The 55,968-nt window shown below is 60.4% G+C and carries 50 protein-coding genes, 1 tRNA gene and 1 pseudogene; 31 read left to right on the top strand and 21 right to left on the bottom strand.

Going from position 1 to position 55,968, the window contains the following annotated elements:
* The 21 genes from ONB25_07005 to ONB25_06905 all read right to left on the bottom strand — a co-directional run.
* A partial coding sequence (locus ONB25_07005; protein MDZ7392622.1) for a flavin reductase occupies positions 1–510 on the bottom strand: 510 nt, incomplete at its 3' end.
* A complete protein-coding gene (locus tag ONB25_07000; GenBank protein ID MDZ7392621.1) occupies positions 507–2,504 on the bottom strand; it encodes a DUF4954 family protein in 1,998 nt (665 codons plus the stop codon). The genes ONB25_07005 and ONB25_07000, both read right to left, overlap by 4 nt.
* Before the next feature lie 12 nt (positions 2,505–2,516).
* Complete coding sequence (gene nagB / locus ONB25_06995; GenBank protein MDZ7392620.1) at positions 2,517–3,326, bottom strand: glucosamine-6-phosphate deaminase; 810 nt, start codon at positions 3,324–3,326, stop codon at positions 2,517–2,519.
* 42 nt (positions 3,327–3,368) lie between these two features.
* Positions 3,369–3,860 (bottom strand): asparaginase domain-containing protein, encoded by a 492-nt coding sequence (locus ONB25_06990; GenBank protein ID MDZ7392619.1) that lies wholly within the window; start codon positions 3,858–3,860, stop codon positions 3,369–3,371.
* Between the two features lie 284 nt (positions 3,861–4,144).
* Complete coding sequence (locus tag ONB25_06985; protein MDZ7392618.1) at positions 4,145–4,906, bottom strand: ubiquinone/menaquinone biosynthesis methyltransferase; 762 nt, start codon at positions 4,904–4,906, stop codon at positions 4,145–4,147.
* A gap of 21 nt (positions 4,907–4,927) precedes the next feature.
* Positions 4,928–5,821 carry an LEA type 2 family protein gene (locus tag ONB25_06980; GenBank protein MDZ7392617.1) on the bottom strand — a complete coding sequence of 298 codons (894 nt, stop codon included), beginning with the start codon at positions 5,819–5,821 and terminating at the stop codon, positions 4,928–4,930.
* 99 nt (positions 5,822–5,920) lie between these two features.
* Complete coding sequence (locus ONB25_06975; GenBank protein MDZ7392616.1) at positions 5,921–6,805, bottom strand: A/G-specific adenine glycosylase; 885 nt, start codon at positions 6,803–6,805, stop codon at positions 5,921–5,923.
* Position 6,806: 1 nt separating this feature from the next.
* Positions 6,807–9,032 (bottom strand): selenide, water dikinase SelD, encoded by a 2,226-nt coding sequence (gene selD / locus ONB25_06970; protein ID MDZ7392615.1) that lies wholly within the window; start codon positions 9,030–9,032, stop codon positions 6,807–6,809.
* 140 nt (positions 9,033–9,172) lie between these two features.
* Positions 9,173–9,448: a cupin domain-containing protein gene (locus ONB25_06965; protein MDZ7392614.1), complete on the bottom strand. Its 276-nt coding sequence runs from the start codon at positions 9,446–9,448 to the stop codon at positions 9,173–9,175.
* A 33-nt stretch (positions 9,449–9,481) separates the two neighbouring features.
* Positions 9,482–11,095, bottom strand: coding sequence for a C69 family dipeptidase (locus ONB25_06960; protein MDZ7392613.1), 1,614 nt, complete (start codon positions 11,093–11,095; stop codon positions 9,482–9,484).
* Between the two features lie 32 nt (positions 11,096–11,127).
* The gene (locus ONB25_06955) at positions 11,128–12,273 is read right to left on the bottom strand and encodes a sodium ion-translocating decarboxylase subunit beta (protein ID MDZ7392612.1); all 1,146 of its coding nucleotides are present in this window, start codon (positions 12,271–12,273) and stop codon (positions 11,128–11,130) included.
* A 1-nt stretch (position 12,274) separates the two neighbouring features.
* Entirely contained in the window at positions 12,275–12,766 is a 492-nt protein-coding gene (locus ONB25_06950) for a biotin/lipoyl-binding protein (protein MDZ7392611.1), read from the bottom strand.
* Positions 12,767–12,772: 6 nt separating this feature from the next.
* Positions 12,773–13,114 (bottom strand): OadG family protein, encoded by a 342-nt coding sequence (locus ONB25_06945; GenBank protein MDZ7392610.1) that lies wholly within the window; start codon positions 13,112–13,114, stop codon positions 12,773–12,775.
* A gap of 10 nt (positions 13,115–13,124) precedes the next feature.
* On the bottom strand, positions 13,125–14,675 hold the full coding sequence (locus tag ONB25_06940; protein MDZ7392609.1) for an acyl-CoA carboxylase subunit beta: 1,551 nt from the start codon (positions 14,673–14,675) through the stop codon (positions 13,125–13,127).
* Positions 14,665–15,084: a methylmalonyl-CoA epimerase gene (gene mce, locus ONB25_06935; protein MDZ7392608.1), complete on the bottom strand. Its 420-nt coding sequence runs from the start codon at positions 15,082–15,084 to the stop codon at positions 14,665–14,667. Before mce ends, ONB25_06940 begins: the two co-directional genes overlap by 11 nt.
* A complete protein-coding gene (meaB, locus tag ONB25_06930; GenBank protein MDZ7392607.1) occupies positions 15,081–16,034 on the bottom strand; it encodes a methylmalonyl Co-A mutase-associated GTPase MeaB in 954 nt (317 codons plus the stop codon). Before meaB ends, mce begins: the two co-directional genes overlap by 4 nt.
* Entirely contained in the window at positions 16,031–16,441 is a 411-nt protein-coding gene (locus ONB25_06925) for a cobalamin B12-binding domain-containing protein (GenBank protein ID MDZ7392606.1), read from the bottom strand. Before ONB25_06925 ends, meaB begins: the two co-directional genes overlap by 4 nt.
* A 12-nt stretch (positions 16,442–16,453) precedes the next feature.
* The gene (locus ONB25_06920) at positions 16,454–18,127 is read right to left on the bottom strand and encodes a methylmalonyl-CoA mutase family protein (protein MDZ7392605.1); all 1,674 of its coding nucleotides are present in this window, start codon (positions 18,125–18,127) and stop codon (positions 16,454–16,456) included.
* A 108-nt stretch (positions 18,128–18,235) separates the two neighbouring features.
* Positions 18,236–19,042: a metal ABC transporter permease gene (locus ONB25_06915; GenBank protein MDZ7392604.1), complete on the bottom strand. Its 807-nt coding sequence runs from the start codon at positions 19,040–19,042 to the stop codon at positions 18,236–18,238.
* Complete coding sequence (locus tag ONB25_06910) at positions 19,035–19,790, bottom strand: metal ABC transporter ATP-binding protein (protein MDZ7392603.1); 756 nt, start codon at positions 19,788–19,790, stop codon at positions 19,035–19,037. Before ONB25_06910 ends, ONB25_06915 begins: the two co-directional genes overlap by 8 nt.
* Positions 19,787–20,665 (bottom strand): metal ABC transporter substrate-binding protein, encoded by an 879-nt coding sequence (locus tag ONB25_06905; protein ID MDZ7392602.1) that lies wholly within the window; start codon positions 20,663–20,665, stop codon positions 19,787–19,789. Before ONB25_06905 ends, ONB25_06910 begins: the two co-directional genes overlap by 4 nt.
* 548 nt (positions 20,666–21,213) lie before the next feature.
* On the opposite strand from ONB25_06905, the gene ONB25_06900 reads away from it, so the two are divergent.
* The 31 genes and pseudogenes from ONB25_06900 to ONB25_06750 all read left to right on the top strand — a co-directional run bounded on the left by ONB25_06900 (position 21,214) and on the right by ONB25_06750 (position 55,781).
* The gene (locus ONB25_06900) at positions 21,214–22,137 is read left to right on the top strand and encodes a fibronectin type III domain-containing protein (GenBank protein MDZ7392601.1); all 924 of its coding nucleotides are present in this window, start codon (positions 21,214–21,216) and stop codon (positions 22,135–22,137) included.
* A 264-nt stretch (positions 22,138–22,401) separates the two neighbouring features.
* Positions 22,402–22,674 (top strand): hypothetical protein, encoded by a 273-nt coding sequence (locus ONB25_06895; protein MDZ7392600.1) that lies wholly within the window; start codon positions 22,402–22,404, stop codon positions 22,672–22,674.
* A 506-nt stretch (positions 22,675–23,180) separates the two neighbouring features.
* A tRNA-Thr gene (locus ONB25_06890) sits at positions 23,181–23,253 on the top strand.
* Between the two features lie 74 nt (positions 23,254–23,327).
* On the top strand, positions 23,328–24,254 hold the full coding sequence (locus ONB25_06885; protein ID MDZ7392599.1) for a PorV/PorQ family protein: 927 nt from the start codon (positions 23,328–23,330) through the stop codon (positions 24,252–24,254).
* Between the two features lie 120 nt (positions 24,255–24,374).
* Positions 24,375–25,481: a tRNA 2-thiouridine(34) synthase MnmA gene (gene mnmA / locus ONB25_06880; protein MDZ7392598.1), complete on the top strand. Its 1,107-nt coding sequence runs from the start codon at positions 24,375–24,377 to the stop codon at positions 25,479–25,481.
* A 6-nt stretch (positions 25,482–25,487) separates the two neighbouring features.
* Positions 25,488–26,309, top strand: a complete 822-nt coding sequence (gene panB / locus ONB25_06875) for a 3-methyl-2-oxobutanoate hydroxymethyltransferase (protein ID MDZ7392597.1) — start codon at positions 25,488–25,490, stop codon at positions 26,307–26,309.
* Positions 26,310–26,330: 21 nt separating this feature from the next.
* Positions 26,331–27,179 carry a pantoate--beta-alanine ligase gene (gene panC / locus ONB25_06870; protein MDZ7392596.1) on the top strand — a complete coding sequence of 283 codons (849 nt, stop codon included), beginning with the start codon at positions 26,331–26,333 and terminating at the stop codon, positions 27,177–27,179.
* Complete coding sequence (locus ONB25_06865; protein ID MDZ7392595.1) at positions 27,179–27,946, top strand: sugar phosphate nucleotidyltransferase; 768 nt, start codon at positions 27,179–27,181, stop codon at positions 27,944–27,946. Before panC ends, ONB25_06865 begins: the two co-directional genes overlap by 1 nt.
* A gap of 73 nt (positions 27,947–28,019) precedes the next feature.
* Positions 28,020–28,166 (top strand): annotated as a pseudogene (locus tag ONB25_06860) (site-specific DNA-methyltransferase).
* Between the two features lie 253 nt (positions 28,167–28,419).
* On the top strand, positions 28,420–28,899 hold the full coding sequence (locus tag ONB25_06855) for a hypothetical protein (GenBank protein ID MDZ7392594.1): 480 nt from the start codon (positions 28,420–28,422) through the stop codon (positions 28,897–28,899).
* 80 nt (positions 28,900–28,979) lie between these two features.
* Complete coding sequence (locus ONB25_06850) at positions 28,980–29,486, top strand: LytR C-terminal domain-containing protein (GenBank protein ID MDZ7392593.1); 507 nt, start codon at positions 28,980–28,982, stop codon at positions 29,484–29,486.
* Between the two features lie 38 nt (positions 29,487–29,524).
* The gene (locus tag ONB25_06845) at positions 29,525–30,850 is read left to right on the top strand and encodes a hypothetical protein (protein ID MDZ7392592.1); all 1,326 of its coding nucleotides are present in this window, start codon (positions 29,525–29,527) and stop codon (positions 30,848–30,850) included.
* 171 nt (positions 30,851–31,021) lie between these two features.
* Complete coding sequence (gene mtnA / locus ONB25_06840) at positions 31,022–32,056, top strand: S-methyl-5-thioribose-1-phosphate isomerase (protein MDZ7392591.1); 1,035 nt, start codon at positions 31,022–31,024, stop codon at positions 32,054–32,056.
* Positions 32,057–32,138: 82 nt separating this feature from the next.
* Complete coding sequence (locus ONB25_06835; protein MDZ7392590.1) at positions 32,139–33,248, top strand: tetratricopeptide repeat protein; 1,110 nt, start codon at positions 32,139–32,141, stop codon at positions 33,246–33,248.
* A 180-nt stretch (positions 33,249–33,428) separates the two neighbouring features.
* Positions 33,429–34,172 carry an isoprenyl transferase gene (locus tag ONB25_06830; protein MDZ7392589.1) on the top strand — a complete coding sequence of 248 codons (744 nt, stop codon included), beginning with the start codon at positions 33,429–33,431 and terminating at the stop codon, positions 34,170–34,172.
* 201 nt (positions 34,173–34,373) lie between these two features.
* On the top strand, positions 34,374–38,483 hold the full coding sequence (locus ONB25_06825; GenBank protein MDZ7392588.1) for a translocation/assembly module TamB domain-containing protein: 4,110 nt from the start codon (positions 34,374–34,376) through the stop codon (positions 38,481–38,483).
* Positions 38,484–38,577: 94 nt separating this feature from the next.
* Entirely contained in the window at positions 38,578–40,893 is a 2,316-nt protein-coding gene (gene bamA, locus ONB25_06820; GenBank protein MDZ7392587.1) for an outer membrane protein assembly factor BamA, read from the top strand.
* Positions 40,894–40,971: 78 nt separating this feature from the next.
* Positions 40,972–41,526 carry an OmpH family outer membrane protein gene (locus ONB25_06815; GenBank protein ID MDZ7392586.1) on the top strand — a complete coding sequence of 185 codons (555 nt, stop codon included), beginning with the start codon at positions 40,972–40,974 and terminating at the stop codon, positions 41,524–41,526.
* Between the two features lie 24 nt (positions 41,527–41,550).
* Complete coding sequence (lpxD, locus tag ONB25_06810) at positions 41,551–42,597, top strand: UDP-3-O-(3-hydroxymyristoyl)glucosamine N-acyltransferase (GenBank protein ID MDZ7392585.1); 1,047 nt, start codon at positions 41,551–41,553, stop codon at positions 42,595–42,597.
* Positions 42,598–42,624: 27 nt separating this feature from the next.
* The gene (locus tag ONB25_06805; protein ID MDZ7392584.1) at positions 42,625–44,040 is read left to right on the top strand and encodes a bifunctional UDP-3-O-[3-hydroxymyristoyl] N-acetylglucosamine deacetylase/3-hydroxyacyl-ACP dehydratase; all 1,416 of its coding nucleotides are present in this window, start codon (positions 42,625–42,627) and stop codon (positions 44,038–44,040) included.
* Positions 44,041–44,056: 16 nt separating this feature from the next.
* Complete coding sequence (gene lpxA, locus ONB25_06800; GenBank protein ID MDZ7392583.1) at positions 44,057–44,827, top strand: acyl-ACP--UDP-N-acetylglucosamine O-acyltransferase; 771 nt, start codon at positions 44,057–44,059, stop codon at positions 44,825–44,827.
* Complete coding sequence (locus tag ONB25_06795) at positions 44,827–45,663, top strand: lipoate--protein ligase family protein (GenBank protein MDZ7392582.1); 837 nt, start codon at positions 44,827–44,829, stop codon at positions 45,661–45,663. Before lpxA ends, ONB25_06795 begins: the two co-directional genes overlap by 1 nt.
* A 2-nt stretch (positions 45,664–45,665) precedes the next feature.
* On the top strand, positions 45,666–46,406 hold the full coding sequence (locus tag ONB25_06790) for a hypothetical protein (GenBank protein MDZ7392581.1): 741 nt from the start codon (positions 45,666–45,668) through the stop codon (positions 46,404–46,406).
* A gap of 19 nt (positions 46,407–46,425) precedes the next feature.
* Complete coding sequence (locus ONB25_06785) at positions 46,426–47,577, top strand: 1-deoxy-D-xylulose-5-phosphate reductoisomerase (protein ID MDZ7392580.1); 1,152 nt, start codon at positions 46,426–46,428, stop codon at positions 47,575–47,577.
* Between the two features lie 61 nt (positions 47,578–47,638).
* Positions 47,639–48,802 (top strand): site-2 protease family protein, encoded by a 1,164-nt coding sequence (locus ONB25_06780; protein MDZ7392579.1) that lies wholly within the window; start codon positions 47,639–47,641, stop codon positions 48,800–48,802.
* Positions 48,803–48,962: 160 nt separating this feature from the next.
* Entirely contained in the window at positions 48,963–50,120 is a 1,158-nt protein-coding gene (locus ONB25_06775; GenBank protein ID MDZ7392578.1) for a pyridoxal phosphate-dependent aminotransferase, read from the top strand.
* A gap of 61 nt (positions 50,121–50,181) precedes the next feature.
* On the top strand, positions 50,182–51,270 hold the full coding sequence (gene gcvT / locus ONB25_06770; GenBank protein MDZ7392577.1) for a glycine cleavage system aminomethyltransferase GcvT: 1,089 nt from the start codon (positions 50,182–50,184) through the stop codon (positions 51,268–51,270).
* 12 nt (positions 51,271–51,282) lie between these two features.
* Positions 51,283–52,008 (top strand): 2-phosphosulfolactate phosphatase, encoded by a 726-nt coding sequence (locus ONB25_06765; GenBank protein MDZ7392576.1) that lies wholly within the window; start codon positions 51,283–51,285, stop codon positions 52,006–52,008.
* Positions 52,009–52,114: 106 nt separating this feature from the next.
* Complete coding sequence (gene thiE, locus ONB25_06760; GenBank protein ID MDZ7392575.1) at positions 52,115–52,783, top strand: thiamine phosphate synthase; 669 nt, start codon at positions 52,115–52,117, stop codon at positions 52,781–52,783.
* Positions 52,780–55,107, top strand: coding sequence for a DNA translocase FtsK (locus tag ONB25_06755; protein ID MDZ7392574.1), 2,328 nt, complete (start codon positions 52,780–52,782; stop codon positions 55,105–55,107). The genes thiE and ONB25_06755 overlap by 4 nt, the downstream gene beginning before the upstream one ends.
* Before the next feature lie 26 nt (positions 55,108–55,133).
* A complete protein-coding gene (locus ONB25_06750; protein ID MDZ7392573.1) occupies positions 55,134–55,781 on the top strand; it encodes an outer membrane lipoprotein carrier protein LolA in 648 nt (215 codons plus the stop codon).
* The last annotated feature ends 187 nt before the right edge of the window (positions 55,782–55,968 follow it).

Below are 55,968 nucleotides of genomic sequence, written 5' to 3'. Positions count from 1 at the left end.
GGCGGTCACCGCAAGGATTTCGCCAAAGTAGACGCGGTGGTAATCCCCACGTGGATAGAGAGAAGCGATCTCTGCGTCGCCAAAGTGCTCCGGTGCTAGGTCGTCCCAGTACATCTTCCGGCACTCGATGACCAGCTCTGCCTCTACAAAACATGGCGCAGCCACCACCTGGGAGGCCTGAGGCGTGAGGCCGGCTGCGGCGATCTTGTCCCCATCGCGCCCGGACATCGACCCCAAGAGCTGGAGCGCCGGGCGATACTCTTCAGGGAAGGCGCACAGGGTGAAGGTGGGGTAACGCTCCATGAAGCCATAGGTGTAGCGCGAAGGTCTGACGACGACCTGAACGAAAGGTTTTTCCCACATCTGGCCGAAGCTTCCCCAGGCCACGGTCATCGCGTTGTAGTGCCCGGCGCGGAAGTCTCCAGCGGTGAGCACCAGCCATCGGTTCGTCCAAAGGTCGAAAACTCTTAGGCAGAGATCATCGGTCGATAATGGAAGGCGATCGGTCATGGCGCTGTCTCCGGGAGTGATTCCACAAAGGAGATGAGGCGTGCGGCGCGCTCTCGCACAGCGACGGTTTCGGCTTCTACTTCCTTGACGAACTTGTTTTCCTCATACTTGCCTATGACGGCTTCAAAGTCCCGGTCGCGTTCGTCCACGCTGCCGTCCAGGCCGTAGCCAATGCGGCTGCGCTCGGAGAACTCCTTGCGGGCATCCTCCAGCACCAGCGCGTTGAAGCGGGCTACGCTCTCGTGCCAGTCGCGGAGCATCTTCACCAGGTGCGCCCTGCCAAGATGACGGAAGTCTGTGCCGGTTCTCTTTTCGATCACGTCGATGCACCACGCCCAGGCCAGCGCTTCGTAGTCTTCATGCAGTGCTTTGAGGCGGGCGCGGAGCTCCTCTAAGCTTTGCACCTCCCCAGCGGTGATGGACGCAATGAGGTGTTGCACTGCCTGCTTGGGGGCGAGCATCCCGGCCAAATCAATCCAACGGCCGATGGCCTCCGGGCGAGGTCGGTACAAGTGTTGGATCAACTCTCCGTAGGTTCGCACCTGCCCGGCTGCTTCGAGGTGTTTGGCCAGCTCTTCGCCCAAGTACACGCGCACGGCCATCTCGTACTGATCAATGGCCGGTCGCAGCTTCGCACGCTTGATGTGCACACCCCCGTACTGCACATACGGCTCATCCGAGGGTGCGGCGGCCTCCAATTCGTTCAGCCTCTCAATGCCTAACAGTATGCGGCCCACCGTGTAAGGGCTGAAGAGTGCAAAATTAATCAGATCGCGCTTGTCCGGGTCGCGACGCCGGTCCCTTTTGGGCCACTTGGCGCTATCGCGGCGCGTGCCTACTGTGCAGAGGTTCATCGCAGGTTGCAGGACGCTCTTGCGCTCAGACTCCAAAATATAAGAAAACGGAAACTCGGAAGTGTCAAAATTCGCATAGTGCTTACCAATGACGCCCGTGAAGGCACCTACCCTGCAGGGCCACATCATGTAGGAAAACGACCCGGTTTTTGCGCCCCTTCCCAGGATCCCCTGGTGCACCGGTCCCAGTTTATACATGTGGTTGCTCTGGTTGGAGCCACTGCCGGCATTGTAGAACGAGAACATTCCAGCGATGAGCAGGGTGGACTTGTGGTGGGTGACTGTGTAAGGGCCGGCGAAAACGCTCACCGCTTCGCCATGGAAGCACTCGCTGTTGGCAAAGAAGCCGGAATTTTCGGCCGAGTACTGTTTGCCAATCCGCACCCCCTGGCCAACGATGCACTTGTCAACCACTGCGGCCCCATCAATGTGCGCGCCGGACAGTGCGATGAACTTCTTGGCAATTACCCCTTCGCCGATGAACACTGGGTCGTGTTCGTTGCTTGCGATGGTCCCTTCCTCCAGGTGTAGCGCTCCGGTGATGCGTGTGTGGGGCCCGATGGCCACGTTCCGCACGGTGATGCAGTCGGTGATGCGCGCGCTATTACCCACTGTGCCGCGGGTGGACTTGGTGGCAGCCACCTCCTTGTCCACCAGTTCATAGAGCTTGCTGATGAGCGCGTGGTCGTGGCGGTAGGTCACAATCAAGTAAGCGATCTGGGCGGTGATGCCCTGAAACAGCGGCTTTTCCCTGCCGCCGGCTTCATTGAGCACCTCGATACGCACGCCATTGCCAAAGGTGGTCTCGCCGACCACCGCCATGGTCCCCACGTTCTCGATCGCCACCTGGTCACCGATATCGTAGCGGGCAAGGCTGCGCACGTCGGCGATGTAACAATCCTGCCCGATGGAGCAGTCCTGCAGAGAGGAACGGTAGATCCCGCATGGTTTGCGTACGCCATCGTGCAGTTCTATCCACCCGCGGCATGCACCCAAGCGCACCTGCCCGGCAAAGGTGCTGTGCCACACGCGAGCAGGGTCAAAGTCCGGCGCCACAAGTACGGCGCCCCAGTCCTCGGCCCTGCACCCCTGCTCTTGCAGGGCCCGGACCTCATCGGCAGTGAGGGGGCGGAAGTTCATCGGAGTGACCTCTCATAGCTCGGGAAGAGTGGCCAGCGCCTGGGCCTCGATGTCCTGGAAGTATTTCACCGTGCCCACCCTGAGCTCCATGGTGGATTCTTCGTCGCAGGCGATGATGCCATGGGGATGAAGCTGGAGCATGGAGACCGTCCACATGTGGTTGACGCCCTCCTCCACCGCCATGCGCAGCGCACGCGCCTTGGAGTAGCCGCTCACAATGATCAGCACTTCGCGTGCGTCCATCACCGTCGCTACACCCACGGTGAGGGCGGTCTTGGGAACCTTCTCCACATCGTTGTCGAAAAAGCGGGCGTTGGCCTTGCGCGTGTCCAGAGTCAGCGTCTTGATGCGCGTGCGCGAATTGAGCGAAGAGCCAGGCTCGTTGAAGGCAATGTGCCCGTCGGGCCCAATGCCCCCCAGGAACAGGTCGATGCCGCCCACCTTCTTGATCTTGGCCTCATACGCTTCGCACTCTTTCTGCAGGTCAGGTGCGTTGCCGTTGAGGATGTTGATGTTTTCGCGCGGAATGTCGATGTGGTCAAACAGATGGTCGTACATGAAGCGATGGTAACTCTGTGGGTGGTCCTCCGGAAGGCCGACGTACTCGTCCATATTGAAGGTAACCACGTTCTTGAAAGAAACCTTGCCTTCCTTGTAAAGCTGCACCAGGTTCCGATAGGTACCTACCGGCGAAGAACCCGTGGGCAACCCTAGGACAAACGGTTTCCTCTTCGTGGGCTTGGCGTGATTGATCTTGCTGGCCACGTAGTAAGCCACCCACTTGCTCAGATGTTCATAGTCGTCGAAAATCAGAATCCTCATACCACACCTCCTTCAGCTGGGGTTTCTGCCCCCCTACCGCTCTCACGTCACTTCTTCGAAGCGATTAAGGGGCACGTTCTTTACCGTGTTGTCCGGGTAAAATACCCGCCCGTTCATGACGATGTAGACCCCCGGTGGCAAAGTTTGCACGGCCATAAAGGCGCAACCGATGTTGAACACCGCATCGGTGAGGCGAAAGCGCGCCGGTTGCATGGCTCCGGTCAGAACGATCACTTTGCCCGGTATGCCCTGGAGGGTTCGGGCTGTATCAATCATTGTGTCGGTGCCGTGGGTGATGAGAAAGTGCCGGTGAGCTGTGTCACTTTCCACCGCCTGGCGGATAAGCCGGCGGTCTTCGTCGGTCATGTCCAGGCTGTCCTTGCGCATGAGCTGCTGGATCTCATAGTCGACCACCACGTTGGCCTCGCTCAGCACCTCAGCGATCTGGGGGTCACCGACCTGAAATTCACTCTTGCGGTCAAAATAGATCTTGTCAATTGTCCCACCAGTGGTGAGTATTTTGATCCTTGCCATCTTAGTCCAACTGTCAGTTGCGAGTTACCGAAAGCCCCATCTGGTCGAGAGCGCGGGGCCCTCAGTCCGCCTTAGCCCGCACGGCGCTGGCTTCGCCGACCTCTGCCGTAGAGGGTCAGGCGGGCTGAAGGTTCTTCGCTCGGCTGTGAGCAAGCCATTGAGCGCAGCAGCCTTTTCGGCGTGACGTCCCTCCCGACCTTCACCTTTCCCAGAAATGAGGCAGGTGCTATCTCAAGCGGCGAAATACATGACGCTTACCATTTTATCAAAATCCTGCGTCATTATCAAGGGGAAAAACCTTTTGGTTGGTCTGGGGCCGTTAGCGCTAGGTACAGGCGCGCGGCGCCCAGACTGAAGCTTTCCTCCTGGAGGGGGGTGAAGCCGGCCTTGCTCAGGAGGGCACGGAACTCGTCTGGGGGAGGAAAGTGGAAGATCGAGTCGCACAGGTAGCGGTAGGCGGCAAAGTGGCCGGAGAGCATACCGGCGCAAAGTGGCAGTATGAAGCGACAGTAGGCACGAAAGAGGAGCCGCACGAAGCCGTTGTCGGGAACGCTGGCCTCGAGTATGACCAAGCGCCCGCCATGGATGAGCACCCGGCGCGCTTCGGATAGCGCGCGGAGACGCTGCGGGAAGTTGCGGATGGCAAACGACATCGTCACCGCCGCAAACGAGCCGTCGCGAAATGGCAGATTGAGCGCCTCCGCACGGCAAAGATAGATGGAAGCTCGCCCATATTGGCGGGAAATTTTCTCTTGAGCCCGCCCGAGCATGGTGCTACAGCTATCCAGGCCCACCAATTGACAGCCTGGGTCCAGCACTCTTGCCAAAGCCAAAAGCTGGTCGCCCGTCCCAGTGGCCACGTCCAAAACGCGGCCCTGGGTCAGTGGCATACAGCGCGCGGCAGCAAGCCTCCGCCAGTGCAAGTCCTGGCCAAAGGAAATGATGCGGTTCAGGAGGTCATACCGCCGCGCAATGAGCGGAAAAAGGCCTGCCGGCGCTCCGGCCTCCCCACTGTTGGGCCAAGAGCTGCTTGCCACGTGACCCATGACAATGTGCGCCGGCTCTGCTCAGGGCGCGATCTGCCCACTGTGGGTCAGGTGGAGCGAGGCCTCGCGGAGCAGGTCGAGTCCCGTGCCCATCACCACGTCTGCTTTCAAGTCGTACTTCAGCGGCTGCTTTGAGGTGAGGGTCGAAAAGAGCGCTTGGCCTACCTTGACCACGTCAACCGTCACGGGCAGAGTAAACTCCGCAGCGCCGTGTGCAGGCAATTGCAAGTTCTGAAGCAGTCCGTTGGCCGGGACCTTGTCATGGAGCGTGAGCGCATAGCTCAACCGGCTGATGTTGAAACCCAAGGAATTGGGATTGTGGACCCGCACTTGGAGACCTATCTCGGCGCTTGTAAGGCCCACCATCTTGGCGCGGATGCCTTCAATGCTCAATGCGGGCAGTTTGAGCACAGGCACTCTGTGGTGCGCTTTAATGGGCAGCTTGGTGCGTCCGAGTACCGGCAGATCAACCCACAGGTTGGCGGCCAGCCCCAAGTCGGCGCTGTCTTGCTGGGCTACGGTTTGTAGCTTCTCGAATAGCTCGGCGAAACGCAGCGTAACGGGAATATCGACGACGCTTTCGGCCTTGCGCTGGATAGCCACCGCTTGCTCCTGCAGCCCAGAGAGAAGGGGAACGTCGCCCATTTTCAATTCATAGTCATAACCAGCCAGGGAGACCGAGACGGCATTTGGGTTTTGCACTGCCACCTGCACAGTCAGCCCCACCTGGTCAAAGGAAAGCGAGGTGAGTCGCACACCCCGCACCGTGGCAGTCGGTTCCTTGATCCCCATTGTCTTGAGCGCCGCGCAACCTCCAACTAGTCCTCCAGCGAGAAAGGTTAATGCTGCAAAACGCACCGCCTCGCGACTGTGTCTCCATAGGGCAAAACGCCGGGCAGAAATAGACTTGCTCATGGTTTTCCCCTCCTGTTAGGTTGTGATTCCCAACGATTGTTGTTTGTCCCTCTTTAAGCTACCTGGCGATTCTATTGCTTGGCCCACATGCGATTGCCGTCAGCGAAGGCGGATCACGCCGTCCTGGCGAGTGACAAAGCCCTCGCGTGCCAATGCATCCGCAATGCGGGCCACACGTTCCTCGGATTGGCCCAGCTCGGCAGCGAGAGCACGCAGGGTCCATTTGCGGCTGCCAACCAACAACCGCAGGATCTGCCCACGTACCTGTCGGTCAGACCCCTCAAACGCACTTTGGCGCCGATAAGAAAGACTACGCCGAGAGGCATTACCGTGGGTCTTTTTTAGCATCACCCCATAGTCCATGAGGGCCGAATACCAACGCCGGGGATTGGTGCGATCCAGGGTCGCATCCACCAGGGGCAGAATTTCCACATCTCGCACCGGCATTTGGCCAGGGAAGAAAAAGTGGATGAACACCGTCCGGATGTTGGTCTCCACAAAGACCGTAGGCATGTTGAAGGCAAACGCACAAATTGAGCCCGCGGTGGCGCGCCCGATGCCTGGCAAAGAGGCTAGCAGGGACTCGTTTGGCGGGACTGTTGCACCGTGGTTTTCCACGAGCAGATGCGCGGTACGTTGCAAGGCAAGGGCGCGGCGATTGTAGCCCAGGCCCTGCCAGGCTGCCAGGACCTCTGCCACTGTTGCCTTGGCGAGCGCATGCAGGGATGGGAATCTGGCAATGAATGCAGGGTACGCCCGCAGCACCCGCTCCACTTGAGTCTGCTGCAGCATCACCTCGGAGACTAGGATGCAGTACGGGTCCTCGGTTCGTCGCCAGGGCAGATCGCGGCCGTGCGCCTCATAGTAGGACAAGATGAGTCGGCGGAAGTCGATGACCTGCTCCGGCGAGAGCAGCGGGTGCTTTTGCAACGTCTGGCCCGGAATGGGGGCCTTTGTCGAAAAGGCCATCCTGTTCAGGCCCATCTTACCGCACTGTGATAACTGCCTTTTCATCGCGGTGACACACGCGGCCCACAGTGGTCGCACTGGTTACGCCACGGCTCTTTAACTGCTCCAAAAGGCGCTCCGCACGGGCCTCAGGGACGGCAATGAGCAGCCCGCCCGAGGTCTGGGCGTCGTTGAGCACCAGGCGCTGAATCTCGGAGATGTGCGCGGCATACCTTACTTGCGGCGCAGTGAATCGGGCGTTGTCTTTGGTTCCACCAGGCACCACGCCCGCGACTCCCAGCTCGACCACGCCCGGCAGTATGGGCACCTCGGCGGCATGGAGCTCCGCTGAGGTGTGCGAGCCATTCATCATCTCCAAAAGATGGCCCAGCAGCCCGAAACCGGTGATGTCGGTGCAGGCATGGACGCCCACCGCCCGCATGGCCTCCGCCGCTGCGCGATTGAGCTCGACCATCGTGCGGAAGAGCATCTGCTCCTGGTCCTTCGACAGCAATCCTTGCTTGAGGGCCGTGGAAAGAATCCCGGTACCGATCGGTTTGGTCAGGATCAGCACGTCGCCGGGTTGCGCTGCGCGGTTGGTAATGATGGCATCCGGGGCGATGACGCCAGTGACTGCCAGGCCGAACTTGGGTTCGGTGTCGTCCACCGTATGTCCCCCGATGATAGCGATGCTCGCCTGCTCAGCAACCCATGTGGCGCCGCGCAAGATCTCTTGCAAGACCTCTATGGGTAGGCGATTGCTGGGAAAGCCAACCACATTGAGAGCAAAAAGTGGTCTGCCGCCCATGGCGTAGATGTCGCTCAGCGAATTGGCTGCGGCAATGGCGCCGAACTGGTATGGGTCATCCACCACCGGCGTGAAAAAGTCCACTGTTTGCACAACGGCGGTGCGGTCGTCGATTTTGTACACCGCTGCGTCGTCGGAGGTCTCCGGGCCAACAAGGACGTTGGGGTCAGTGGGCAAAGGCATGCTCCGCAGAACCTGTTCGAGAAGCTGCGGCCGGAGTTTGCAAGCGCAGCCGAGCCCGTGGGTGAAGTGCGTGAGACGAATTCCTTCACTCAAAGTGACCGCCGCGGGCGCTCGTGCGGACAGGCGTTCCACGACCGAGACGATGTGCTCAATGGCGCGGTCAATCTCGGAAGCGGTCGTATGCCGGCCGGTGGAAAAGCGAATGGTGCCCACCGCATAGTGGGACGGCACGCCCATGGCGCGGAGCACATGGGAAATCTCCACGCTTTCGCTGTGGCACGCAGCCCCAGCAGAGGCAGCCACGCCGGTCAGCTCCGCAAGGATGGTACCCGCCTCAAGCCCCGGGAACCCGAGGCTTGAGGTGTTCGGCAAGCGCTGCTCTGGATGGCCGTGCACGCGCAGATCAGGGAGACGCTCTTTGAGTCCCGTCTCCAAACGGTCGCGCGTGGCGCGCATCTGCTCGGCGTACGCAGGAAGGTTCTCCTCCACCAGCGCGCACGCCTCGCCCAGCCCGACGATTTCGATGACATTCTCCGTGCCGGGCCGACGGTTCAGTTCCTGCCCCGCCCCATGCATGACCTTTGCCAGATTGACCCCGGTGCGTACGTACAGCGCACCCACCCCCTTGGGCGCATACAGCTTGTGTCCGGCAATCGAAAGGAGGTCAACCCCCAACTCGTCCACCTTTACCGGAATCTTGCCCGCTGACTGCGCGCAATCAGTGTGCACTAGCACGCCGTGGCGATGGGCAACCTCGGCGAGAGCCGCAATGGGCTCTATGGTGCCCACTTCGTTATTGGCGTGCATGATGCTCACAAGCACGGTCTGTGGCGTGATAGCTTCCTCGAGTGTAGCGGCATCCACCAGTCCGTACTCGTCCACAGGCAGGTAAGTAACCACCCATCCTTGGCTTTCCAGAAAGCGGCAAACTTCGAGCACCGCAGGGTGCTCAATTTGACTGGTGATGATGTGGTTCCCCTTCGCACGATACGCATAGGCCACGCCAATGATGGCCATATTGTTCGACTCGGTGCCACCGCTGGTGAAGACGACTTCTTCCAGGCGGCAGCCGAGCATTGCGGCCACCTGCGTCCGAGCATGTTCCACCGCCTTTTTCGCTGCCACACCAAAGGCGTGCGCGCTCGATGGATTGCCAAAGTGGCGATTGATGTACGGCTGCATCGCCTGCGCCACCTGTGGATCGATGGGTGTGGTGGCGTTATAGTCGAGATAGATGGGCAATTGTTCCTTGGCCATGTTGGCTATGGTCACACTTGTGCTCGCCTCGCAGTCCTTCCCTCCATGCCAAAGGGGGAGAGCCAGGGTCCGCCACGAGGGAATCCGTCTCAGCCGTTCGGGTTCCCTCTGGAGAGGGTGTCAGTAGGGAAAGGGAAATCCGTCCTCTATTGGTCTCATCCAAACTTGTAGTGCTTGCGGACGTCCTTGTGGATTTTCCATGTGCAGGACATTCCTTGCGGAAAGACCACAAGGTCGCCCTTGCGGATGATGACCGGGTCACCCCCTTCTGGGATGACGGTTACCTCGCCCTCCAAGAAGTAGCAGGTCTCCTTTTCGTCGTAGAACCAGGGGAACTCCGAGACCTCTTTTGTCCAGATGGGCCAGTTTTTCACACCCAGCTTTTCCAGAGTTTCTGCCGAAGGGTTGTGGGTGACGGAGATCGAACTCATGCTCCCTCCGCATCAAAAAGCCACAATCTCGTCTCACTGCGGCACGCGGTAGCGGTCCCCGCTGTCCCGCACGATCTGCCGGTACCAGCTCTCCGGGTACCCGGGGTGTTTCACATGGCCGTGTTCGTCCTTCACATTGCCATCGAGGTACTTGTAGATGAGAAACTCCCCCAGTTTCCTCCACCGTGCTACAGTATCTTCGGCTTGGCGAACGGAGTATTGGGTCAGGTAATCGACCGCGAGCCTGGGTGAGGTTTGGTAAAGAGCCAGCGCAGCCTTCTCGACCTCGGGTTGTGCGGCTATGAACTTTCCTTCCAACTCTCGCTGTACTTTCTGGATGTCCTTGATCATGTCGCAGTAGCGGGAGTAGGCATAGTTAGCCACAAAATTGAACACCCAAAAAGCCGAATCCCAGGTGAACTGGTCAAAGGAGCCGGTGCCCACGGCGTAGCTTCGAGGGACATCTGTGATGCCGCAATAGATGGGCACATAGACGGTGCTGTAGGTATCATCCACGCCGAACCAGAGTACGCCGCCGACTGGGTTGGGCAGCCAAGAGCGGGCCTGGGCGATGAAAGAAAACCCCGTCTGCTGCGTGGAGATGGCTCGCTCATTGAAGTAGCGCACGCTGTCCACCATCCAGGTCAACGGTCGCCAGCGGTAGGGGAGCCCATACGGTCCGGCGCCCACGCCCACGGACAGGTCGAACTCGGTGCCTTCGAAGTGGTCGCGCATCAGCTCCATGACGTCGCGCACGGTGAGCTTCTTGTCCGGTTTGATCCAGATGGGCAGGGGCTCGGCCTTCACGTCCCCGCGGACATAGTCCATAGAAAATTGTTGACTCGGTGCCGCGCGGCGGAAGAAGCTCCACACCCGTGCCTCGCAGAAGCGCAGGGCGCCAAAGTCAGCCGGCGCGTACGCCTCGGCAAAGCTAAAGTCCTCATCCTTGCCACTGAAGTAGCCCTTCTCCCGCGCAAAGGATATCACGTCCTTGGCGTAGAGGCAGTTTTCTTTGTCGTTGAGGGGGAAGCGGCGGATGCGCGGGTAGTTGGCGTGGGCTGTGATGTACCCATCGGGCACGCGACGTGCCACCCATACGGCGCCCTTGTTTTCCGGCCCTTTGCCGATCATGTCCATGATCCAGACCTCGTTGGGGTCCGAAATGGAGAACGACTCGCCGGAGCTGCAGTAGCCGTACTCAGCCACGAGCTCGGTCATCACCTTGATTGCCTCGCGGGCAGTAGTGGCGCGCTGGAGGGCGATGTACATCAGGCTCCCATAGTCGAGGATGCCCTTTGGATCGCGGAGCTCCTCACGTCCGCCCCAGGTCGTCTCGCCGATCGCGACCTGGTGTTCGTTCATATTCCCCACCACCGCGTAGGTTCGGGGGACTTGCCGGATCTTACCCAAGTATTTCCCGGTGTCCCACTCGTACACGTCCAGCCAACTCCCCGGAAGATGGCTGGCAGCCGGAGCGTAGTAGAGTTCGCCGTACAGTTCATGCGAGTCGGCGACGTAGGTGATCATGGTTGAGCCATCGGCCGTGGCACCTTTGGTGATCAGAAAATTGGTGCACGCGAGCCCCTCACGGGCCAAAGCAACAAGGAGCAAGACCCCAACCAGCTGGATGGTCCGCCTACTCAGCATCCATTCGCCTCCTTCTTCGTTCAGCCTTCTGTTCAACGGAAGATACCCATGAAGACACCGGCCGCCACTGCCGAGCCGATGACTCCTGCCACGTTGGGTGCCATGGCGTGCATGAGCAGATGGTTGTCGCGGTCGTAGCGCTGCGCGAAGAGATGCACGACGCGTGCCGAGTCCGGCACTGCCGATACACCCGCTGCGCCGATGAGCGGATTAACCGGCTCCTTGGATAGAGCGCTCATGAGCTTGCCAAAGAGCACGCCGCCCGCAGTGGCGACGATAAACGAGAACAGGCCAAGAGCGAATATTCCCAGCGACTTGGGGGTGAGAAACACGCGCGCCTGCGTGCTCGCACCCACCGAGAAAGCAAGCAGGATGGTGCAGATATCCAGGAGAGCCGTGCCGGCAGTCTTAGCCAGCCGGCCTGTTACCCCACTCTCTCTGAGGATATTGCCAAGCATGAGCATGCCCACCAGAGGCAGCGAGCCCGGCGCGACCAAGGCCGCCACCAGGAGCACGACGACGGGGAAGATGACCTTTTCCCGTTGGCTTACCGGGCGTGGGGGCTTCATGCGAATCACCTTCTCCTTGCGGGTGGTCAGAAGACGCATGATCGGCGGCTGAATGAGAGGTACTAGCGCGATGTACGAGTACCCGGCGATGGCAATGGGGCCGAGAAAGTGCGGTGCCAACAAGGAGGCAAGAAAAATGGAGGTAGGACCGTCTGCTCCGCCGATGATGCCAATGGAAGCCGCCTCCTTGGTACTGAAGCCCAAGCAGATGGCGCCAAAAAAGGTGACAAAAATCCCAAGCTGGGCGGCAGCCCCCAGAAGGACCGATTTGGGGTTGGAAATCAGCGAGGAAAAATCGGTCAAGGCGCCGATCCCGAGAAAGATGAGGGGCGGAAAAACTCCCGAGGTGACACCGTAGTAGATGAGGCTGAACACGCTATTTTGCGGGTAACCGTTACTTACCGTGTCGTATACGCCCAAGGGCAAACCCGGGGCATAGGGCATGTTGCCGACAATGATGCCGAAGCCAATGGGCACGAGCAGCAGGGGTTCATACTTTTTGGCAATGGCCAGATAGAGCGCTACACAACCCACCACAATCATCAGCAAGTTGCCGACTTCCACGTGAGCGAAGCCGGTCGTGCGTACGAGCTTGAAGAGGAGCTCCATATCACCCTTCCACCGGCTTGAGGAGGACTAGAACGTCCCCCTGGTTCACAGAGTCGCCTTCTTTGAAACGGACGTCGATGACCATCCCCTCTTTTTGCGCAGTTACTTCGTTTTCCATCTTCATTGCTTCCAAGATCGCGACCGGCTGACCAGGCTTGACAATGTCGCCATCCCGCACGAGAATCTTGAGAATCAGTCCTGGTAGAGGCGAGGCAATGGCATAGTCGCTGCCCACGGTGCGCGGACGGTGCACCGGCGAGCCCGGGGCCACTCGTTTTGCCGGCGCAAACACCGGCACTTGCGGGGCCAGAGGCGAAGGCGGAGGGGCGGGCGCCGGACGAACGTCGGCTACCTGCTCCGTCCCCAAGTCCTTCAGACCTACCTTGTAGGAGTGGCCGTCAACAGAAATGGTCGCCCCGTGGGGACCAAAATCGGTGATCAGGACGGTGTACTCCTTACCTTCTATCTCCAGGATCAGGCGCTTTTCTTTCATCTGTTCTTACCTCACGGGGTGTTGCCGCTGGCCGTACCGCACCCCAAGCTTCCATCCGGTACGCTCGTCGCCACGCTCGAAGGTAACCGCGCTCTCCGGAACGTCAAGATGCAGCCGGCGGTAAAGCTCCACTGCCGTACCGATGGCCAGAAGGTGTGCGAGCGGCACTTCCTGATGCGTGGCGGACGGCGGAGGTGCCTCCTGCGGCGGTGCCACCCTGGTGCGTCGACTGAAAAGCCAGTTAAAAAGGGAAATGGCAAACCAGATGAGCACCAGGCCTACAAAGACTACCGTGACGCCCGCACCGACTACCACCAGGGCGTCTAATAACCGGTGACTTTCCGTCATCGATCCCCCCCTACAGCGGAATGTTGCCGTGCTTCTTGGGCGGGTTTTCGTCCCGCTTGTTTTTCAACATCTCCAGGGCCTTGATGAGCTTGTAGCGAGTGATCTTGGGCTCGATCACCTCGTCGATCATGCCGCGGCTTGCGGCCACATAGGGATTGGCGAACTTTTCGCGGTATTCCTGAATCTTTTCCGCTAACTTCTTCTCAGGGTCTTCGGCGGCCTGAATCTCTTTGGCATAAATGATCTCGCTTGCCCCTTCGGGACCCATCACTGCAATCTCGGCTGTGGGCCAGGCATAGACGATGTCACCGCGCAGATGTTTGGAGTTCATCACGCAGAAGGCGCCGCCGTATGCCTTGCGCGTGATGACCGTAATCTTTGGCACGGTGGCCTCGGCGTAGGCATAGAGTAGTTTGGCCCCATGGGCGATGATACCGTTGTATTCCTGGGCTGTGCCGGGCATGAAACCGGGGACGTCCTCGAAGGTGACCACTGGGATGTTGAAACAGTCGCAAAAGCGCACAAAGCGCGCCGCCTTTACCGAGGCCTTGCAGTCCAGTACCCCTGCCAGATGTTTAGGCTGGTTGGCTACCACACCCACTGCCCGCCCATTCAGACGGCCAAAGCCGATGACGATGTTGGGAGCATAAAGCTCCTGCACCTCCATGAACTCGTTGTTGTCCAGCACGGTCTTGACGATGGCTTTCATGTCGTAGGGCTTGTTGGGGCTTTCCGGCACGACGTAGTTGAGCTCCTCGCTGAGGCGTTCCGGGGGGTCGGTATTGGGAATCGCCACCGGCTCCTCCATGTTGTTCTGGGGGAGGTAGCGAAGCAGATTGCGGATGCCCTCGAACAGGCTGTACTCGTCGTCGAAGGTGAAATGGGTGATACCGCTCTTGGTTGCGTGAACGTCTGCACCGCCCAATTCGTCGGCCGAGACCTCTTCGTGCGTCACCTGTTTGACCACCTTGGGCCCGGTGAGAAACATGAACGAGGTGCGGCGGACCATGAAGATAAAGTCGGTCAAAGCAGGGGAGTAGACGGCGCCGCCTGCGGCTGGCCCCACCACGGCGCTGATTTGTGGAATGACACCCGAATAGAGCACATTGCGAAGGAAAATGTCGGTGTAACCGGCCAGGGCATCGACTCCTTCTTGGATGCGGGCGCCGCCCGAGTCGTTGATGCCGATGACGGGTGCCCCCACCTTGGCCGCCATATCCATGACCTTCACCACCTTCTCCGCCACTACCTGGGACAGTGACCCGCCGTACACGGTAAAGTCGAATGAGTAGACAAACACCAGCCGACCAAAGATACTGCCGTAGCCGGTGATGATCCCATCCCCGAACACCTGCCTGTCGCCGAGCCCCACTTGGCTAGTGGTGGAGGTGCGAAACATGTCCAATTCTTCAAAGCTGTTCTTATCAAGCAGCAAGTTGATGCGCTCGCGCGCGGTGAGCTTCCCCTTGGCGTGCTGCTTTTCGATAGATTCAATGCCCCCGCCGAGACGGGCAATCTCCTGCTTCTGCTTTAGCTCGAGAATCTTGCGCTCAATGCTCATGGGTCGCTCCCTGGTGCTGGCAGAGTTCCGTCAGCACCTTTCCTGATGAACTGGGGTGGAGGAAAGCGATGAGGGTGCCGTGCGCTCCTTGTCTGGGTCTCTCATCGATCATCCTGACCCCGTGTGATTGCAAATGGGCAATGTCGGCGGCAATGTCATCGCTGGCGTAAGCGATGTGGTGGAGGCCCTCGCCGCGCTTTTCCAAGAAGGAAGCGATGGGGCTGTCCGGGCCCAGTGGCTCCAGCAGCTCGATGTTGGCGTCTCCGGCCTTGAACATTGCCACGCGTACCTTTTGCTCAGGTACTTCCTCGACGCCCACCAGAGGAAGTCGCAGCACATCGCGATAGAGCGGAAGGTGTTCCTCGAGCGAGCGGACGGCTATGCCGACATGGGCAATGTGGGTGATCATCGTTTTGTGCGCTCCTGCAAAAAGTTATTGAGATGTTCGGTGACCAAGGCATAGGGGCCGCAGCGCTTTTCCAGAACGCACTGCACCCAGGTGTCAAGGTGTTGCTCAAGGTCAAGAAAAGAGTTGGCCTGTTGCTGCACTTTGGCGGCGATGATGCGCAGCAGTTCGCGTGCTATCCGCTGGCGTCGAATCTGGGTGAGCAGACCCTCAGCCACCATGGCCGCGTGGTAGTCCTCTATCGCCGCAGCCAGCTCATCAATGCCCTGGCCGTTTATGGCAGAGGTCATGACCACGGGGTGGGGCGGTTTGCGCTGTTCCCGTGCCAGCCCGAGCACATACTCCACCTGGGCGCGCACTTTGGCCGCCTCGGGTTTGTCGCTCTTGTTAATGACAAAGATGTCGCCGATTTCCATGATGCCCGCCTTGAGCGCCTGGATTTCATCGCCCAGTCCTGGTACCAGCACCAGGAGCACGATGTCGGCCAGCTCCATAACCTCGATTTCGCTCTGGCCTACGCCCATGGTCTCCACCAGGATGCGGTCGAAGCCGGCGGCGTCCAGCACCTTGATGGCGTCGGCAGTGGCGCCCGCCACGCCTCCCAGGTGGCCGCGTGAGGCCATGGAGCGGATGAAGACGCCGTCGTCGATGGCGTGGCTTTGCATGCGCAGCCGGTCGCCGAGAATGGCTCCTCCAGAAAAGGGGGAGCTGGGGTCGACTGCGATCACACCCACGCGCCGGCCCTGGCGCCGTTCGTGGCGGATAAGCTGGTCCACTAAGCTGCTCTTGCCGGACCCCGGCGGTCCGGTCACCCCTAAGACGAGCGCGGCGCCACAGTGGGCGGAGAGGGCGTCAATTAAGGTCTCTTTCTCCGGCTGCTCATTCTCGATGACGCTCATGGCCCTGGCGATGGCCACAGTCTCACCGGCGCGCACCCGCTCTGCCAGATTCATCTGCCCTCAACCCGCGCCCTGTTGCTCTCGATAAACTCTATCACCTTGGCGATGGGAGTGCCAGGGGTAAAGATGGCCTCCACGCCCTGCTGGTGCAGGAAGGGAACGTCCTCCTCCGGGATGATACCCCCGCCAAAGACGATAACCTCCGTGGCACCGCGCTGACGCAACAGTCGCACCACCTCCGGGAAGAGCTCATTATGTGCCCCCGACAGGAGGCTCAGCCCTACAAAGTCCACATCCTCCTGAATCGCAGCGCTGGCGATGGCCTCCGGCGACTGCCTGATGCCGGTATAGATCACTTCGTAGCCCGCATCCTTAAGGGCGCGGGCTATATATTTGGCACCGCGGTCGTGGCCGTCCAGTCCCGGTTTGGCAATGAGGATGCGGAGCCTCTTTTTCGCCATGGGTATCTCCTGCTACAACACGACTGTTTCTTGGTATTCCCCAAACTCCTCGCGGAAGACTTGGCAGATTTCGCCGAGAGTCGCGTAGGCCCTGGCCGCAGCAAGCACAAAGGGCATCACGTTCACATCCGGCTGGCGTGCCGCCTGGCGGAGGGCCGCGAGGGCGCGCTCCACGGCCTGCCCGTCGCGTTGTGCCTTCACCTCAGCCAGCTTCTTGATCTGGACCTCTCGCAGGCGCGGATCGACGCGCATGATCCCCTTTGGCGGCGGCTCATCAATGGCGTACGAGTTCACCCCCACCACTACCCGATCGCCACTCTCTACCTCCCGTTGGTAGCGATACGCCGCGTCTTGGATCTCCCGCTGGACGTAGCCCTGCTCGATCGCAGCGACCATGCCGCCCATCTTATCTATTGTGTCAATGTATTTCCAGACCTCAGCTTCGATGGCGTCGGTGAGGGCTTCCACGTAGTAGGAGCCGGCTAGCGGGTCCACGGTGTTGGCAACTCCCGATTCGTGCGCCACAATTTGTTGCGTGCGCAGGGCAATGCGCACCGATTCCTCCGTTGGCAGCCCCAGAGCCTCGTCGCGCGAGTTGGTGTGGAGGCTTTGCGTCCCGCCTAGCACTGCTGCTAAGGTCTGAATCGTCACGCGCACCACGTTGTTGTCCGGTTGCTGCGCGGTGAGGGTGCTGCCGCCGGTCTGGGTGTGAAAACGTAACATCATCGAACGCGGGTCTTTGGCGCCAAAGCGTTCTTTCATGATTTTTGCCCAGATGCGCCGGGCGGCGCGAAACTTGGCCACCTCTTCAAAGAGGTCATTGTAGGCGTTGAAAAAGAACGACAGCCGCCCCGCGAATCGGTCCACGTCCAAGCCTGCGTCCAAAGCCGCTTGCACATACGCGATGCCATTGGCCAGCGTAAAGGCGACCTCCTGTACCGCCGTAGCCCCCGCCTCGCGAATGTGGTAGCCGGAGATGCTGATGGTGTTCCACTTTGGCACTTCACGCGCACAGTAATCAAAGATGTTGGTAATGAGACGGAGAGAAGGCTTTGGCGGAAAGATGTAGGTGCCCCGCGCCACGTATTCCTTGAGAATATCGTTCTGAATTGTCCCCTCAAGCTGCGCCGCCGGGACCCCCTGCTTTTCCGCCACGGCGATGTAAAAGGCCAGCAACACGCAGGCCGGGGCGTTGATGGTCATGGAAGTGGAGACTTTGTCCAAGGGGATGCCGTCAAAAAGGATCTCCATGTCGCGCAGCGTGTCGATGGCTACCCCCACTTTGCCCACCTCACCACGGGCGCGTGGGTCGTCAGAGTCGTACCCGATCTGCGTGGGCAGGTCAAAGGCGACCGATAGGCCAGTCTGTCCTTGACTGAGCAGGTACTTGTACCGTGCATTGGACTCCTCTGCGGTGCCAAAGCCAGCATACTGGCGCATGGTCCATAGTCTGCCCCGGTACATAGTTGGCTGCACGCCGCGCGTAAAAGGATACTCTCCGGGAAATCCCAGCTTTTGTTGGTACTCCTCAGGGGTGATAGGGTGAGGCAAATAGAGGCGCTCAACGGGCAGCCACGAGCCCGTTGAGAACGACTTCTTGCGCTCGGGGTGGGAACTCAACGCCTTCTTAAGTGTAGTCTCTTCCCACTTCTTGCGCTCAAGGTGTAACAACTCGTGCTCGCTCATCCTAATTGTCGTTACCTCCAAAACTGGCTTCTATTCGGAATGGCGCACAAAGATATAAAAAATCGTTGAAAGCAAACAGCACTTTTTGTAGCGACATGCGGGAGGAGGTCAAAGTCTCGCAAGCGTTGAAGCTGCCAGCATGGCGAGGAAGAAGACACCTGCCTGGAGGAGGATGATGGTGGGGCCACTCGGTACGTCCAGGTAGTAAGAAGCAACCAGTCCGGTGAGGGCGCTGCTCATGCCGACCGCCACCGAGATGATGGTCATTTGCCGGAAGGTGCGGGCTAGCAGGCGGGCTGCCGCCGCAGGAATGACCAAGAAGGCCGCTATGAGCACGATTCCCACAATCTTGATGGAGACCACCGCGGTGACGGCAATGAGAAGAACCAGAAAGTAATCATCTCGCTCTACCGGGAGACGGTCTGCCTGGGCAAGCTCACGGTCGAACGCGGCGTAAGACCACCGCCGCCACAGCGGCAGGGCGAGGAGAGTGAGTGTCAGCACCCCAAAGGCCAAAATCAGGTCCGCCTGGCTCACCGCCAGGATGGAACCGAAAAGGTAGGTAAACGCATCAGCCGTGTACTGGCGGCGGAGGGATAGAAAAAGGATTCCTAATGCCATGGCTACCGAGAAGAAAATCCCCACAGCGGTGTCCCCACCAAGTTTGGTGCGGTTGTGCACCCAGGCGATGCCCAGCGCTACCAAGAGGGTGAATGGGACAGCTACCCAGAGGGGCTCGATGTTGAGGAGCAGGCCCAGGGCCACGCCGCCGAACGCTGCGTGCGCCAAGCCGCTGCCCAAGAAGCTCAATCCGCGCTGGACGACGAAGACACCGTAGTAACTGGCCAGGAAGCCCACCAGTAGACCGCCCAGCAGGGCGCGCTGCATGAAAGGAAGGGAGAAGAGCTCACTCATGGGACTCCATGAGAAACTTGAGTTCGTGTGCGTGGCCGATATGGCCAAAGGCGGCGCGCAGATTGTCTTCGTGGAGTGCCTGGCGCGGCGGCCCAAAGCTGATCTGCGCCCTATTCAAGAGCAGGACCAAATCTGCGTGGTGCGTTGCTGCATGCCAGTCATGGGTGACCATGAGCAGGGTGGCGCCCGAGTCCTGCTGATAGGCCTCCAGCATGTAGTACATGTCGGCTTCGCCGATGGCGTCGATGCCCGTGGCGGGCTCGTCGAGCATGACCAGGCGTGGCCTGCGTACCATGCTGCGCGCCAGGCAGACGCGCTGCAACTCGCCCCCGGAGAGTTTGGCCAAAGGCCGCTGCGCCAGATGCGCGGCCCCTACTCGCTCGAGGGCAGCCATAGCCTCCTGGCGCACACGGCGCGCACTCCGCCAAGGCCAGCGCCTAATAAGCCCGGTCATCACCAGCTCCACCGAGAGCGCGGGAAAAGACCGGTCCATTGTCTTGACCTGTGGCACATAGCCGATCCACTCCGGTGGCACTTCTTCAGGCGATCGCCCCCAAATGCGCACCGTGCCTGTGGAAGGGGGCAAGAGACCTAGAAGCACTTTGAGGAGGGTTGATTTGCCCCCTCCATTGGGCCCCACAATCGCGACAAAGGCGTTCTCGGGGATGGTGAACGTGACGTTGCTGAGCGCCACATGTTCACCGAAGCGCACCCCGAGCCCTTCAACCTCAATAGCCGTCTTGGTCATCGGAGCACCCTGGCCAGGATACGGGTGTTGTACCAGAGGAGCTCTTCGTAGGTAAACCTTCCCTCGCTCCCGCCGATGGGGTCAAGTTGGTGGAACGGGATGCCTGCGCTTTCTGCCACCACCCGGGCGGCTCGGTCGGGCAGTTGCGGGTGGGTAAAGAGAGCCCGTGCCCCAGAGGCGGTGGCCTCCCGGCTCAGGCGCTGCAGGACGCGCGCACTCGGCTCGCTGCCGGCTGCAACCTCGACTGTGCCCACCACTTCGATGCCGAATCGCCGCAGGAAGTAATTGAAGAAGGGGTGGGCTAAAAGAACCCGACTGCCCCGCGCTTTGTCCAGAGTGAGGGCAATGGCTTCAGTGAGGCTATCCAGGCGAGCAGCAAACCGGGCAGCGGCAGTGCGGTAAAGGATGCATCCCGCAGGGTCAAACGCGCACAGGGAATCCACAAGCGCTGGAAGCAGAGCCCGCACCGCCAAAGGGTCAGTCCAGAAGTGAGGGTCCACGTCCCCATGGGCGTGTTGATGTTCCCCCTGCTTCGTCCGGTGCTTGTTATTCATGTGCAACAAAGAGTCCTGGGGTAGTAGCCCAAGGAAAACCACTCGCCGCGGACATGGTAATTCAGAGGCCCAGTCGTCTAGACCACGGCCTCCTATGAAGAGCGCCGTGGCCTCCTGGGCCGCCCGCACATCCGAAGGGCGCAGGTGATGCGTGTGGGGCGAGGCCCCAGGGGGCAACAAAGCATGCACGCGTGCCCGGGAGCCCACTACCTCCTGGAGAATCGCCCGGAACGGCTGGATAGTGGTCACATAGCTAATCTGTTGTGCGCCAGCACTGCCAATCAAGCAGGCGACCAAAAGGACGGATAGACCTATGCGCATTGGCGTGGCTCCTCGCTGTGTGCAAAAAGTACAAAAGTTTGGGTAAAAAGCAAGGGATTTGTGGGTAAGCGAGGGGCGGCGAAGCGTGAGACATCGCCGCGGGCCCACCTGCAGCCAGCCGACCCGCATCGGCGGCAACCAGTTGCGTGTGCTCGAAAAAAGGCTTGATATTGTGTGCAAAGGTGTCTACATTACGCGCAGGTCAGCGACCTATCGGGCAGAACTGATGGTTGTGGTTAAGAAAACAAAATGATGGACAGCAAGGCCACCAGGTGTGTGGTGCGGGCACGGTCAAAGATGGGTTGAGCATGGTGGGCGTAGTGGTCCGCTACCTCCAATTGTTTTAGGAGCCATGGTGCGCCTTCAGTGGAGTATGCTCACGACACCTGCGCTTTTGGGCGTTTTGCCAGCGGCGCACAAGAGAGAACAAGTGGGCCCGTGAACGAAAGAGGAGGACTGTGAGATGTGACAGCGATGATATGAGTGGAGGATTGCTCGAGTGAAACAGTGGGAGACTGAGGTAAAACTATTGAATCCAGGAGGAAAAAATGAAGAGACTAATGTGGATAGCAGCGATCCTGGGGGTCCTGGCCATGGTCGCCGGGTGCGAAAAGGCGGAGAGCATCCTCAAAACGATCGAGAAGGAGAAACTGTCGCCGCCCTTAGGTCTCAGATCGGTGACGCAGGACAGGCAGATCACCCTTTTCTGGTACACCTCGAACTATGAGGACGACTTTGGCGGGTATTTCGTGTTCAAGGCTACTGGTGACTATACCCATCTTTCGGCTGACAGTAGCCTGAACACCAACATCTTTTCCAAAGTTGATTCCGTCGCGTTTTCCGGCCCCTCGGACGGCGTGGTCAGCGTGGTTGTTCGCAATTTGACCAACGGCACCACCTACAGTTTCACCGTGGTGGCCTACAACAAGAAGGACAAGAAGAAGGTTAGTTACCCGAGCAACATCGTGGCGGACACACCGAGGCCTGAGATTCGGACAATCACCATTACTTCTGCATCCACGGCAGACGTGACAGGTGACGATTCGCGGGCAGGGTTCGATTTCCACGAGCTGAGAGTGGTCGCGGTTCCCACTATTCTTGGTGACTACACTACCACCGATGGTGTGGTCGACCTCGTCAATGAAGCTTTCGATCCCAGTCCAACGAACCAGAACATTCGTCCTTGGATTGCCGGCATGAACGGCGCCGGGGTGCAGGACCTCGGGTACATGAGTGAGCTGGACGCTGCGGACATCGCGCCTGAGCAGGGCTACTCTCGGACGGGTGAGTCAATAGCGGCGCTCCTGGGGCATGTGTACGCAGTGAGGACCGGGGACAATCGCTATGGCAAACTTATCATAACCCAGATAGCCGCGGACTACTCTATCACCTTCAACGCGGCCTTCCAGCAGCAAGCCGGAAACAGAAACTACAAGGTGTCCGACCTGCTATGGCAGATCGGCGTTCACTGAGGACGCGGGCTGCCAGACGGCACAGTTACTTCGACGGCCTCGCGATTCCTTTCGCGGGGCCGTCGACTTATCAACTCGTGTCGCCCATGATAGATCTGAGCTTTTGTGATTCTCTCGCGTGCTCTTCGCGCAGTAGCGAGGTCAACAGGGTCTTTGCAAGGAGTTTTGCGCACCAGGGGAAGAACGTGGTTAGTCCGGGCCAGATCCATGAGGGCACCACACGTGCGAAGGTCTTGGGCGATGAGATAAGTAGATTGTCCTGCGATGAGCTTATTGAGAGTTTTTCTTCACACTGAGTGGATCTCGTGGTTCATTCATTTCCTCATCTTCTTTGTGCTCATGCGGTGGAGTGGCATCAAGCGCGCGTGGGCAATCATCTTGGTCTTTGCCATAGAGGTGTGGGAAATGCTGGATTGGTCCCTGACGGCCCCGCTCAAGTGGTGGATGCGACTGGACACCCATCTCGACATAGTGCTTGGCTTGCTTGGCATCTGGGCTGCGGAGTGGGCCAAGAAGTTGACCGGAACCAAAAGGTAAGGGCGGGGGCTCATGTCTCGTGAGGGCTGTTTTCTTGTGCACTTGCTTGCGGCCGTGACGGAGGACCCGGAGGAGAAAGAGTGTTGATGGCGTTCTTCTGGACGGGGGGACGTTTTCGGCCATCCTGGCACTCTACGGAACGCGCAACGACCTCCCCTGGGGCGTAGTCAGGGATCCTGCGTGGGGGCTGTCCCGTTGGTAACGTTTCAAGCAATCTTTTGTCCATCCCCTTCTTGGTGGGAAGTTCTCATGCTGGGCCCCTGTCGCGCCGACCACGGGTGGGGCTGGTGCAGACAGCTATTGGCATTCTTGGAAGCCACGGGCGCATGCTACGGCCAGGAGAAGGGGTGCGCATAGGTGAGACGAATCCGCTGAGAAGGAGCATGTACGGTCGTAAGTGGCCTCCTGGAGCCCTCACATTTTCGCTTGATTCGCAAATTCCAAATTGCTACATTATCATCGGCCTCTTGTAAGAACAGAGGCAGGCAACTTGCACGAGCAAGTATGCCACCTTAGCTCAGCTGGTAGAGCGGCTCACTCGTAATGAGCAGGTCGTCGGTTCGATTCCGACAGGTGGCTCAACACCGGGTGTGGTGGAGCCCGCGCCGGCTCACTGCCACAAAACGTTGTGTGGACCGCACAAAGGGAGGGCCGTGTTTCCCCGTCGCCCCGTCACCATTACGCTGACGCTATTCATTGCAGCTGCAGCGCATGCTTCCTCGCCTGGTACCACAGGGTTCCAGTTCTTGCGCATGCAAGTCGGGGCTCGCGCCAGCGCGATGGGGGGCACTTTTATCGCCGTGCCCGGGGATGTGCACGCGTTGTTCTACAATCCCGCCGGTCTGGCGGAAATTGGCCTGCGCACAGCAAGCCTCACCTATCTCAAACACGTGCTCGATTTCCACTCCGGCTTCGTAGGCTACGCGCAGCCCGTGGCTCCTTCGACTGTCGGGGCCGTGGGCGTCAACTATATCAATTTTGGCACGTTCAAGCGACGGGATGAAAGCGGACAGGAGCAGGGCGAGTTCGGCGCTGGGGGATTATGCGCAATCGGGGCCGTAGCCCGCAAACTGAACCCCGCACTGCTTGTCGGCCTCAGCGCCAAGTTTGTCTACGCCACCATCGACAACTACCAATCCAGTGCCTTGCTGGCCGATGCAGGCATCCTGTACCACACCCCCGTGCATGATCTGGATGTGGCGGCCGGCGTATTCAACGTGGGGACGGTGCTCTCGGCCTTTGTTGAGGAAAAGGACCAACTGCCCCTTGCTTATCGCGTGGGATTAATGAAGAGGTTGGAGCATTTACCTCTCCTGTTGGGTGGGACGGCCTATAAGTATCCAGACGACACCTGGCAGTGGTCGATTGGCGGAGAGTTCACGGTCAGCGAGGGCTTGTTCCTGCGCTGGGGGTATGACTCGATAGGCTCTGACATGGACGTGGGGGGGAGCAAGGACTACTTGGCGGGTATCTCCCTCGGCTTCGGCCTCACGTGGCGCGCGTATCGGTTCGACTACTCATTTTCCTCGATGGGGGAGGTGGGAAGCCAGAACCGTTTGACTATCAGCGGGGTGTTCTGAGCCAGTTGGGGACGGGCAATTGCTTACACGATGTACCGCCAGCGCGATCCGTATCCCGCCCGGGGGAGCGGATTTTTTGTTATGGCCGGTAATTGACGTGAGGCTTCTCGAGAACGGGCGATGAAAGGTGGAGGTGCTGACAAGGGTACCCTCGTCGCTGTGGCGATGAGCGGTGGCGTGGATAGCTCGGTGGCCGCCGCATTGTTGCTGGAGCAAGGGTATGCCGTCAAGGGGCTGACTATGCGCCTTTGGGAGGGCGCAGAAACACATCCGCAAAGCTGCTGCTCGTTGGAGGCGGTGAAAGAGGCCCAGGCTGTCTGCGAGAAGCTTGGTATTCGGCACTATATCATTGACCTGCGCCGCGAATTCGAGCGAGAAGTTGTGGCGCACTTTGTGCGGGAGTATCTGGCAGGCCGCACGCCAAATCCGTGTGTTCTGTGCAATGCCCGTATCAAGTGGGGCGAACTGCTTAAAGTGGCGATGACCCTGGGAGCCACGCATATCGCCACTGGCCATTATGCGCGTGTGGCGTTCGATCCGGAGCGCCGGCGCTTCCTGTTGCGGAAGGGGGCCGATGCCCGGAAGGACCAGTCATATGCACTCTGGGCTTTGACGCAGGAACAACTGGCGCGCACCATTTTCCCACTGGGCGAGATGCACAAGCAGGAAGTGCGTCAGCTGGCTGTCTCCTTGGGTCTGCCCACGGCAGATCGCCCGGAGAGCCAGGAGGTGTGTTTCGTGCCTGGAGGCGACTATGGTCTCTTCCTCGCCGAGCGTGCGGAGCGCATGGGCCGGACGTTGAGACCGGGGGAGGTCGTGGACGCCCTGGGCGCAGTGGTTGGGGAGCACCGGGGCTATCCTTTCTACACGATCGGGCAACGCAAGGGGGTGGGTGTCGCCTTGGGCCACCCGGTATACGTTGTGGACATACAGCCGGAGCTGAATCGCGTGCAGGTGGGCACAGCCGAGGATCTCCTGTCTTCTGGCCTGGAGGCGTCGCCGGTCAACTGGGTCTCAGAGGGCTGTCCGGAACAGGGGAAGCGCGTCACGGCCAAGATACGCTACAAAGACCCGGGTTTCGCCGCCGTGGTGGCGTATGCTGATCATGAGCGCCTCCTGCTGGATTTTGTCCGGCCCCAGCGGGCAGTCACCCCGGGGCAGTCGGTGGTGTTGTACGACGGTGACGTGGTCGTGGGAGGGGGTGTGATCTGTGGGAAGCGCAAGTGAGGGACGATGGCAGGGCCTAAGAAAGTGACGGTGCCGGTGGTGAGGGAGATGAAGCGCCGCGGGGAGAAGATCGCGGCCCTCACCGCCTACGATGCAACCATGGCCGCCCTCCTGGACGAGGCGGGCCTGGACATCATCCTGGTGGGCGACTCCGCCGCGATGGTAGTGGCCGGCTATGAGACCACTCTGCCCATGACCATGGAAGCCATGCTCTACCACACCGCCGCCGTGCGTCGAGGTGTGAAACGAGCCCTGTTAGTAGCCGACATGCCCTTCCTCTCGTACCAAGTGACTGCAGAAGAGGCAATGCGCAATGCTGGCCGCTTTTTCCAGGAGGCGGGCGCAGAGGCGGTAAAAGTGGAAGGGGGAAAAGAGGTGGTCGACACGGTCGCGCGGCTGACGGCCGCCGGCATGCCGGTGTTAGGCCACCTTGGGCTCACGCCACAGTCCATTCGCAAGTTCGGTGGCTACGTCCTTCAGGGCGCTACCCAGGAGGAAGCCGAGCGACTGGTGCGTGACGCGCGACTCCTGGAGCAGGCCGGTGCATTCGCCATCGTGCTTGAGAAGATCCCCGTGGAGGTGGCCAAGCGCATCACCGAGGCGGTGTCGGTGCCCACCATTGGCATTGGCGCGGGCCCGTACTGCGACGGCCAGATCTTGGTCACGCACGACATGCTGGGTCTCTTTGAAAAGTTTCGCCCTAAATTCGCCCGAAGGTATGCGGAACTTGGGCAGCTCATTCGCCAAGCCTGCACCGGCTACGTTGCCGATGTGAAAGCGGGTACTTTCCCCAGTCTTGAGGAGAGCTTTCAGGCAGGCGAAGAGTAGGAGGCAGACCAGCCCATGAAGATACAGGTTGTCGAAAAGGTTCGCGAGATGCAGCTCCAAGCGGACCGTTGGCGGCAGGAGGGCAAACTCATCGGTTTGGTCCCCACCATGGGCTATCTGCACGAAGGCCACTTGAGCCTAATCCGCATCGCCCGCGAGCGCGCAGATGTGGTGGTGACCAGCATCTTCGTTAACCCTACGCAGTTTGCTCCACACGAGGACTTTCAGCGCTACCCGCGCGACCTGCCCCGCGATTTGCGCCTGGCCGAGGAGGCGGGTTGCCACGTGGTCTTTCACCCCTCCGTGGAGGAAATGTACCCCGAGGGCTACCTCACGTACGTGGAGGTGGAAAAGATCACGGGGGTGCTGTGCGGGCGCTCGCGCCCCACGCACTTTCGCGGCGTCACCACCGTGGTGGCCAAGCTGTTCAACATCGTGAAGCCGCACTTGGCAGTCTTTGGGCAAAAAGATGCCCAGCAGGCGCTGGTCGTCAAGCGGATGGCTGAGGACCTGAATTTCGATCTGGAGATTGTAGTGGCGCCCATTGTGCGCGAGGCGGACGGTTTGGCGATGAGCTCGCGCAACACCTATTTGTCTCCGGCCGAGAGGGCCCAGGCCGTGGTGCTGTACAAGGCCTTGCAGCGAGCCTCCGAGTTGGTGGCCAAGGGCGAGAGGGATGCCGCACGGCTGCGAGAGGAGCTGGCACGGGTGATCCAGACGGCACCGGAGGCACGCATTGACTATGTAGCGGTGGTGAATGCCCATACATTGGAGGAAGTGGAGACGCTGCGCGGGCAGGTACTCGTCGCGCTGGCCGTGTGGATTGGCACTACCAGGCTCATTGATAACGTGCTCCTACAGGTGGATTGATGAAAAGGAAGGACGAGCGACTCGCCGCTGTAATTCTTGCCGCCGGTAAGGGCAAGCGGATGAAATCGGATTTGGCCAAGGTGCTGCATCAGGTGCTTGGGCGGCCGATGGTCATGTACGTCATCGACCAGGCTAGGGCGGTGGGGGCAGAGCCGATCATTGTGGTGGTGGGCCATCAACGGGAGCGGGTGATGGAGACGTTGCGCCACACCGGGGTGCTGTTTGCCGTGCAGGAGGAGCAACTGGGCACAGCCCATGCCGTGGCGCAGGCGGAGCCATTGCTGAAGGATTTTGATGGGGAAGTCCTCGTACTATGCGGCGATGTGCCGCTGCTTAGCCCGGCGCGCATTGAGGAACTGATTGCCGTGCATCGCCAGACTGACGCGGTAGCCACACTTCTGGTGGGGAGAACCGAGAACCCCTTCGGCTATGGGCGCATCATCCGCGACCCCCAAGGTTTTGTGGACCGGATTGTCGAGGAGAAGGACGCCACACCCGAGGAGAAGGCCATCCAGGAGGTGAATATCGGCACCTATGTCTTCGACGCGAAGGAGCTCTTTGCCACCATCCCCCTGGTCAGCAACGACAACGCTCAAGGCGAATACTACCTGCCGGACGTGGTGAAAATCATGCGCCGCCGCGGCGAGCGAGTGGCAGCGGTGGTGACGCCCGATTTTGACGAAAGTATGGGCGTGAACAGCGTGGAACAACTGCACGAGGTAGAAAGGGTTCTTCTGGCGCGCCAGCAGGGCGAAAAAAGCGGTTGACTTTGACGGCCCGTTTTGCTTAATTTGTCATAGGTGAGAGTTCATAGGACGAGGGGCCGTCCGGGGAGGCATGATGCAAACCCATCACCGCATTATCATTGGCGATGCACGGGACATGAGGGAAGTGGCTGATGAGTTGGTGCACCTCATCATCACTTCGCCGCCCTATTGGCAGCTCAAAGACTATGGGGACGAGAGACAGATAGGATTCCATGATTCCTAAGAGGACTAGATGTGGCAATACAGGTGAACCGCGCATGGGCGCATTCGGTGTCGCGCTCGCTCGTATTCTGTACCCTATGGTCTCCCGGAGGGGCCTTGCGTGGACCTTTGTCTAAGGATAATTGCCTACGCGTGGTTTCCATGCGGACAGGGGGCTTAGCCCAGAGAGGAAAGAACCCCACTATCTCGTTTGGGCGTGTCGTAAAGTCGGTGGGTCGTACATGTCGGTCACATAAGGAGAGACAAGGGTTATGCAACGATTGATAATTGTGGTGCTCATATCTTTGCTACTGCTGGGCGTGGCCAGCGCTCAGCTCAAGGAGCAGAGCAAACCCTTGGATCTGGCCAGGGAGCTGCGGACAGGAGTTACTCCCGGCGTGGGTGGATTGCTGGGGCTCGATCCTTCCAGGTTGCGCATGTCCCATTCCTATAGCCTTTCCTACTTTTCTTTAAGAGGGCAGAGCATGGCTCAGGGGTTGTACCTCAACACAATCGAATACGATGTTTCCCAGCCGTTGCAGCTGCGGTTGCAATGGGGCATAGCGCATACGCCATTCCAGAGCGCGGGCTTAAGGTCGTTGGGTCCAACAGGACCGTTTGTCTCTGGTGTTCAGCTGCAGTACCGGCCGTCCAGCAAGTTCTCCCTTGACGTGGGCTATCAGGCCCTGCCGTTCTCCTGGCGGCAATGGGCCGAGGACGACGGTCGGCGCTGGGATCCGGAACATCCTTAGGGCAGTGATGTGCCTTTGAGAGGGCTACCGCAGGCACGGTGGTGTGGAGGTCACGCAACAAGCTTCGGGGAGGAAGTACGGTGCAGAGGGCAAGAGTGTACGGCAGAAAGCGGGTGGCACCGCGGCGACCCAGCGGTCCAGGGGGCAGACGGCCAAGGACTAGCTCGACGACGCTGGTCATGGTGGTCATCATAGTGTGCGTAAATATTCTCCTCACAGGTTTCTTGATCTTTCGAGGCCTGCGGAAACTGCCGCCCACGCGGATCTCCGGACACCAGAGCCTGGACGCCGGCGTGGTCGTAGCGGTGATGAACGGCTGCGGAGTGCCTGGTGTGGCGCAACAGGTGAGCGACTACCTCAAAGCCAATCGGTTCGTGGCAAGCCATCAGAACTGGCGGAACTTTGACGTTGAACGCACCGTAGTGTTGGACCGCGTTTCCGACAAGAAGGAGAAGGCGCGTCGGGTGGCCTCGGCGCTGGGCCTGGGCAATGAGGACGTCCTTGTGCAACTTGACCCTTCGGCCGGGTGTGATGTGACGGTGGTCTTGGGACGGGACTACCAGCGGCTGGCCCCATTCCGACGGTAGGGTCTATGCGGTCGGCTGGGGAGGTTTAGAGGAGATAAATGCCGAAGCTGTTGCTCGTCTTGTATAATCTCATCGCCGTGCCGCTCTTGAAGGTAGCGGTGGGCCTTGGAAGACTGATCAACGGGAAGGTGCGGCGCGCCGTTGTGGGGCGCCGCAATCTTTTTGTGGAGTTGCCGCAGAAGCTGGCTGCGCTGGACCCGCATGCGCCGCGCCTGTGGATTCACGCCTGCTCCATGGGTGAGTTTGAACAGGCACGCCCCGTGGTGGCAGCCGTCAGGGAGCGTCTCAAGCCCGTGGCCGTGGTCTTGAGCGTCACCTCGCCCTCGGTGTACGGACACATCGACCACAAGCAAGAGGCGGACGTGGTGACCTACCTTCCTGTGGATGGACCTCTTGCGGCAAGACGCTTTGTGCGCCTGGTGCGGCCGGATGTCGCGCTGGTGGTGCGCCATGATATCTGGCCCAACCACCTGGGCCAGCTCCAGCGGTACCGCGTGCCCTCGTTGCTCATCGATGCGAGCCTGTCCCCCAAGATCGCACCCGAGACCTGGCGAGGACGGTTGGTGGGCAGGCTGCTCTACGGTGGGTTCGATTACATTCTCACGACAGCGCCCAAAGAGGTGGACCGGCTGCGCCGTGTGGCCGGAAGAAACCCGCACATCGTAACGATGGGCGACACCCGCTACGACCAGGTGCAACGCCGGGCTTTGGAGAACGACCGGGTGCTGGACCTGCAGACCCGTTTCCGCCAGGGCCCAGTGCTGGTAGCAGGGAGCACGTGGCCGGCAGATGACAAATACCTCCTGCCGGCACTAACGAAGCTTCGATCAGAGTTCCCTCAGTTGCAGGTCATCTTAGTGCCGCACGAGCCCCACCCGGAACACTTGAGCATTCTCGAAGGACAACTGGCCAACCATGGTTTGTCCTCCGTGAGACTGAGCGCATGGCGCAGTGATCCGCACGCCCCCAATGGGGTGCTAGTGGTGGACGAGATGGGGATCCTGGCCAACATTTACTCCGTGGCCGATCTGGCCTATGTCGGGGGTGGATTCACCTCTGGCGTGCACAGTGTGCTGGAACCGGCGGTCTATGGCATACCTGTCCTCTTCGGTCCGCGTCACCAGAATAGCCTGGAGGCGCTGGAGCTCGCCTCCAGGGGCGGCGGGTTTTGTGTGACAGGCACGGAGGAGATGACCGAGCGCATCACCCTCTTGCTGCGAGATGAGGGCGCCCGCATACGCGCAGGGAGAGAAGCCAGGGCGATGGTACAGGAGCGACTGGGGGCCACCGCCCGCATCGTCGACTTGGTGGAAAGCCTGCTGAAGGAGAGAAAGGCGGAACACATCGAAGGACTTGAAACCTGAATAGGAGCGCTGGCACCCGGTCTTTTGTTGACCGAACGGCACGCGCGGCATGGGGGGACGAGGTGCGACCTTGATGACGAAAAAGGGCGCATACTGACTGCCCGGAGCAATACGCGGAACTAAAGGCCCCTTTTTCTGGAAGTGCATAAGGGCCATTAACGAGGAGACGTAATGAAGATAAGAGCGTTGGAGTGGATTGACGGGAAGCTTCGGATCATAGATCAGACCAAACTGCCCGGGGAGCTTGTGTACCTTGACCTGGACACCTACGAGGGCGTTGCTGAAGCCATCGAGAGGCTGCGCATTCGGGGTGCGCCGGCTATAGGGGTGGCCGCAGCTTTCGGCGTGGTGCTGGCGGCACAAAAGGTGCCACCCTCCGAGAGGGCGCGCTTTTTCGAAGAGATAGACCGTGCCATCAATCGTCTCAAGGAGACACGGCCCACTGGGGTGAATCTTAGCTGGGCTCTGCATCGGATGCGCGCGGTGGTAGGACGGAACCCCAGTCGCCTGGTGAGCGAGATTACTCGAATGCTGGTCCGGGAAGCGCAGGCGATCATGGAAGAGGACCGGAAGATGTGCGAGCGCATCGGGCGCCATGGTGCGGCACTTTTGCCAGAGCAAGTACGCGTGCTGACCCATTGCAACGCCGGTGCGCTGGCAACCGCAGGATATGGCACAGCCTTGGGTGTACTGTATGCCGCGCGAGAGATGCGCAAGAGAGTCACCGTTTACGTAGACGAGACACGTCCCTTGCTCCAGGGCGCGCGCCTCACCGCCTGGGAACTCCTGCATGAGGGATTTGACGTCACGCTCATCTGTGATGCCACGGCAGCCTTCCTGATGCAGCAGAAGCGAGTGGACTGTGTGCTGGTAGGAGCTGACCGCATCGCTGCCAACGGGGATGTGGCGAACAAGGTGGGCACCTACAACCTGGCGGTCGCCGCACACTACCACGGCATCCCCTTCTACGTGGCGGCCCCCTCGTCAACCGTGGATCTGGAGACACCCACCGGCGCGGAAATACCCATCGAGGAGCGCAACGCAGAGGAGGTGGTCGCCGGATTTGGTGTGCAGACTGCTCCACGCGAGATTAGAGTGTACAACCCGGCGTTTGATGTTACTCCACATGAACTGGTGAGCGCTATCATCACCGAAAAGGGGGTGCTCACTCCGCCCTTTGCTGAGAAGTTGCGAAATAGTGCTTGATTTAGAGGGAGTTTTGCCGTATATTTCGCCGTCAATTTCGATTGATAGAACTCATACTACACCAAATGAAGGAGACCTAAAGATGTTGAAGCGGTTCATCGCTCTCATGGTGCTGGCAGGGGTCGGAGCGAGCCTCGTCCTTGTGGGGTGCCAGTCCAAGGAAGTCACTTCCGCCAAAGTGTACATCCAGCAAGATGACTGGGCGAAGGCCACCGAGCAGTTGGAGATGGCGGTCAAGCTCTATCCTCAGGATGCCGAGGCTCACTTCCTCCTGGGGCAGGCGTACGCACAGCGGGGCGACTTTGAGGGGATGCGCAAAGAGTTCGACGCCTCGTTGGCCATTTCGCCCCGCTTCGAGCCGCGCATCAAGCACGAGATCGAGCGGCACTGGGTCAGTTACTTCAACAACGGGGTGAAGAAGGTGAATGCCGGGCAGCTGGAAGCGGCCAAAAAGGACTTTGAAACCTGCCTGGTGATCGACCCCCAGCACTTGGAGGCGTACAAGAACCTGGGCTATACCTACGTGCAGCTGGACAGCTTGCCGCGCGCGATAGCCATGTATGAGAAGGTGGTAGAGCTGGCGCCCACTGACAAGGACGCACTTCGCTCGCTGACCTCGCTCTACATGCAGGCTGAAGAGTTCCCCCAAGTGCTCAAGGTAGCCGACAAACGCTTGGCCCTGGACCCTGGAGATGTGGACGCCCTGTCGACCAAGGCGCTCGCCTACGACTACATGGGCGAAGGTGACAAGGCCCTTGCCGAGTATGAGAGGGCCCTCGAGCAACAGCCGGAGAATACCGACCTGCTGTTCAATCTTGGCCGCCTCCATTACCTGCGTGGCGAGTACGAAAAGGCGATTGAGCAGTTCCAAAAGGTCATCGACAAGAATCCGGAAGACGCCGACGCTCTCGTGAACGTGGGCAATGCCTACTTGAGCATCGGTGACCAAATCCGGAAGCGGGCTGTGGAGGAAGAGGAAAAGGGGAAGCGCTTCACTGAAAAGGAAATTGAGGCGCTGAAAAAGGAGATCGAGAAATACCACTGTGGTGCCATCCCCTATCTGGAAAAGGCCGTTCAGATCAAGCCGGATAACGCGAATGCCTGGTACAATCTGGGCGTGGCTTATGTCAATTGTGGTCGGCGCGAAGACGGGGAGAAGGCATTCGATCGGGCTGCCGAACTGCGCAAGTGAGTTGGCGCATCACCGAAAGCTGCAAGGCCCCGTACAGGCGGGGCCTTTTTGTTACGGAGAACCGCTCGTGCGGCTATCGCTTAGTTTTCCCTTGATTTTGACGCTCGTTTGGCATAACTTAACAGCGTGCGGTGTGAGAATATCTTGAGGCCTGAGACCGTGCCAGAGGAACTAGAGGAAATTCGCGAGCGCATCAAGAGGCGGGGCGGATTGCCACGACACGTGGCCATCATTATGGATGGCAACGGACGGTGGGCCATTCAGCGGGGTCTGCCGCGAGTGGCAGGTCACCAAGAAGGCATAAACTCGGTGCGCGCGGTGGTGGAAGGTTGTGGGGAACTGGGCATCCAGGTCTTGACCCTGTACACCTTTTCCACGGAGAATTGGCGGCGCCCGCGCAGCGAGGTTTCCGCCCTCATGCGCCTGCTCCTGAAGACCATTCGCACAGAAGTCGATGAGCTGGATAGAAACAATGTGCGCCTGATGACTATTGGCCATCTTGAGGATTTGCCCCCTGCGGCCCGGCGTGGCGTGACAAATACCGTGCAGCGCCTGAGCAAGAATACCGGGTTGACGGTGAACCTCGCGCTGAGCTACGGCGGACGCGTGGAGATCGTCGATGCGGTGCGGGCAATGGTGGCTGCAGCACTGCGCGGGGAGCTGAAGCCGGAGGAGATCAACGAGCAGACCGTTTCGCGCTTCCTCTACACGCGGGACATCCCAGACCCTGACCTCCTCATTAGGACCAGCGGTGAGCTGCGCATCAGCAACTTTCTGCTCTGGCAGCTCGCGTACACCGAAATCTATGTCACCGACGTACTCTGGCCCGATTTCCGCAAGAGGGAGTTTTTCGCCGCCATTGAGGCCTATCAGCGTCGGGAACGCCGCTTCGGGCGGGTCAGCGAACAGCTTGTAAGAGGCTGACCACTCGCCGCTTGCCAAACCACCAGACCGCGGGGTACCCTCCAGTGCTTTACTCCTTTGCATCATTACCCCAATTGCGGCCCATGCGGTGGAGGGGCCACGGTACCAGGGCCGGCCACACGGCGCGGCAAAGGAACTTTGCCCGAAGGGGCCTGGTTTAACGGTTGGTTTTTTGCGCAATGAGGTTTTCTCCAGGGCACCATGCGTGAACGTCGATGGGTCCTGCTGGTACTTGTAGTGCTGGCTCTGACAGCCGGATTCTTGTACTACGGATGGCGGATCAGCGGCGCAAGCCAGCGGATTTACAACCTCGTGATGGACACGGCCAGGCCCGCGTTGGGCCAGGGTTTTACGCTGGGTAGCGTAGAGGTCGGATTCGGTACCCTGCACCTGCGCGATGTTCGCCTGCAGCGGGCCGCTTACTCTGTGCAGATTGATGACGTGCGCCTGGGCTTCAGCCTCGTACGCCTCCTCCTGAAGGGCAAAGAGTCTGCGCAACTGGGCGGCGATGCCCTTTTGATCAACCCTCGGGTGAGTTTCCTGCGACAGCGACTCCCTCTTAATCAGAGCGAGGACAGAGTAGGGACTTCCCAAGGCCCCGCGCCGCTTTCAGGGGGGAGCGGACCTTTTACCCTGCTGCGAAGAGTGACCGTAACCGGCGGGGAGCTTGTCCTGGTGGATACTGCCGCTTCTCCGGTGACTCTGGTGCGGGAGGTAGAAGGTGTGCTTGCCGCTGAGGGCAGGTCCCAAGCCTCACTGCACCTTACTGGCAAGCCGTTTACTTCGCGAGGCGGGTCGGTAGAACTCCGCGGTCTTATCGACCTTGACGGACTGCGTTTGCGGCAGGGTGAGCTGGCTCTCCGTGGCTGGGACCTCTCCAAACTGCCGCTGTCAGATCATGGCATTCCCCTTACGGACGGAAAGCTTCAGGGGAGTTGCTCGGTGTGGCCTGACTCCGCAACGGGCTCTGCCTTGCGGCTCGCCTGTGACCTGCAGCTGACGGACGCTAAAGTGACTCTGGGCGAGCGCACACTGGTGATGGAGGAGGGTACGGTTCAACTCCGGGGCAGCACCGAGGAGCTCGTGGTGGAGGCGCGAGGGCGGTTGCCAAATCAGGCAGAATTGAGCCTCAACGGGACCGTCGCCGAGCTGGTGCACCCCCGCGTGCAGCTGACGCTCGCGGGCCGGAACCTTGACCTGGCTGAGTTGGCGCCCTTTGCCTTTGGGGGAGGCAAGAGTAGACTGAGGGGGTTCTTCACGGGAGAGGTAGCCGTACGCGGCGGCCTGGATTCGTTGCGGGGGGAGGGGTGGGTCGCCTCGCCGCGGATGTGGTTTGATAAGATGGAGGTGAGACAGGCCAAGGCCGAATTTGCCTACAGCGATTCGGTGGTCAGGATTCGCGCGCTACGGGCATCGGCCGTTGGCAACGCGTGGCAAGGGAGCGGCAGTCTGACTCTGACGCGGAACGGCCCTACCATCCGAGCTTCCCTCAAGGCAAAGGGGGATGTAGCCCAGGAGTTGAGACGGTTGCTCGGGGTACACATCAGCTCTTGTCGTGATTCCGCGACGGCAGAAATGGGTGGGACCCTGACTGCGCCATGGGTGCAGGCCGGTTTTGCGCTCACACTGGGGGATTCCGGTGCGCGCGCGGTGCAGGTGCGCGGGAACCTGTCCTACGCCACGGGGCGGCTGGAGGTGGATGCAGTTGGCGACGACGATCTCCATGTCCGAGGATGGACCCAGGCTCGGCAGGTTTTTGCCGAAGGGCGCAACCTCCACGTGCTTGTCGCTTCCTTGTGGCCCAAGCTTGTTCCGGAAACCGTGCGGCGCCACGTGGAATTCGACATGGCACTCCAAGGAACGCCCGACAGTCTGCAGACCCGAATGGAAGGGCGATGGCGAGATGCAAACGACCTGGTACACCCCTTGGTGCTCCTTACCGGCGAGCTGCAAGGCCTCAGGGAACAGCGCACGTGGCGCAATGCTCTGCGCCTTTTCCCCGATCGGGTGGATGAGACGCCTGGACAGTTGGAAGTTGTCTTTAGAAAGCGGGGTGTGGAAATCAGCAAGTTGACGCTGGGTTCCTCAGTAGGGGCATGGCTTAAGCTTGATCGGGGAAAGCTGCAGGGTGACGTCCGCGTGCGCGGGGCGCGTATCGAGAAGCTCACCTTTGTGCCCGACTCGCTGGTCCGTGGCGAATTGAACGGCGAAGTGGCCTTCGCGGGGTCACTCCAGGCACCGCAGGTGAAGGGGGCAGTGGCCTTCAGCGATGCCTATTTTCACGGCGAGGGACCGTTCGCTGGGGCCTTGAGCTTCCGCACAGAGGGCTCGGCTCTGCGGGTAGAGGAGCTCGCCGTCAAGGACGGCGAACGGGAGGTGGTGCGGGGCGAGTTCTCCCTTGACGCCTCTGGCAGGGTTAGCCGTCTATCGGTCTCTGGCCAGGGCATAGACCTGAACAGAGCTTTCGCCGCTTTCAGCGGCTTGAGGGACGTTGTCCGAGGAGAGGCCAACCTGCAGGTTAAGGCCGAGGGTGCGTCGGACGGTCTTGATGTTTCGGCAGAAGTTCAAGTGCTAAAGGGGAAGGTTTTTGGTGTCGGCATCGATACGCTTCACCTGTCGGTGGCTGGCAGACCGGATTCGGTACCCGATCAAGCGCGGGGCGCTCAATACGCGCGCCTGCGCACCCTGCGGCTGGTGCGAAATGATGGGTTCAGCGTGCAAGCGCAAGGAGCCCTGCCCCTGGACCTGGAAGAGCCGCTGGCCGTGGAGGCTGAAGGAAAAGGCGATCTGCTTCGACTCTTGGCCAGTTCAGGCGGCTTTGTCAAGGAAGGAAAGAGCCGGTGCGCTGTGCGTCTGCGCCTCGGTGGCACCTGGAGCAGCCCACGTCTCGAGGAAGGCGAGTTGACGCTGGAAGACGGCGAACTTAGATGTGCATCAATCGTGCCCGTTATCAAGCAACTCAAGGGCACCATGCGCCTTCGCCCGGAGAGTCACTTTGTGGAACTTGTTGAGCTGCGTGGGCTCATGGGCGGCGAACCCTTTGTGATCTACAATGTGCCTTCGGTGGGGAAAGGCTACCGTCGCTCCCTGCTGCCCTTCGAACTCGAGGAACTGGGCGTCAGTTTGGGCATCCTGGTCATCGAGACTTCGCCGGACGGCATAGTGCTGAACATCCCGGGACTGATGGAGCAGGGGGAGTATGGCCGTTTCCAGCTGCTGGGGTATGGTGCTGAGGACCGCTTCTGTGTGGCTGGCCCACCGGAGCGTCCGGTGGTGTACGGCACCATGGTGCTGCACGGTGTCGAGTTTGCCTATCCCTTCAATGAGAGCGGAGGAGTGAGCAGCCATTTGACCCAGGTCCTGGAGGGGGTGGACTGGGACCTGCGAGTGGTGCCCGGTACCAACACGCGCTACGTCAAGAAGTTGCCAGGGGCATTAGACAACGTGTACGTAACGTTGGACCTGGACGAGCGCTACGGCGGATTGCACTTCACCGGAAGGGTGAGCGACGAGACCTTTCGCGTAGAGGGGGAACTGAAATCCACGCGCGGAAGCGTGGAGTACCTGGACATGAACTTCCGTCTTGAGCAGGCGGGCATTGAATTCGATCGCAACACCTTGATTCCGATCGTCTACGGCAGAGCCTACACCACCGTCGCGGACTCCAATGGCATCCCCTGCCAGATCTACCTGACGCTGGCCACGGTCGATCGCGCTCTGGAAGGCCGCAAGGTGGACGAACGGGTGCTGGACCAGCGATATCGGGCACGGTGGGATGAACTCCGCTTCCAGCTGTCCTCCGACAATGCCTCCTTGGGGAGCACCGAAGCCCAGCTCCTGGCCAGTCTGGGCTACACACCGGATCGGCTGCGGCAAAAGACTGTGGACGTCATCGGCATCAGCGCGGACAACCTGGTTTTCCGGCACCTCTTCCGCCCCTTCGAACGACGCTTGGAGAACTACCTGGGATTGGACGTGGTCCGTCTGAGCTCTCGTTTAACCCGCAACTTCATCGAGATGAACCTGGCCAGCTCAGTGCCTATTCCGAGCAAGCTCTACCTGCTCCGCAGCACACGGCTGACCGTGGGCAAGTACTTGAGCGATGACCTGTACCTGGTCTACACCGGCCAACTGGAATCGGGGCTTGATTATCGCTATCAGGTGCCCGGGCTTGGGCTGCACCACACCTTCGGTCTTGAGCTGCGCCTGAATCCCAAGCTGTTGATCGAGATGGAATACGACTACGACGGCCTCATGCTCTGGCGCAAGGACGACACCAGATTCTGGATCAGGCACTGGTTCCCCTTCTGACCGGGGTAGAGAGCGGCAGTTTTTCCCTTGGCAATTTTCTCGGGATTTTGTACATTGTGCGCAGAGAGGAGATCATGGAGTGCATGAGCGAGGAATGAAAAGAACACTGGTTGTCGGACTTGTGCTCATCGCTGTGCTGTTTCAAGGCGTAGTGGTTTTTGGCCAGACCGGCCGCCGCAGCGTCAAGTTACTCGGTCTGTCTGTGGAAGGCAACAAGACCGCCGACGGCAACATGATCCGCCTGAGCTCCGGCTTGACGGTGGGTAGCCAGATCACGAGCGACGACATCCAGAACGCCATCCGTCAGCTCTGGAGCCTGGACATTTTTTCCGACGTGCAGATCCTCTTGGACCGCGAGGTGGCTGACGGGGTGTTTTTGAGCATCAAGGTGAGCGAATACCCGCGCCTGGAAAGGGTGGAGCTTGAGGGGAATAAGAAGCTCAAGAAAGAAGAAATCGACGGTAAGCTCAACTTCTATCGTGGCCAGGTGATGAGCCAGCGAACCTTGCAGCGCGCCCGCAAGAAGCTTAAGGACGCGTACAAGGAGAAGGGGTACTTGCTGGCAAAGATCGACATGCAGGTGCGCCCAGCCGAGACTCCGGACCGGGTCGTGGTGCGGGTGGTCATCGACGAAGGGAAAAAGGTTCAGATCAAGAAGATCGACTTCTATGGAAACGTGGCCTTTGATGACGGCAAATTGCGCAGGCAGATGAAGGGGACCAAGGAGGATCGCTGGTGGCGTGGCGCCGATTTTGACCGGAAAAAGTATGAGGAAGACCTGGACAAGGTGGTCGAGTTTTACCACAACCACGGCTACCGCGACGCGGAGGTGCTGCGCGACTCTGTCTACTACGGCACTGCCGGCGACGACATGTACATCGCCATCTGGGTGCACGAAGGCAAGCAGTACCGGTTCGGGACCATCACCTGGGAAGGCAACAAGGTCTACACCGAGGAGGAGCTGGCGCGGCTGTTGGACTTTAAGGAGGGGGACATCTACGACAAGGGGAAACTGAACAAGGCGGTGTTTGAGAGAATCGGTGGCTTGTATTACGACAACGGCTATATCTATGCCAATATCAGCCCAAAAGAGCGGCCGGTGGGCGAGGACCGGGTGGATGTACACTTTGTGGTGATGGAGAACGACCAGGCGCACATTCACAAGATTCACATCACCGGGAACACCAAGACCAAGGAGAAGGTTATTCGCCGCGAGTTGCGGATTCGTCCTGGCGAGGTCTTTAACCGCGATCTGCTGATTCGGAGCCAGCGCGAAGTGTACATGCTCAACTACTTCGCCAATGTGGAACCGAAAGTGCAGCCGGTGGACGAGAAGAAGGTGGACGTGGAGTTCAAGGTTGAAGAAAAGTCCACCGACACCGCGAACATGTCGGCCGGGTGGAGCGAACGCGACAAGATGATCGGCAGCATCGGCGTGTCCATGAATAACCTCTTCGGCAATGGCCAGCGCCTGAGCTTTGACTGGAACTTTGGGCGGAGCTTCCGGTCGTTCATGATCAGTTTCACTGAGCCGTGGTTGTTCGACACACCGACGTTGGCCGGGTTCAGTTTCTACGACACCAAGCGGGACCCGCTTTACATCGGCTACCGTCAGCGCAGCCGGGGTGGTTCGCTCCGCGTGGGGCGGCGCTTCCGCTGGCCGGACAACTACTTCCGCGGCGACTGGATCTTCGCTGTGGACCAAACGCAGCTTTCCGACTTTTTGCCCATTCTGCTCGAGACTAACCCCTACTTCAGGCGTTACGAAGAGATGGGGCCACTGACGAGCCGAAGCATTGCGCAGATCATTTCGCGCAATAGCCTGGACCACCCGGAATTCCCCCGCAGGGGCTCGCAGGTGACGCTGCAGACCCAGATCGCCGGTGGCCCTTTAGGCGGCAATGTGGGCTACCACAAGCATCAGTTCTCCAGCGACTGGTTCTTGCCCACGTTTTGGCAGCTGATCCTGCACTTGGGCCTTGAGGCGGGCTACATGGATGGATTTGCCCGTGACTCGCGCATCCCATACTTGGACTTGTTCTTCATCGGTGGCGAGGGTATGTCGCGCTCCACACCCCTGCGAGGCTATCAGGATCCCCTTGCCGGGTATGCGAGCGCCATGGGCGACCGTGTCCTGCTTAAGTACACGGCAGAGCTCCGTCTGCCCATCGTGCCCAATCCCACTGTGTTTGCCCTGCTCTTTGCCGAAGCGGGCAATACCTGGCCGACGATGACGCGGTGCGACCCGAATGACCTGAAACGGTCAGTGGGCTTTGGCGCGCGTGTGTACATGCCCATGATCGGCATTCTGGGCTTCGACTATGCGTATGGCTTTGATAATGTCGACGCCAGGACGGGCGAGCGACGCGGCAGGTGGGTGCCGCACTTTGTGTTTGGCCGAGGATTTTAGACATCGAGGAGTAAGGAGGGCCGTGCTGACAACTGCCGACGGCCGTAGTTGTGAGGATTTAGGCTTAGGGAGGTAAAGGTGAAGACACGTGTGGTTGCTCTGGTGAGTGCTCTTTTGGTCGTGGCAATGGCTGTCCCCGGGGCCTGGGCGCAGAAGATGAAAATCGGCTACATCAACTCCCAAAAGATACTCCGAGAGTACAAGGAGGCACAGGACGCCCAGAAAAAGTTTGACGAGATCAACGCAGGGTGGGAGGCCCAGGTGAGGGAGATGCAGCGCCAGTTGCAGGAGCTCTCCGACCAGCTGGAATCGCAGAGCCTGCTGCTCAGCGAGCAGCGCAAGCAAGAGAAGCAGCAGGAGATTCAGAACCTCTACATGAGCATCCAGCAGTTCCAGATGGAGAAGTGGGGCCAGAATGGCGAGGCCTTCCGCAAGGAACGCGAGCTCATGGAGCCGATCATCAATGCGGTCACCGCGGTAATCAAGAAGATCGGCGAGGCAGAGGGCTTTACCTACATCTTTGATGGCGTCAACGGCAATATTGTCTATGCCGCGCCTGACCAACCTGATCTTACCGATCGGGTGATCGAGGAGCTCAACAAGAGCGTGAAGACGACCGGGTCCAAGGGGTAGGTCGACCAAGCCGGCGGACCGCCAATGACAATGACCTTGGCAGACATCGCCGCGCACGTGGGAGGCACGGTGAGCGGGGACGGGGGGGTGCGCATTCACGGCCTTGGCAAGATCCAGGATGCCCACGAGGGCGAGTTGACTTTCTTAGCCAACCCCAAATATGCCAAGTTCGTGACCTCCACCCGGGCGTCGGCGATCATTCTGGCTGAGGACTTTCAGGGCCCATGCCCAATTCCTGCCATTCGCGTCAAGGACCCGTACTTTGCGTTTCTGAAAGCCGTCCGCCTTTTTAACCCCCCGGAAGAGACATTGCCGCCTGGCGTGCACCCCTTGGCCGTGGTGGACGAGTCGGCAGTCCTGGGCCCGGGCGTGGCCGTAGGACCTCTGGCGGTCGTAGGGCGCAACGTACGACTGGGGCGAGACGTGAAGATTTACCCAGGCGTGGTGCTCTACCCGAACGTGACCGTTGGAGACGACTCGGTTATTCATGCCAACGTAACGGTGCGCGAGGGGGTGCAGATCGGCCGCCGCGTCATCATCCACAGCGGTGCCGTGCTTGGTGCTGACGGCTTCGGCTTCGTCTACGAAGAGGACCATTACGAGAAGCTCCCCCAAACCGGCACGGTAATCATCGAGGACGATGTGGAGATCGGGGCCAATACGACCATCGACCGGGCCACGCTTGGGGCGACCATAATCCGTCGTGGTGCTAAGTTGGATAATCTCATCCAGATCGCGCACAACGTGGAGGTGGGCGAGCACACCGTCATCGCCGCCCAGGCAGGCATTTCTGGCAGCACGCAGGTGGGCAAGCGGGTGAAGATCGGTGGACAGGCCGGCTTCGTGGGGCACATCCATATTGGGGACGACAGCATTATCGGCGCCCAAGCCGGAGTGGCCAAGGACGTGCCACCAGGCGTGTTCGTCACGGGCTACCCTGCGCGCGAGGTGACCAGCTACCACCGCTCATTAGCAGCCCTGGCCAGACTGCCGGAACTCATCAAAAGGGTCAGGGCGCTGGAGAAGGAGGTGGAACGCCTGCGTGGCATGCTCGGCCACCAGGACACGTGAACCACAGCTTGTGAGGACAAGACGTTCATGTTGCGGCAACAACAGACGATCAAGAGGGCAATCTCCTATTCAGGGGTCGGCCTGCACACCGGGAGCAAGACCAAAGTCACGTTCAAGCCGGCGCCGGTCAATAGCGGCATCCGTTTCAAGCGCGTGGATTTGGAAAATTCGGTGGAGATTCCCGCGGACATCGACCACGTGGTGGACATCTCCCGGGGCACGACCTTGGGACTGGGCGATGTGCGCATCCACACCGTGGAGCACGTGTTGGCCGCCATCGCCGGCTTGGAGATCGACAACATTCTGGTGGAGATCGATGGCAACGAACCCCCGGTGGGAGACGGCAGCGCCATGCCCTTTGTGAAGGTACTGCTGGACGCTGGCCTGGTACAACAAGATTCCCCCAAGGACTACCTGATCATCGATCGCACCCTGACCTACAGCGACCCGGCCAACGGGGTCGACCTGGTTGTGGTCCCCTCCGATGAATTTCGCATCACCTTCATGGTGGACTATAAAAACCCGGCCCTGGGCACGCAATACACCTCCATGTACTCGTTGAGCGATGAATTTGTCAGCGAGTACGCGCCAGCCCGCACCTTTTGCTTCCTGCACGAGGTGGAAGAGCTGTGGGAAGCGGGCCTCATCAAGGGTGGCAGCCTGGACAACGCCATTGTCATCTGCGACCGGCAGATGAGCGACGAGGAGCTGGAAGCGTTGCGCCGCAAGCTCAATCTGAGCGAAGACATCACTCTCGGCAAGAATGGCATTCTCAACGGACGGGAGCTGCGCTACCCTAACGAACCCGTGCGGCATAAAGCCCTGGACCTGATCGGCGATCTGGCGCTCTTGGGGGTGCCGTTGCGGGCCCACGTGTTGGCGGCCCGCTCCGGCCATGCCGCGAACGTGGAGCTGGTCAAACGCATCCGCAAAGAATACAAAAAGCAGCTCATCAAGGCCAAGTACCAGAAGACGTCGGTCGAAGGCCTGGTGATGGACATAGACGGGATTCAGCGCATCTTGCCCCACCGCTACCCCTTCTTGCTAGTGGACAAGATTGTGGACCTGATCCCGAAGGAGAAGGTGGTCGGGGTCAAGAACGTGACCGTGAGCGAATGGTTTTTCCAAGGGCATTTTCCCGGCCGGCCCATCATGCCCGGTGTCCTCATTCTGGAGGCGATGGCGCAGGTGGGAGGCCTGCTCATGTTGGATGCCGAGGATGATCCCGTGGGCAAGCTGGTCTACTTTGCGGGTATCGACAATGTTCGGTTCCGGAAGCCGGTGCTGCCTGGGGATCAGCTCGTGTTCGAGGTGGAGATTGTAAAGTTCCGGAAGGCTCTGTGCAAGATGGCCGGAAAGGCTTTTGTGAGTGGCGACTTGGTCTGCGAGGCTGAATTCTCCGCAGCAATTGTGGACGAGACGCTGGTGCCGCACAGGGAGTAGCAGAGGAGGAACGCGACTGACCACCATTCATCCCACTGCACTGGTTGATCCTGCTGCTGAGTTGGGCCACGGCGTGTCCGTGGGCCCGTTTTCTGTCATCGAGAAAAATGTCATCATTGGGGACGGAACCACGATCGGTTCCCACGTGCTCATCGCCTCGGGGACGCGCCTGGGCAGGGACTGCCGTGTTCACCACGGGGCAGTGTTGGGCACAGTGCCGCAGGACCTCAAGTTCGGCAACGAAGAGACCACACTGGAAATTGGCGACCGAACGGTGATCCGCGAGTACGCCACGCTCAACCGCGGTACCAAGGAGCACTGGAAGACGGTCGTTGGCAGTGACTGCCTGCTGATGGCCTACATCCACGTGGCCCACGACTGCACGGTGGGAAACCACGTGATCATGGCCAACGCGGCCAATCTGGCGGGCCACGTCACCGTGGAGGACTGGGCGACCCTAGGTGGGTTGCTGGCCGTGCACCAGTTTGTGCGCATCGGGTGTCATGCCTTTGTGGGCGCCGGATGCAAGGCGATGAAGGATGTGCCCCCGTACGTCCTGGCCATGGCTGAGCCGCTGCAGTTTGCAGGGCTCAATTCTGTGGGGTTGCGCCGGCGGGGATTTTCCCAGGAGACCATGGCGTTACTCAAGCGCGCCTACCGCCTCCTTTATCGGTCCAATCTCAACGTCAGTCAGGCGCTGGCGCGCATCCGCGAGGAACTGCCGCAGACTGAGGAGATCCAACACGTCGTGCGCTTCATCGAGGGGAGCAGGCGCGGGATCATCTGATGATGGGCGGGTCGGCACGGGTGGCGGAGCGCTGGCGCTTTCTGGACACAGGGCCCGGAGCAGGTGCCTGGAACATGGCGGTGGACGAGGCGCTCGCCAGTGAGGCGGCGGCCGGACAGGGGCCACCCACTCTGCGCGTGTACTGGTGGCGGCCGGCGTGTATCTCCTTGGGTTATCACCAACACCTGGAGGAGATCGACCTGGAGCGCTGCCGCGCCGATGGGGTCGAGGTGGTGCGCAGGCCCACCGGCGGGCGCGCCATTCTTCATGATGAGGAACTCACGTACTGCGTAGTGCTGCCTGCGTCAAGTGTGCATTACCACGAGGAAATCCCCCGCACCTACGAAGTGCTCAGCAGGGCCCTGCTTCAGGGGTTGCATAACCTCGGGGTAGTGGCGCAGTTCGAGCGCGCGCCGCACAACGAGCGGGACTACCGTCGGGGTGAATTCTCGGTGCCTTGTTTTTCCAGCTCGGTGCGCAACGAGATCTTGTGGCAGGGGCGCAAACTGGTGGGGAGCGCGCAAAGGCGGTTCGAGGGTGCCATTCTTCAACACGGCTCCATTCTTCTCGGCAGCGCCCACCTGCGCCTGGTGGACTACTTGGCAGGGTTAGATGAGGCGGGTCGGAGGCGCTATCGTGAGTTTCTGCAACGCAGGACGGTGGCCGTGGACGAGATCGCTGGGCGGCCGGTGGGCTTCGAGGAAATGGCCACGGCGCTGGCCCGCGGGTTCGAACACACTCTGGGGATATCCCTGGAGCGCGGAACGCTCACTGCTGCAGAGGTGACCAGGGCTAAGCAGCTTCTGGCCAAGTACCAGGACCCAAACAGGAGGTGACCATGCGTACACTGGCCGTGGCGGTGCTGGTAGCGGGGGCAATGCTCGCTGTGCCGCATGCGCGGGCACAGAATTTCTACGTCGGCCCACAAGACGTCGATCAGGTGTTAGAGCTCTTTAGTTCCCTCTCCGCAGGAGGGACATTCCACACGGCAGACCTACACGGCATCCTCGGCCTGGATGTGGGCCTGCGCGGGGTAGCCGTGTTTGTGCCGGATGAGTACAAGGCCCTCAGGCAAGGCCCATTCGAGAATGTGGACTTTGTCGGGCTGCCCTTTGTCCATGCCAGCGTCGGCTTGCCCTTTAGGTTGGAGGCGATGGGCAGATTCTTCCACTATCCCCTGGGGGAGGAGCCAACACGCGGTGGCGTGACGCTTGCCGGTGTGGGCCTGAAGTACGGCCTGCTGCAGGGACCACTGCTGCCCAAGGTGGCGCTCATGGTCGCCTACCACGCCTTTTTCGTGCCGGAAGAGTACAGCTTTGGCACAGTGAGCACGGTGAGCCTGAAGGCAGTCATCAGCAAGGGAGTGCCGTTCATCACGTTCTATTCCGGCGTCGGGGTGGACCGAACTTCGCTGGAGCTGGATTACCAAGGGGTGACGGGCAGCTATGCTTCGACCAATCTGCACGGCAATGTGGGCGTGACCATCAGGCCTTTGCCGCTGGTGTACGCCAACATCGACTATATGTTCGCCGAAGAGTTTGCCGGGTTCAACGTCGGCGTCGGGGTGACCATACGTTGACCCGTGGGGTGCGGCCGGCGTGAAGAGGCTGGCTATTCTTGGTTCGACGGGTTCCATCGGCCGTAGCTGCCTGGAAGTGGTGGATGCGTTGCCGGGGGAGTTTGCCGTCACCTACTTGGCCACCTGGGATGACGCCGAAGTGGTGGCGGAGCAGGCATCCAAGTACCACCCACGCGCAGTGGCCATCGCCAGCGGCCGATGCCCTGAACAGGTGCGGCAAAGCTTGCGGCGCAGCGGTGTGGAGCTCTGGGTGGGGCAGGAGGCCACGGCCCAGGTGGCAGCTGCCGGGGACTATGACCTCCTGGTGAATGCAGTGGTGGGGGCGGCCGGGCTGTTGCCGACCCTGAACGCCATTGACCAGGGCAAAAATGTGGCGCTGGCCAACAAGGAGACCCTGGTGGCCGGTGGGGAGCTGGTGATGACCAGGGCGGCAGAGCGGCGGGTGCGCATTATCCCCATCGACAGCGAGCACAGCGCCATATTCCAGTGCCTGATGGGTGAGGAGCGCAGCGCGGTGCGGCGGCTTATCCTTACCGCCTCAGGCGGACCGTTTCTGAACCTGGAGCCGGCTCGGCTCAAGGATGTGACGGTGGAACAGGCCCTGGCCCACCCGAACTGGCGTATGGGGCCGAAGATCACCATTGACTCGGCGACGATGATGAACAAGGGGCTGGAGGTGATCGAGGCACACTGGCTCTTTGCCATGCCGGTGGAGCAGGTGGAGGTGGTGATTCACCCGCAGTCGATCGTGCACTCGATGGTGGAGTTTGTGGACGGGTCGGTGAAGGCGCAATTGGGGGTGCCGGACATGCGCATTCCCATCCAAGTAGCGCTCACCTATCCGCAGCGACTTCCCACCTCTTGGCCGCGCCTGGACTTTTCCCGTCAGCTGCGCCTGGACTTTCTTCCCCCTGAGCCCGGTAGGTTCCCCTGCCTTGAGCTTGCGTACCGAGCCGTGCGCGAGGGGGGAACCATGCCTGCGGTGATGAACGCTGCCAACGAAGTGGCCGTCGCAGCGTTTCTGTCCCGGCGGCTCAGCTTCGACCGCATCCCCTGGCTTATCGAACAGACCATGGCGGCGCACCAGGGGGTGGCTCGGCCACAGGTGGAGGACATCCTTGCGAGCGATGCCTGGGCGCGACAGTTCGCAACACGCCTGCAGGGAGAGTGACCAAGCCCGCCGCCAGCAGTGAATTCTCCCGAAATGTGGGCCTGAAAAGCAGAGCGAGACGATGATAATCAAGATTCTGACCACTGTTGCGTCTTTCGTGTTCGTCTTCGGGGTGCTGGTCTTTGTGCACGAGCTCGGCCATTTTTTGGCCGCGCGGCTGGCGGGTATTCGTGTGGAACGCTTCTACCTGGGGTTTGATCTTTTTGGCCTGCGGCTGTTGCGCTTCCGTCGTGGCCAAACCGAATACGGTGTGGGACTGTTGCCGGTGGGCGGGTACGTGAAAATGGCCGGCTTCATCGACGAGAGTCTGGACACGGCGGCCACAGGGGCTCCCGATGAATTCATGTCCAAGAATACCTGGCAAAAGATGTACGTCTTGAGCGCCGGGGTGCTGATGAATTTGCTGTTTGGGTTCTTGGTGTACACGGTGCTTTCCTTCGGGGCCCGGGTGCCAGAAAGGCGATCCGCGGTAGACGCCGAGCACCTGCCGGCGGTGGTGGGGGAGGTGATCCCCGGTATGCCCGCCGCCGCCGAGGGAATGACCCGCGGGGCGGTGATCCTGCAGGTGGACGGCACGCCGGTGAAGAGCTGGGGCGAGCTTACCAGGCGCATTCACTCCTCGGCAGGACGCGAACTGACGCTCACCTGGCGCCAAGGCGATTCCACCATCACCCGCACGTTGGTGCCCAGGAGCTCATGGTCCCTACAGGGATGGTCGCTGCGCCCTATCGGTCTTATCGGCATTGGCCCGCGCGTGGAAGAGGCAGACATTGGTCCCTATCGCCGCGTGCGACCATGGGAGGCAGTGTCCCTGGGTTTTGCCCAGACCAGCTACGCCTTCCGCATGACCTTCGCCAGCATCAAGGGCATCGTCACCATGCAGGTGTCGTGTGCGGAGGTGGCGGGTCCGCTGGGCATTGCGCGCATCTCGGCAAGCTCTGGACAGCGCGTGGCCGAGGCGGTGCGCCAGCGACAAGGGGTTGCCCAGGCTGCTGGTCAACTCTTCTCGCTGGTGGCGTTGTTCAGTGTAACCTTAGCCCTCATCAACATTCTTCCTGTCCCCGCGCTCGACGGTGGGCATCTGGCGGTAGTGGTCATCGAGGGCATCCGGCGCAAGCCGCTCCCCGTAAAACTCCGGGTGGGCATTCAGTGGATCGGCATGGTCCTCATCTTTGTCCTTTTCATACTCCTCACCTACAACGACGTGACGCGGAAGATGCCCTGAGCAGTGGAAAGCTGGCAGGTGTATTGAGGGAGGGAAAATAATGCCTTGACTGGTTGCGGCGTTTTTGGTAATTTTCCTTGCCCTTGATGGCGCGGCAGGTGCCAGGAGGGGGCAGAGGTACGGCAAGAGGCACAAGGAGCGGACACGAGGGAGGTGACTGATGAAGCTGGCAGAGCGAATGCGCAACCTTGGCACTGAAACGGCCTTTGAGGTCCTGGCTAAAGCAAAGGCTCTGGAAGCAGAGGGCAAGGAAATTATCCACCTGGAGATCGGCGAGCCTGATTTCGACACGCCTGAGCACATCAAGGAGGCCGCAATCAAGGCGCTGCGGGATGGCAAGACTGGCTACTGCCCCGCGGCGGGGATCAAAGAGCTCCGGGAGGCCATCGCCGCCGACGCGGGCGCACGACGGGGACTCTCCGTGTCACCCGAAGAGGTGGTGGTTACGCCGGGAGCAAAGCCCATCATGTATTTTGTGATTACCGCCCTGGTCGATCCTGGCGATGAAGTGCTCTACCCCGATCCGGGTTTCCCCATCTACGAGTCGGTCATCCGCTTCGTCGGGGGCAAGCCAGTGCCTATCCCTCTACGCGAGGAGCGCAAATTCAGTTTTGATATAGACGAATTTCGCGCACTGGTCAGCGACAGAACAAAGCTCATTATCCTCAATTCGCCACAGAATCCCACCGGCGGGGTATTGAGCAAGGGGGACCTGGAGGCGATCGCCGAGGAGGCCATGGCGCGCGACATTTTTGTCCTGTCCGACGAAGTGTACAACAACATCCTCTACGAGGGGACGTTCTTCAGCATCGCCTCCCTGCCGGGGATGCGCGAGAGGACGGTCATCTTGGACGGTCTGTCAAAGACTTACGCCATGACTGGCTGGAGGCTTGGCTACGGTGTGATGCCGCGCGAGCTGGCGCGCCATGTGGAACGGCTCACCATCAACACCGTCTCCTGCACCTCGCACTTTAGCCAGTACGGAGCCATCGCTGCCATCACCGGTTCCCAGGAACCGGTGGCCGCGATGGTGGCTGAATTCCGTCGTCGCCGCGATTTCATTGTGGCGGGCTTGAACAAGATCAAAGGCGTGCACTGCGTGATGCCGCAAGGGGCATTTTACGCCTTTCCCAACATTAAGGGTACAGGTTTCAGCTCCAAGGAGTTGGAGCGACGCCTCCTGGAGGAGGCAGGGGTGGCCACCCTCTCTGGCACTGCGTTCGGCCGCTACGGGGATGGCTACCTGCGGTTGTCTTACGCAAACTCCTTGGAGAACATCGAGCGGGCCCTGGAGCGGTTCGCGGCTCTGGTGTCGTGATAGCCGCGCTTCATTGCGCCTAGAAATGGTTGGATACTGCGGAACAGGAAGGATGGAAGATATGGAACCGAAAAAGACCGGCCTGTATGAGGTGCACAAGCGACTGAACGCCAAGTTGGTCCCGTTTGCCGGCTACTGGATGCCCATTCAGTACACGAGCATCGTGAGTGAACATCGGCGCGTGCGGGCCACAGTGGGCGTGTTCGACGTGTCGCACATGGGTGAGTTCATCATCCGCGGCCCACGGGCATTGGAGTTCCTGGAGCGCATGACCATCAACCAGGTGAGCGCGTTGGAAGTGGGGCGGGTGCAGTACTCGGCAATGTGCTACCCCGATGGCGGTATCGTCGATGACCTGCTGGTGTATCGCTTGCCCGACCACTACATGATGGTGGTGAACGCCTCCAATCTGGAGAAGGATTTTTCCTGGCTTCTGGAGCATCTGATCGGCGATGTGAGCCTGGAGAATGTGAGCGATGACATTACCCTGCTGGCGGTGCAGGGCCGCTACGCTCAGGCGACGCTGCAGAAGCTGACCAGCGTGGACCTGAGCACAATCAAGTACTACTGGGCGCAGCGCGGGCGGCTAGCGGGTGTGGATATGCTCATCTCCCGTACCGGCTACACAGGGGAGGACGGGTTTGAGATCGGATTCGACCGTGCCTACTCCGAACAGGTGTGGGATGCGGTCATGGAGGCAGGCAAGGAGTTCGCCATCGAGCCCATCGGCTTAGGGGCACGGGATAGCCTGCGCCTGGAGATGAAGTACTGCCTGTACGGCAACGACATTGACCAGACTACCAACCCCTTGGAGGCTGGACTTGGCTGGATCACCAAGCTTCAGAAGGGAGATTTCATCGGCCGGGAGGCCCTGGTGCAGGTGAAAGCGCAAGGGGTGCGCCGGAAGCTGGTGGGCTTTGAGATGCTCGAGAAGGCCATTCCACGCCACGGCTACGCGATCGTCAAGGACGGGAAGCAGGTTGGGCACGTGACCAGCGGCACCTTTTCGCCCAGTCTGGAGAAGGGCATCGGCATGGGGTACGTGCCGGTGGAACTCTCGGAGGTTGGAAGCAGCTTCGCGGTGCAGATTCGGGAGCAGCAGGTGCCGGCGGTGGTCGTACAGACGCCGTTCTACAAGAGGCCGTATTGAGGGGAAGCAAAAGTGAAGCTCGACGTCTGTCTGGTTCCTGGGGAGTTGAGTAACTGTCCGGTGGCGCAGCGGGCGGTGGTGGTCATCGATGTCTTGCGCGCCAGCACCACCATGATCACCGCATTTGCGCACGGCTGTCGGGCGCTGATCCCGGTCGAGGAGGTGGAGGAAGCCAAGCGCATTGCCGCCACTATCGGCGACGAGCACGTGCTGTTGGGCGGCGAGCGGGGAGGCCTTCGCATTGAAGGCTTCACCTTGGGAAACTCGCCGCGCGAATACCGTGCCGCTACGGTGCGTGAGAGCACCATAGTATTTTCCAGCACAAACGGGTCACGGCTGTTTCGCCTGGTGCAGAACGGGGCAGCGGTGTTTGTGGGGGCACTGGTCAATGTCGGGGCTGTGGCAAAGACGCTGGCAGAAGAAGGGCGCGATGTCCTGCTGGTCTGTGCGGGGCGGGAGGGGCGTTTCTCCGCGGAGGACTGCTTTTGTGCCGGCATGATCATCGACCGCCTCCGGAAGCTGTTGCCGCGCCAAGTGGAGCTGAGCGACGCAGCGCAGGCAGCGTTGCGCTTTTTCGCGGGGCGTCGCCGTCCGCTGCGTGTGCTGCAAAAGAGTGAACATGGGCGCTTCTTGACCACACTCGGCCTGCAACAGGACCTGGCGGTTTGCGCAGAAGTTGACGCCTATGACGTGGTGCCGGTCTATGCAGAGGGCGTTATTCGGGCGGGCCGCCGGTAGGGAGGCGACAAACGCCGAGGTGGCGAGGCGGCCTGTCTTAGACTCAGAGGCGCATTGGGGCACTGGATGCCGGCATGGCCGTGCTTAGAAAAGGCCTCGGGCGGTGATCAGAGCGCGAAAAGTGAAGCAACCAGCGCACAGCATCGACTTTTCTCTCTACGGCATCATCGACTGCGGCTGGCTGCGCGGACGGGACGTGGCCGAGGTCACGGAGGCAGCCATCGCCGGCGGGGTGACCGTGGTGCAGTACCGGGACAAGGTTTCGTCTGGCCGCACTTTTTATGCGCAGTCGTTGCGCTGCCGCGAGGTGTGTGCGGCCCATCGGGTGCCGTTCATTGTCAACGATCGGCTCGATGTGGCGCTGGCGGTCCAGGCTGATGGGGTACACGTGGGTCAGGAGGACTTGCCGGTCGCCGCGGTGCGGCGTGTGGCCGGTGGCAAGCTCATCGTCGGTGTGTCCGCCAGCACGGTGGAGGAGGCCGTACTTGCTGCTGCAGAGGGCGCGGACTATTTGGGGGTGGGAGCAGTGTTTCCCACCGGCAGCAAGTGCGATGCGGACATGACCACGTTGGAGACCCTTCGGGAGATTCGGCGCCGGGTTGGCTGCCCAGTGGTGGCGATTGGCGGCATCACGGCAGGGCGAGTGGCGGAGGTAATGGCAGCAGGTGCAGACGGGGTAGCAGTCATCTCCGCCCTGCTTGACGGAGACGTGGAGGCCAACGCCCGTGTGCTCAAGGAAGCGATCAGGCGGTGCAAGGAGGTGGGCGCGCCGTGAAGATTAGCGAGCGGGACATGCGAACACTCAGGCGGGCAAAACCGCAGGAAACTGTGGAAGCTATGCGCCGGGTGGAGATCCTGGGCGTGATGCTCATTTACCTCGGCATCATGCTCATGCTCGGCTTATTGTCCCACCATCCCGAGGAACAGCCGGGCAAGGTCTCGTTCGGCTCGGCGCGGAATCTGCTGGGCCTTGCTGGTGCGTATGTGTCCCACTTTTTGTTCCGTTACACGATCGGTTACCCTTCGGTGGTGCTCCCTCTTCTGAGCATATTGTGGGGGTGGGTGCTATTTCGGCATCAGCCGGCGGGTGCAGCGCGGCGCTGGAGCGTCCACATCCTCGCATTAGCCTTTTACGCCTCGATTCTGCTTGCCCTGCCTGAGGTGGCGGTGCAGGACGGTGACTTTCATGCTGGAGAGATGGCCGGAGCGCTGGGGCTTGCAATGGCCAAGTTGCTGGTGGGCCTGTTGGGGCTGACCGGCTGTGTGATCTTTCTCACCGCAGTGATGATGGTGATGGTCATTTCCGCGACGCAGGTGAGCCTAGGCGAGGCGGTAGGTCGCCTGGGGGAGAGGGCGCGAGGGTGGTGGCAGCAGTTCCGCAGGCGGCAGGTGGTTAGGCGCCAGGACAGAGAAACTCGTGTGCGGCAGCAGGAGCTGCTGCGAGCGGCAGTGGAGGAAGGAGCGCCGCCTAAACCGACCACGCCCCCGGCTAAGGCGGCTTCAGTGACAGAGCCCGTGGCTGAGCCACCTCAGTTGGAGTTGCGCATGCCTGGGCCGACGCCTAGGCCTGTGGTCGCCGTTCCCAAGGTCGAACAGCCCCGGCCACAGGAGGAGCAGGCGGAGTACCAGTTCCCCAGCCCGGAGCTCTTGGATGCGCCCCCGGAGCGTGGGGCGGCGCTCACGCGCGAGGAGTTGCTGGAAAACGCCCGCCTTTTGGAGACACGCCTGCGCGACTTTGGCGTGCGCGGCCGGGTGGTGGAGATCAACCCCGGCCCGGTGATCACCCGCTACGAAGTGGAACCGGCGGTAGGGGTCAAGGTGAACCAGTTCACCAGCCTGGCCGACGACCTGGCGCTAGTGCTGCGCGCACGCCGCATCCGCATTGTGGCGCCAATCCCCGGGAAAGCCGCGGTGGGCATCGAGATCCCGAACCCAAGACCGGCAACGGTCTATTTGCGCGAGGTCATCGACTCGCCCCAGTTCCAAGAGGCCGAATCGGTCCTCACCATGGCCATGGGCAAGACCATCTCCGGCGAGATCTTTACCGCAGACCTGGCGACCATGCCCCACCTGTTGATCGGCGGCTCGACCGGTTCTGGCAAGAGTGTGTGCCTGAACGCCATCATCGCCAGCATCCTGTTCAAGGCGCACCCGTCGCAGGTGCAGCTGGTGCTGGTGGACCCCAAGCGCCTGGAGCTGAGCGCCTACAGTCGCTTGCGGGACCACCACGTCACCTACCTGGAGGGGCTGGATGAGACGGTGGTGACCAACGCCTCCAACGCCATTGCCGTGTTGCGCAGCCTGGAGGTGGAGATGGAGCGCCGCTACCGCGTTCTCAACGAGGCAGGCGTGCGGAACATCGAGGAGTACAACCAGCGGGTGAAGAAGCGGCAGATCAAGGGGCGGGATGGGCAGCCGGCGCGACCTATCGAGTATGTGGTGCTGATCATCGATGAGTTGGCGGACCTGATGCTGACGGCGGCGCGGGAGGTGGAAGAGCCCATCGCCCGCCTGACGCAGATGAGCCGCGCCGTGGGCATTCACCTCATCGTCGCCACCCAGCGCCCCTCGGTGGATGTGATCACCGGCGTGATCAAGGCCAACTTTCCGGCGCGCATCGCCTTCCAGGTGGCCTCGAAGGTGGACTCGCGTACGATCATCGACCAGAACGGCGCGGAGCAGCTGTTGGGCCGGGGAGATATGCTCTTTTTGCCGCCGGCCTCACCGGAGCCCATCCGCCTGCACAGCGCCTACATCTCCACCGAGGAGATCACGCGACTCATCGAGCACATCTACCGCCAGCCGAAGGTGCAGCCCAAGTTTGTGTTGCCGGCGTGGCTGGAGGAGGCGCCCGGTGCTGTAGGATTGCGCGGGGAAAGGGAACGCGACCCGCTCTTTGCCGAGGCGGCGCGCATTGTGGTGACGCACCAGCAGGGTTCGGTGTCCATATTGCAGCGCCGGCTGAAGGTGGGCTACTCCCGGGCGGCGCGCCTCATCGACGAGTTGGAGGCGGCGGGTATCGTGGGGCCGTTCGAGGGGGCCAAGGCGCGAGAGGTGCTGGTGGACGAGGACGGCCTGGCGGAAATGGGCCTGCTGTAGATTTGGAGAGAAGGAGGACACAAGCGATGGCAGTGCCCCGGTGGCAACGGATATTGGTGATCGCGAGCACGGCGTGCCTGGCCTCTTCTGTCGCCGCACAGGGGATGGACGGCCCGGCAGTGGTGCGGAAGGTGAGGAACACCTTCGAGTCGCTCAACACCTTCCGGGCGCGTTTTACCCAAACCTTTGAGTGGAAGCTGGTGGGCGAACGCCAGACTACCTCCGGCACCCTGGTGGCAGCAAAGGGCGACCGCTACTACATCGAGACCGATGACCAGGTGGTGGTGACCGACGGCAAGACGGTGTGGAACTATTCGAAGACGAACAAGCAGGTGATTGTGGATGCGCTGGGCAAGTCAGCAGATGCCCCGCTCATGCGCGACCTGATGGTACGTTACGCCGAAGGGTATCGCGCAGAACTCAAAGGGGAAGAGACCCTTGGTGACCGACGGTGCTACCTCGTAGAGCTGAGCCCTAAGCAGGAGGCTTTTATTGTCAGAGTCCGCCTGTGGGTGGATCGTACCCTGTGGGTGCCGGTGCGGGTGGAGCAGACCGACGTGAACGACAACGTGCACATCTATGAGTTGCGCGACGTGGAGGTAAACGTGTCGGTGCCCGCTTCCCTCTTCAGCTTTCAGGTTCCCCAGGGGGCGGAGGTCATCGACGTGCGCTGAGCTGTGAAAATCCTGTAACGACCCCAAAAAGGTCTTGACATTTTTCCCTCTGTTTCGTAAATTGGGCTCGAACTGTTTTGCTTGGTGCGCCTGGGGGCAGGCACCACGATTCCTCCTTGAGGGCAAGGGGGATCACCCGATAGACAACATATGGGCACCACGGGCAGCGCCAGCACACCGAGGCGAA

It is taken from the genome of candidate division KSB1 bacterium, from assembly GCA_034506335.1.
Taxonomy (GTDB): Bacteria; Zhuqueibacterota; Zhuqueibacteria; order JANLFK01; family Oleimicrobiaceae; genus Oleimicrobium.
The sequence above is the reverse complement of the archived record's forward strand: the minus strand, read 5'-3'. Positions and strand labels throughout refer to the sequence as shown.

Coding starts and splice junctions, on each gene's coding strand:
- ONB25_06835 (MDZ7392590.1), top strand. CDS start 32,139: ATGTTGAAGCGGTTCATCGCTCTCATGGTGCTGGCAGGGGTCGGAGCG.
- ONB25_06900 (MDZ7392601.1), top strand. CDS start 21,214: ATGAAGAGACTAATGTGGATAGCAGCGATCCTGGGGGTCCTGGCCATG.
- ONB25_07000 (MDZ7392621.1), bottom strand. CDS start 2,504: ATGAACTTCCGCCCCCTCACTGCCGATGAGGTCCGGGCCCTGCAAGAG.
- ONB25_06855 (MDZ7392594.1), top strand. CDS start 28,420: ATGCAACGATTGATAATTGTGGTGCTCATATCTTTGCTACTGCTGGGC.
- ONB25_06985 (MDZ7392618.1), bottom strand. CDS start 4,906: ATGGGTCACGTGGCAAGCAGCTCTTGGCCCAACAGTGGGGAGGCCGGA.
- ONB25_06775 (MDZ7392578.1), top strand. CDS start 48,963: ATGAAGCTGGCAGAGCGAATGCGCAACCTTGGCACTGAAACGGCCTTT.
- ONB25_06980 (MDZ7392617.1), bottom strand. CDS start 5,821: ATGAGCAAGTCTATTTCTGCCCGGCGTTTTGCCCTATGGAGACACAGT.
- ONB25_06915 (MDZ7392604.1), bottom strand. CDS start 19,042: ATGAGTGAGCTCTTCTCCCTTCCTTTCATGCAGCGCGCCCTGCTGGGC.
- nagB (MDZ7392620.1), bottom strand. CDS start 3,326: ATGAGGATTCTGATTTTCGACGACTATGAACATCTGAGCAAGTGGGTG.
- panB (MDZ7392597.1), top strand. CDS start 25,488: ATGGCAGGGCCTAAGAAAGTGACGGTGCCGGTGGTGAGGGAGATGAAG.
- bamA (MDZ7392587.1), top strand. CDS start 38,578: ATGAAAAGAACACTGGTTGTCGGACTTGTGCTCATCGCTGTGCTGTTT.
- ONB25_06945 (MDZ7392610.1), bottom strand. CDS start 13,114: ATGACGGAAAGTCACCGGTTATTAGACGCCCTGGTGGTAGTCGGTGCG.
- ONB25_06805 (MDZ7392584.1), top strand. CDS start 42,625: ATGTTGCGGCAACAACAGACGATCAAGAGGGCAATCTCCTATTCAGGG.
- ONB25_06990 (MDZ7392619.1), bottom strand. CDS start 3,860: ATGGCAAGGATCAAAATACTCACCACTGGTGGGACAATTGACAAGATC.
- ONB25_06960 (MDZ7392613.1), bottom strand. CDS start 11,095: ATGCTGAGTAGGCGGACCATCCAGCTGGTTGGGGTCTTGCTCCTTGTT.
- ONB25_06940 (MDZ7392609.1), bottom strand. CDS start 14,675: ATGAGCATTGAGCGCAAGATTCTCGAGCTAAAGCAGAAGCAGGAGATT.
- ONB25_06920 (MDZ7392605.1), bottom strand. CDS start 18,127: ATGAGCGAGCACGAGTTGTTACACCTTGAGCGCAAGAAGTGGGAAGAG.
- ONB25_06895 (MDZ7392600.1), top strand. CDS start 22,402: ATGAGCTTATTGAGAGTTTTTCTTCACACTGAGTGGATCTCGTGGTTC.
- ONB25_06780 (MDZ7392579.1), top strand. CDS start 47,639: ATGATAATCAAGATTCTGACCACTGTTGCGTCTTTCGTGTTCGTCTTC.
- ONB25_06845 (MDZ7392592.1), top strand. CDS start 29,525: ATGCCGAAGCTGTTGCTCGTCTTGTATAATCTCATCGCCGTGCCGCTC.
- ONB25_06905 (MDZ7392602.1), bottom strand. CDS start 20,665: ATGCGCATAGGTCTATCCGTCCTTTTGGTCGCCTGCTTGATTGGCAGT.
- mce (MDZ7392608.1), bottom strand. CDS start 15,084: ATGATCACCCACATTGCCCATGTCGGCATAGCCGTCCGCTCGCTCGAG.
- ONB25_06750 (MDZ7392573.1), top strand. CDS start 55,134: ATGGCAGTGCCCCGGTGGCAACGGATATTGGTGATCGCGAGCACGGCG.
- gcvT (MDZ7392577.1), top strand. CDS start 50,182: ATGGAACCGAAAAAGACCGGCCTGTATGAGGTGCACAAGCGACTGAAC.
- ONB25_06975 (MDZ7392616.1), bottom strand. CDS start 6,805: ATGGGCCTGAACAGGATGGCCTTTTCGACAAAGGCCCCCATTCCGGGC.
- ONB25_06925 (MDZ7392606.1), bottom strand. CDS start 16,441: ATGGCGAAAAAGAGGCTCCGCATCCTCATTGCCAAACCGGGACTGGAC.
- meaB (MDZ7392607.1), bottom strand. CDS start 16,034: ATGAATCTGGCAGAGCGGGTGCGCGCCGGTGAGACTGTGGCCATCGCC.
- mnmA (MDZ7392598.1), top strand. CDS start 24,375: ATGAAAGGTGGAGGTGCTGACAAGGGTACCCTCGTCGCTGTGGCGATG.
- ONB25_06795 (MDZ7392582.1), top strand. CDS start 44,827: ATGATGGGCGGGTCGGCACGGGTGGCGGAGCGCTGGCGCTTTCTGGAC.
- ONB25_06910 (MDZ7392603.1), bottom strand. CDS start 19,790: ATGACCAAGACGGCTATTGAGGTTGAAGGGCTCGGGGTGCGCTTCGGT.
- ONB25_06950 (MDZ7392611.1), bottom strand. CDS start 12,766: ATGAAAGAAAAGCGCCTGATCCTGGAGATAGAAGGTAAGGAGTACACC.
- mtnA (MDZ7392591.1), top strand. CDS start 31,022: ATGAAGATAAGAGCGTTGGAGTGGATTGACGGGAAGCTTCGGATCATA.
- ONB25_06955 (MDZ7392612.1), bottom strand. CDS start 12,273: ATGGAGCTCCTCTTCAAGCTCGTACGCACGACCGGCTTCGCTCACGTG.
- ONB25_06825 (MDZ7392588.1), top strand. CDS start 34,374: ATGCGTGAACGTCGATGGGTCCTGCTGGTACTTGTAGTGCTGGCTCTG.
- ONB25_06965 (MDZ7392614.1), bottom strand. CDS start 9,448: ATGAGTTCGATCTCCGTCACCCACAACCCTTCGGCAGAAACTCTGGAA.
- lpxD (MDZ7392585.1), top strand. CDS start 41,551: ATGACAATGACCTTGGCAGACATCGCCGCGCACGTGGGAGGCACGGTG.
- ONB25_06790 (MDZ7392581.1), top strand. CDS start 45,666: ATGCGTACACTGGCCGTGGCGGTGCTGGTAGCGGGGGCAATGCTCGCT.
- ONB25_06865 (MDZ7392595.1), top strand. CDS start 27,179: ATGAAAAGGAAGGACGAGCGACTCGCCGCTGTAATTCTTGCCGCCGGT.